The 57,671-nt window shown below is 51.4% G+C and carries 43 protein-coding genes and 1 riboswitch (1 of these 44 running past the window's edge); of the genes, 35 read left to right on the top strand and 8 right to left on the bottom strand.

What is annotated here, in order from left to right:
* From VB741_RS07335 to VB741_RS07325, 3 genes are all read left to right on the top strand, one after another.
* On the top strand, positions 1-342 hold the 3' end of the coding sequence (locus tag VB741_RS07335; RefSeq protein ID WP_323364508.1) for a filamentous hemagglutinin N-terminal domain-containing protein. 2,079 nt of this gene lie to the left of the window's left edge; the window shows 342 of its 2,421 coding nt (coding positions 2,080-2,421); its start codon lies off the left edge, out of view; it ends in the stop codon at positions 340-342.
* Positions 332-2,077, top strand: a complete 1,746-nt coding sequence (locus tag VB741_RS07330; protein ID WP_323364507.1) for a ShlB/FhaC/HecB family hemolysin secretion/activation protein — start codon at positions 332-334, stop codon at positions 2,075-2,077. The genes VB741_RS07335 and VB741_RS07330 overlap by 11 nt, the downstream gene beginning before the upstream one ends.
* Before the next feature lie 63 nt (positions 2,078-2,140).
* Entirely contained in the window at positions 2,141-5,044 is a 2,904-nt protein-coding gene (locus VB741_RS07325; RefSeq protein WP_323364506.1) for a CHAT domain-containing protein, read from the top strand.
* Between the two features lie 14 nt (positions 5,045-5,058).
* Here the strand turns inward: VB741_RS07325 and VB741_RS07320 are convergent, their stop codons facing one another.
* On the bottom strand, positions 5,059-6,459 hold the full coding sequence (locus VB741_RS07320) for a hypothetical protein (RefSeq protein WP_323364505.1): 1,401 nt from the start codon (positions 6,457-6,459) through the stop codon (positions 5,059-5,061).
* A 480-nt stretch (positions 6,460-6,939) separates the two neighbouring features.
* Between VB741_RS07320 and VB741_RS07315 the strand changes: the two genes are divergently transcribed.
* The 8 genes from VB741_RS07315 to VB741_RS07280 all read left to right on the top strand — a co-directional run bounded on the left by VB741_RS07315 (position 6,940) and on the right by VB741_RS07280 (position 15,986).
* Entirely contained in the window at positions 6,940-7,605 is a 666-nt protein-coding gene (locus tag VB741_RS07315; protein WP_323364504.1) for a response regulator transcription factor, read from the top strand.
* A gap of 42 nt (positions 7,606-7,647) precedes the next feature.
* Positions 7,648-9,651 (top strand): sensor histidine kinase, encoded by a 2,004-nt coding sequence (locus VB741_RS07310; protein ID WP_323364503.1) that lies wholly within the window; start codon positions 7,648-7,650, stop codon positions 9,649-9,651.
* 17 nt (positions 9,652-9,668) lie between these two features.
* On the top strand, positions 9,669-10,478 hold the full coding sequence (locus VB741_RS07305) for a DUF928 domain-containing protein (protein ID WP_323364502.1): 810 nt from the start codon (positions 9,669-9,671) through the stop codon (positions 10,476-10,478).
* A 226-nt stretch (positions 10,479-10,704) separates the two neighbouring features.
* Positions 10,705-11,292, top strand: coding sequence for a zinc ribbon domain-containing protein (locus VB741_RS07300; protein ID WP_323364501.1), 588 nt, complete (start codon positions 10,705-10,707; stop codon positions 11,290-11,292).
* 194 nt (positions 11,293-11,486) lie between these two features.
* A complete protein-coding gene (locus tag VB741_RS07295; RefSeq protein ID WP_323364500.1) occupies positions 11,487-12,923 on the top strand; it encodes a circularly permuted type 2 ATP-grasp protein in 1,437 nt (478 codons plus the stop codon).
* Between the two features lie 86 nt (positions 12,924-13,009).
* A complete protein-coding gene (locus tag VB741_RS07290; protein ID WP_323364499.1) occupies positions 13,010-13,960 on the top strand; it encodes an alpha-E domain-containing protein in 951 nt (316 codons plus the stop codon).
* 344 nt (positions 13,961-14,304) lie between these two features.
* Positions 14,305-15,165 carry a transglutaminase family protein gene (locus VB741_RS07285; RefSeq protein WP_323364498.1) on the top strand — a complete coding sequence of 287 codons (861 nt, stop codon included), beginning with the start codon at positions 14,305-14,307 and terminating at the stop codon, positions 15,163-15,165.
* Positions 15,166-15,569: 404 nt separating this feature from the next.
* Complete coding sequence (locus tag VB741_RS07280; RefSeq protein ID WP_323364497.1) at positions 15,570-15,986, top strand: NUDIX hydrolase; 417 nt, start codon at positions 15,570-15,572, stop codon at positions 15,984-15,986.
* Here VB741_RS07280 and gcvT read toward each other — a convergent pair.
* The gene (gene gcvT, locus VB741_RS07275; RefSeq protein ID WP_323364496.1) at positions 15,983-17,059 is read right to left on the bottom strand and encodes a glycine cleavage system aminomethyltransferase GcvT; all 1,077 of its coding nucleotides are present in this window, start codon (positions 17,057-17,059) and stop codon (positions 15,983-15,985) included. The genes VB741_RS07280 and gcvT overlap by 4 nt on opposite strands.
* A 130-nt stretch (positions 17,060-17,189) precedes the next feature.
* Here gcvT and VB741_RS07270 point away from each other — a divergent pair, with 130 nt between their 5' ends.
* A complete protein-coding gene (locus tag VB741_RS07270) occupies positions 17,190-17,966 on the top strand; it encodes a hypothetical protein (RefSeq protein WP_323364495.1) in 777 nt (258 codons plus the stop codon).
* A gap of 89 nt (positions 17,967-18,055) precedes the next feature.
* Here VB741_RS07270 and queG read toward each other — a convergent pair whose 3' ends face one another.
* Positions 18,056-19,054, bottom strand: coding sequence for a tRNA epoxyqueuosine(34) reductase QueG (queG, locus tag VB741_RS07265; RefSeq protein WP_323364494.1), 999 nt, complete (start codon positions 19,052-19,054; stop codon positions 18,056-18,058).
* 28 nt (positions 19,055-19,082) lie between these two features.
* Complete coding sequence (locus VB741_RS07260) at positions 19,083-19,484, bottom strand: hypothetical protein (protein WP_323364493.1); 402 nt, start codon at positions 19,482-19,484, stop codon at positions 19,083-19,085.
* Here VB741_RS07260 and VB741_RS07255 point away from each other — a divergent pair.
* From VB741_RS07255 to VB741_RS07170, 18 genes are all read left to right on the top strand, one after another.
* Complete coding sequence (locus VB741_RS07255; protein ID WP_323364492.1) at positions 19,483-19,791, top strand: hypothetical protein; 309 nt, start codon at positions 19,483-19,485, stop codon at positions 19,789-19,791. The two genes, VB741_RS07260 and VB741_RS07255, sit on opposite strands and share 2 nt — an antisense overlap.
* A gap of 31 nt (positions 19,792-19,822) precedes the next feature.
* A riboswitch (guanidine-I (ykkC/yxkD leader) is annotated at positions 19,823-19,946 on the top strand.
* A 116-nt stretch (positions 19,947-20,062) separates the two neighbouring features.
* Positions 20,063-21,238: an agmatinase family protein gene (locus VB741_RS07250; RefSeq protein ID WP_323364491.1), complete on the top strand. Its 1,176-nt coding sequence runs from the start codon at positions 20,063-20,065 to the stop codon at positions 21,236-21,238.
* A 71-nt stretch (positions 21,239-21,309) separates the two neighbouring features.
* Entirely contained in the window at positions 21,310-21,663 is a 354-nt protein-coding gene (gene hypA, locus VB741_RS07245; protein ID WP_323364490.1) for a hydrogenase maturation nickel metallochaperone HypA, read from the top strand.
* Positions 21,664-21,753: 90 nt separating this feature from the next.
* Complete coding sequence (gene hypB, locus VB741_RS07240; RefSeq protein ID WP_323364489.1) at positions 21,754-22,470, top strand: hydrogenase nickel incorporation protein HypB; 717 nt, start codon at positions 21,754-21,756, stop codon at positions 22,468-22,470.
* A gap of 95 nt (positions 22,471-22,565) precedes the next feature.
* Positions 22,566-23,612 (top strand): ABC transporter substrate-binding protein, encoded by a 1,047-nt coding sequence (locus VB741_RS07235; RefSeq protein WP_323364488.1) that lies wholly within the window; start codon positions 22,566-22,568, stop codon positions 23,610-23,612.
* A gap of 146 nt (positions 23,613-23,758) precedes the next feature.
* Positions 23,759-24,604 carry an ABC transporter permease gene (locus tag VB741_RS07230; protein ID WP_323364487.1) on the top strand — a complete coding sequence of 282 codons (846 nt, stop codon included), beginning with the start codon at positions 23,759-23,761 and terminating at the stop codon, positions 24,602-24,604.
* A gap of 2 nt (positions 24,605-24,606) precedes the next feature.
* Positions 24,607-25,377, top strand: coding sequence for an ABC transporter ATP-binding protein (locus VB741_RS07225; protein ID WP_323364486.1), 771 nt, complete (start codon positions 24,607-24,609; stop codon positions 25,375-25,377).
* 41 nt (positions 25,378-25,418) lie between these two features.
* Positions 25,419-26,525 carry an aromatic ring-hydroxylating oxygenase subunit alpha gene (locus VB741_RS07220; RefSeq protein ID WP_323364485.1) on the top strand — a complete coding sequence of 369 codons (1,107 nt, stop codon included), beginning with the start codon at positions 25,419-25,421 and terminating at the stop codon, positions 26,523-26,525.
* A gap of 246 nt (positions 26,526-26,771) precedes the next feature.
* Positions 26,772-28,199 carry a dihydrolipoyl dehydrogenase family protein gene (locus VB741_RS07215; protein WP_323364484.1) on the top strand — a complete coding sequence of 476 codons (1,428 nt, stop codon included), beginning with the start codon at positions 26,772-26,774 and terminating at the stop codon, positions 28,197-28,199.
* A gap of 170 nt (positions 28,200-28,369) precedes the next feature.
* The gene (locus VB741_RS07210; protein WP_323364483.1) at positions 28,370-28,591 is read left to right on the top strand and encodes a hypothetical protein; all 222 of its coding nucleotides are present in this window, start codon (positions 28,370-28,372) and stop codon (positions 28,589-28,591) included.
* 908 nt (positions 28,592-29,499) lie between these two features.
* Positions 29,500-30,159 (top strand): DUF928 domain-containing protein, encoded by a 660-nt coding sequence (locus VB741_RS07205; RefSeq protein WP_323364482.1) that lies wholly within the window; start codon positions 29,500-29,502, stop codon positions 30,157-30,159.
* Between the two features lie 165 nt (positions 30,160-30,324).
* Positions 30,325-34,326 (top strand): CHAT domain-containing protein, encoded by a 4,002-nt coding sequence (locus VB741_RS07200; protein ID WP_323364481.1) that lies wholly within the window; start codon positions 30,325-30,327, stop codon positions 34,324-34,326.
* A 75-nt stretch (positions 34,327-34,401) separates the two neighbouring features.
* On the top strand, positions 34,402-36,942 hold the full coding sequence (locus VB741_RS07195; RefSeq protein ID WP_323364480.1) for an EAL domain-containing protein: 2,541 nt from the start codon (positions 34,402-34,404) through the stop codon (positions 36,940-36,942).
* 310 nt (positions 36,943-37,252) lie between these two features.
* A complete protein-coding gene (speE, locus tag VB741_RS07190) occupies positions 37,253-38,536 on the top strand; it encodes a polyamine aminopropyltransferase (RefSeq protein WP_323364479.1) in 1,284 nt (427 codons plus the stop codon).
* A gap of 46 nt (positions 38,537-38,582) precedes the next feature.
* Complete coding sequence (locus VB741_RS07185; protein WP_442786316.1) at positions 38,583-39,644, top strand: agmatinase family protein; 1,062 nt, start codon at positions 38,583-38,585, stop codon at positions 39,642-39,644.
* Between the two features lie 173 nt (positions 39,645-39,817).
* A complete protein-coding gene (locus VB741_RS07180) occupies positions 39,818-42,004 on the top strand; it encodes an NHLP family bacteriocin export ABC transporter peptidase/permease/ATPase subunit (protein WP_323364477.1) in 2,187 nt (728 codons plus the stop codon).
* A 262-nt stretch (positions 42,005-42,266) separates the two neighbouring features.
* Positions 42,267-45,170, top strand: a complete 2,904-nt coding sequence (locus VB741_RS07175) for an NHLP bacteriocin export ABC transporter permease/ATPase subunit (protein ID WP_323364476.1) — start codon at positions 42,267-42,269, stop codon at positions 45,168-45,170.
* 105 nt (positions 45,171-45,275) lie between these two features.
* A complete protein-coding gene (locus VB741_RS07170) occupies positions 45,276-46,409 on the top strand; it encodes a DNA alkylation repair protein (protein WP_323364475.1) in 1,134 nt (377 codons plus the stop codon).
* A 112-nt stretch (positions 46,410-46,521) separates the two neighbouring features.
* On the opposite strand, the gene menD is transcribed toward VB741_RS07170, so the two are convergent.
* The 4 genes from menD to VB741_RS07150 form a co-directional block, all read right to left on the bottom strand.
* The gene (gene menD, locus VB741_RS07165) at positions 46,522-48,264 is read right to left on the bottom strand and encodes a 2-succinyl-5-enolpyruvyl-6-hydroxy-3-cyclohexene-1-carboxylic-acid synthase (protein WP_323364474.1); all 1,743 of its coding nucleotides are present in this window, start codon (positions 48,262-48,264) and stop codon (positions 46,522-46,524) included.
* On the bottom strand, positions 48,261-49,682 hold the full coding sequence (locus tag VB741_RS07160; protein ID WP_323364473.1) for an isochorismate synthase: 1,422 nt from the start codon (positions 49,680-49,682) through the stop codon (positions 48,261-48,263). Before VB741_RS07160 ends, menD begins: the two co-directional genes overlap by 4 nt.
* 261 nt (positions 49,683-49,943) lie before the next feature.
* Positions 49,944-51,575 carry a hypothetical protein gene (locus VB741_RS07155; RefSeq protein WP_323364472.1) on the bottom strand — a complete coding sequence of 544 codons (1,632 nt, stop codon included), beginning with the start codon at positions 51,573-51,575 and terminating at the stop codon, positions 49,944-49,946.
* A 27-nt stretch (positions 51,576-51,602) separates the two neighbouring features.
* A complete protein-coding gene (locus VB741_RS07150) occupies positions 51,603-52,292 on the bottom strand; it encodes a hypothetical protein (protein WP_323364471.1) in 690 nt (229 codons plus the stop codon).
* Positions 52,293-52,541: 249 nt separating this feature from the next.
* On the opposite strand from VB741_RS07150, the gene VB741_RS07145 reads away from it, so the two are divergent.
* The 5 genes from VB741_RS07145 to VB741_RS07125 all read left to right on the top strand — a co-directional run bounded on the left by VB741_RS07145 (position 52,542) and on the right by VB741_RS07125 (position 57,578).
* Entirely contained in the window at positions 52,542-53,249 is a 708-nt protein-coding gene (locus VB741_RS07145) for a GntR family transcriptional regulator (RefSeq protein WP_323364470.1), read from the top strand.
* A gap of 235 nt (positions 53,250-53,484) precedes the next feature.
* Positions 53,485-54,909 carry an NCS2 family permease gene (locus tag VB741_RS07140; RefSeq protein WP_323364469.1) on the top strand — a complete coding sequence of 475 codons (1,425 nt, stop codon included), beginning with the start codon at positions 53,485-53,487 and terminating at the stop codon, positions 54,907-54,909.
* A gap of 11 nt (positions 54,910-54,920) precedes the next feature.
* Positions 54,921-55,292 carry a hypothetical protein gene (locus VB741_RS07135; RefSeq protein ID WP_323364468.1) on the top strand — a complete coding sequence of 124 codons (372 nt, stop codon included), beginning with the start codon at positions 54,921-54,923 and terminating at the stop codon, positions 55,290-55,292.
* Positions 55,293-55,409: 117 nt separating this feature from the next.
* A complete protein-coding gene (locus VB741_RS07130; protein ID WP_323364467.1) occupies positions 55,410-56,504 on the top strand; it encodes an aromatic ring-hydroxylating dioxygenase subunit alpha in 1,095 nt (364 codons plus the stop codon).
* 168 nt (positions 56,505-56,672) lie between these two features.
* The gene (locus VB741_RS07125) at positions 56,673-57,578 is read left to right on the top strand and encodes a DMT family transporter (RefSeq protein WP_323364466.1); all 906 of its coding nucleotides are present in this window, start codon (positions 56,673-56,675) and stop codon (positions 57,576-57,578) included.
* The last annotated feature ends 93 nt before the right edge of the window (positions 57,579-57,671 follow it).

Below are 57,671 nucleotides of genomic sequence, written 5' to 3'. Positions count from 1 at the left end.
TCTAGACTGATTGCCCAAGGCTGTGGGTCTGGCGACCTGACAGCGGCGCAAAATATTGGTGACTTGACCCTGACGGGGCGTGAGGGGTTATCGGCGACACCGGAAGAACAGTTAGCCGGAACCGGGGCTCCAGCAGAATTGGCTAGTCTCGATGACGGGGACTTGGTCCAGGCCGATGCCTGGGTGGCCGCCCAGCCTCAGCCTGCCACCGCCATGGATGATGGTAGCCCTTCTGAGGCCCAAACCTGGCGCTATGGGGGTGATGGCCAGGTGGTTCTAGCCGCCCATGCCGAGCGGACCGATACGGCTGTGTTTCCTGGATTAACCTGCCATGTTTTCTAAATATTTGAGACTGTGGCTGTATGCTCTACCGCTGAGTACCCTGTGTTTTACCCTGCCAGCCAGCGCCCAATCAACCGGGGTAGACCCGCTGACCCCCACCCTTGAGCCTCCGTCAGAAGAGGGGTTTGAGCGGCCAGAGATTTTTGAGCCCATTGCTCCACCGGAAACGTTGTTGGAGAATCAGCCGATTCCAGCGCCGCCGGTACCGGGGCCAGAGATTCCGGAAACGGTTGTAATTAGTGGATTTGAATTTGATGGCAGCACTGTATTTACACCGACGGAGCTGACGGAGGCGGTGAAAGCAGCCCTAGGGACAGAGCTACCGGTGGAACTGTCATTTACGGAGCTTTTTCGGGTGCGGTCGGCCATTACCCAGCTCTACAGCGATGCCGGATATGTGACGTCGGTGGCGATTATTCCACCCCAAGAGTTTTCCCCTGAGGGCGGTACCCTCAAGGTCACTGTAATTGAAGGCGGCTTAGAGGCGATTGAAGTGGTCAGCCCTGGCAGGTTAAATCCTGACTATGTGCGGCGGCGGCTAGAGCGCTTTACCGATACCCCCCTGCGCCTTGAAGATCTGTTGGAGGGGTTACAGTTGCTACAGTTAGACCCGTTGATTCAGCGGGTATCGGCGGAGCTATCGGCAGGCCCGCAGCAGGGTACAAGTTTACTCACGGTCACAGTGGAAGAGACCGATAGTAACTGGTTTGATTTGCGAGCGGACAACTCCCGTTCTCCTAGTGTAGGGACGTTTCAGCAAGAGATCACCTACACTGAAGCCAATCTTTTGGGTAACGGTGAATGGCTCAGTGTGGGCCTAGGGCGGACGGAGGGACTATGGTCCGCCGATGTGGACTATCGTTTTTTTCTGAACCCTCGGGATGGCACCTTAGAGTTTAGCGCTGGGTTTACGGGCAGCGAAGTGCTGGAGGACCCCTTCGAGATTTTAGAGATTGAGTCGGATGCGGCATTTTATGAGGTGACTTGGCGACAGCCGCTGAAGAAAACCCCAACGGAAACATTTGCCTTGGGGTTGACCGCGTCTCGTCAGGGCAGTCGCAGTATCTTTTTAGAAGATTTTTTTGGTGAGGCGGTGAGTTTTCCGACGCGGGGGGCGGATGATGATGGTCGCAGTCGAGTGACGGCCCTACGTTTTTTTCAGGAGTGGGTGAAGCAGGAGCCCCAGCAGGTGCTAGCGGCCAGATCGCAGTTTAGTGTGGGTTTAGATGTCCTCGGGGCCACATCCAGCGCCAGTCCCAACAGTGAGTTTTTTACCTGGCGGGGTCAGGGGCAGTGGCTCTCGTTGTTGGCTCCGGATACGTTGTTGATCCTACAGGGGGATGTGCAACTGGCGGATGGGGCGCTCCTGCCGCTGGAGCAATTTGGCTTGGGGGGAGCGAATACGGTCCGGGGTTATCGTCAGGATTTGTTGCTGGTGGATAATGGAGTGTCGGCCTCGGCGGAGTTGCGCCTACCCCTTTATCGGTCACCAACGCGACGTTCGCTGTTGCAGCTTACCCCCTTTATTGAAGGCGGATTTGGTTGGAATGGGGGTGGGCAGCAAGACCCTGACCCCGACGCCCTGCTGTCGGCGGGGGTAGGTTTGCTGTGGCGATTGGATCACAATCTGACGGCCCGGCTTGATTGGGGTATTCCCTTGCTAGATGGGAATGCCGATGGCGATTCTCTACAGGAAAATGGGATTCACTTTTCGTTCAACTATCGCGCCTTTTAGGTGGTTTGAGTCCAGTGCTGTCCAATGCTTGCCCATGCTGTTAACTGTTGTCAATGAGGAACAATGATGCGATCGCAACACCCCCACTGGCCATGGCTGAGTCGTCCTCGTCGGTTGATCTGTTTAGCCCTGGCTACTACCCTCCTCTGTCTGCTGCTGCCCCCCGTAGTGACAACAGCGACCGCTAGCATGAGCATCCTCCAAGCCCAAAGCAGCACGAGCTTAGACCAGCAAGGGCGGGCCGCCTATGCCGCTGGAGACTATGGTGGCGCAGCAACGGCCTTTAACCAAGCCGCTACCCAGTACCAAACCGAAAATCAGCCCGTGCGGGCCGCCCTCGCCCTCGCCAATCTCTCCTTGAGCCAGCAGCAATTAGGCCAGTGGCCCGAGGCTGAGGCTACGATTGCAGCAGCCCTTGCCCTAGTGCCAGAGGATGCGTCAGCGCCAGCGACCGTTTGGGCCAGTCGAGGGCAGTTGCTGACAATTCAGGCCCGGCTGCGGGTGGCCCAGGGTAATCACAGCGCCGCCGCTGACCTTTGGGGGCAGGCCGCCACCACCTACCAACGGGCCAACCAGCCCCGCGAAACGGCCCAGGCCTACGTCAGTCAGGCCCGGGCCCTGCAGTCCGCTGGCTTCTATGACCGGGCCATAACCCAGGTACAGGCCGCACTGACAGTACAGCCTAGGGATGAAATTACCGATGAAATTATGGTGGATGCCCGCCGCACCTACGGTGATCTGTTGCGGCTCACGGGGCAAAAAGAGGCCGCCAAAGCCCAACTGGACCAAGCGTTAACCCTTGCCCAGGCGCTGGCGTTGCCCTCGGCCATCAGCTCAGTCCATAGCAGCCTGGGCCTCCTGGCTGAAGCTGTGGGCAACCCAGAAGAAGCCCTGACCCAATACCAAGCCGCGGCGGCAGTTTCGGCTGGCACCGCCCCAGAGCCCCTGGGGTTAGCGGCCCAGGTAAGCCAGCTCAAGGTACTCGTCAAGGGCGAAGACTGGGCTCCAGTGGCCGACCTATTGCCGGTCTTGACTGCCCAGTTACAGACCCAGCCCCCTAACCACGAGACCCTTTATCTCCATCTGACCTTTGCCCAAACCTTGTTGGATCTGCGACAGGCCCTGGATAGGGCCCTAGATCAACGACAGGCAACAACCAATGCTCCAGGGAACAAAGTAACCCTAGAAAGCAGTGCAGAGAGGACCAATATCAGTGTGGGCAATGCAGAGATTGGTGGAGCAAACAGTGGCAACATAGAACAACCAGCCGACAGTCTAGTCACCGACGGTCTGTCTGGACCTGGATCGCTAGGGGCAGCAGCTTTAGATGATCCTTTGCTCAGGGTGGTGGACACACTGCCCTCGGGGGAAACCATTGCTAGCCTGCTGCTCACCACCTATCACTCAGCCCAGACAGTACCAGATATCAAAGCCCAAATCTATGCCCTAGGCGGCCTCGGCCAGCTATACAGTCAAACCCAGCAGTGGGATATTGCTCAGCAGCAAACCCTAGCTGCCTTGAGTCTGGCCCAAGGGGCCAACCTACCCGATGTGGAATATCAGCTGCAAGAACAGCTCTGTCAGATTCTCCAAAATACCGATGAACAGAACAGCCACGAGGCGATCAAAGCCTGTCGCGCCGCCGTTAACTCCACTAATTTACTCCGCAATGATTTGGCGGCCAAGGGGGCTGACGCCGCATTTGATTTTCAACAACGGGTGGAACCGATATACCGTAATTTTATCGATTTGTTGCTCCGCACCGATGTTCAGGATGAAGCTTACCAGGACAACCTCAGGGAAGCTCGTCAGGTATTGGAATCCCTACAACTGGCAGAATTAGACAACTTTTTTCGAGAGGCCTGTCTAGAGATTCAAACCGTTAATTTGGATGATGTGATCGATCAAAAAACAGCGGTGATTTACCCAATTATGTTGGAGAATCGCCTAGAAATCCTGCTCAGCCTCCCCGACCAGATTATCCACCACAGTAGTTTAGTCAGTCAGGCAGAGCTAGACACCGTCATCAAAAATTGGGCAGCGGGTATCCAGTTCAAAAAGGCTCTGACTGAGAGCCGCTTGGGCAGTCCAGACTCGGGTCAGAAGACTGAGGAATTAGTTCCCCAGTTCCCCAGTCAAGATATTAGACCCCTATCCCAGCAGCTCTACCAATGGCTAATTCAGCCCCTAGAGGCCGATTTGGCCCTCACCGATGTGGATACGCTGGTGTTTGTTTTGGACGGTAACCTACGCAATGTTTCGATGGCGGCCCTGTACGATGGACAACGCTATCTGATTGAAAAGTATGCTGTGGCCCTCACCCCCGGTTTACAGCTAATCGATCCCAAACCCATTGCTCGCGATTCAATCCAGGCTTTTTTAGCCGGTGTATCCGCAGCCCAGCAAGAGTTTAGCGAGCTGCCGGGGGTGGAGACGGAGCTGACGAGCATTGGTGAAATTGTGGGTAGTAAAGTTCTCCTGAATGAACAGGCGACCAGTACAGCCTTAGAGACGGGGATTGCCACGTCCTCTGCGCCGATTGTGCATTTAGCCACCCATGGTAAATTTGACGAGAACCTCGAAGACACCTTCATTTTGACTTGGCAGGGCAAACTCAATGTCAACCAGCTGAGTCAGCTGCTCAAAACCAGCGAACTGAGCCGAGAGCGGCAGGTGGAACTGCTGATTTTAAGTGCTTGTGAAACCGCAGCGGGCAGCGAGCGCTCGGTGTTGGGACTGGCTGGGGTAGCAACGCGCTCCGGGGCTCGCAGTACCTTAGCGACACTGTGGGCGGTTTATGATACCAGTACATCTGAGCTGATGAGTGAATTTTATCGGCAGCTGACGGCTACGGAACTGACTAAGGCCAAGGCCCTACAGCAGGCTCAATTAAAAATTCTGCATACGCCTGGGTTTCAGCATCCCTTTTACTGGGCGCCCTTTATCTTGCTGGGTAATTGGCTCTAGCCCGGACTGAATGACTAGGCAGCGGCTAGGCTATCCACCACCTCACATAGGGTGATGGCGAGTCTGCTGGCGGGCTGATGTCGCTGGGGGCTTTGGGCTTCGGCGGCGGCTTCGCCGATGATTTGGTCGATGGTCTGGGTGAGAATAGTTTCGATGGCGGGTTTGAGTTCGGTTAAGCGCTGGGCCGATGTGAGCTGGCCAGCGGCTTCGTACACAAAGGTTTTGATGTTGTCGAGGGTGATTTGGTGGATCTGGGTGCGGAGTTCTTTGAGTCTTAGCAGGCGGGTAATTTGCACCTGGTTATTAAAGCTGAGGGCGGGGGAGAACTGTTGGGTCAGGCGAGTTGAGATCGCACCCATGGATAGTCCCTCCTGGTGAAAGAGCCGCACCGCTTCGAGATAGGCCTGGGCCTTGATCCCACTGCGCCGTTGGAGACGGTCCACCTGCTGTTGTAGGGCTTGGTAAATGGCCTGCTGCAGGCAAGATTCCAAATGACTTTGGTACTGTTGAAAAAAGGTTTGCTGCTCATCCGCTTCATCGCTTTCCGGCCCATTGACTGTGCTCACGTAATAGTCAATGGCAAAATTGTCCAGCTCATCTAAGGACACCATATTGCCCAAGGTTTGCATATAACCACTGCGCTTGTAGATCCGATACTGGCGCAGCTGGGTTGCCATCTCCTCCAGCTGCACCAGCACCTGGGCGGGAGACTGGTGGCCCGTTGCTATTTGTCGCAGCTGGTCCGAGGTGGGACATTGGCAACGAATGCCCTGGCTCCGGCGAGTTTTCAACGCTAGCCGGCGGTCGTGGCGATACACCTGGTGATAGCGCTCCAGTAAGGCCTGAGCGGCTTGTCGTTCCGCCAGGGGAAACTGATAAAAACTTTGGAAAATGTGGTCTAGTTGGGCGCTGGTGGTGTCATTCAAAATGGCCCAGTTACTAATGCGATAAAGACCCTGTTCCAAGAGAAAATCATTCAAACTTCGATGGTTCTTGGTGAGGTGAACGGTCCAAGTACTGAGTTTCGCTTTAGTCGGGCAATATGTCTCTAAAATCTCCAAGGTAAAAGGTCGATAGGCATTGAGTAGGCGACCGTTATCATCGAGCACATGGGGCAGCAAATCTGTTGTGTGAAACCCATAATGTTGGCCAAACTGCTGGGCCAGTTGACGGCAGGTGCTATAGATATGGTGGCTCACCCAACAGCGTAAACTGAGTTGGGCCATGGCGGCATCTGGTCCACCAGCTTGCCACCGCTCCACCAAGGTGTCTTGAATATAGCGTTCTGAAGTATCGTTTAACGCGTTCAAAAAACAGTAGCGAAACCAGGTTTCCACCTTGGGCAATGGCTTGCAATAATAGTGACCCGAGCTAGTGATTTTGGCTAACTGCCAGTAGTGAGAGAAGCTATCCATGGTTTTAATGAAGATGCGTGATCAGTTGTCAACGATGAAATCGGCTGCTCTTTATCAGCTAATCTCCCGATGTTGACTAACTTAAAATCTTCAAGCTTTCTAATCACCTACCCTATCGGCAGACTCATACAGCGAAAAGGGCAAGGTTAATTGCAGAAAAGTGCAATTAACCTTGCCCGATTGCGGCTCAGCTGACCCCAGCAGCGGTCCCTGGCCGCTAGCAGCCAGACCCGGCACAGGACCCGACTATGGCGTAGTAGCACCGTGAATAACCTGCAAGTGACCAGTAATATACTCCAGTAGCCGACCATCGATCATCACATCACTTCAGAGGAATTGCCGCACCTCAAGAAAATTTTCCAAATATTACTATCCGATACATTAGAGACTAAGCAAAACAGGAGATACTAAGCAAAACAGGCTGAGCTCAAATGACCTAGTTCAGTTTTGTCCAGTCAGCCCCCCAGCGGAGTCGTTGCCATGACCCACCCAGACGTTCAAGCCCCCACCTTCCTGGTCCTAGACGACCACGCGGCGGTTCTAGCTGGCACCTTCACGGTGCTCCAAACGCGTTACCCCAGCAGTCAAATTACCACCACCAGCACAGTGGCTGAGGCACAAGCGCTGATATCATCTGCCGTGCCAGACCTATTAGTCATGGACTTGTCCATTCCGGCCAAGGCTGGCGATAGCTCCCAGATCCAGAACGGATTAGGGTTTTTAAAGACCTTACTAGCAGACTATCCAAACCTGAATATTGTTGTTCAAAGTGCCCATGTTCAGACCTTGGTCCGCCTCAAGCCCAGCATCAATGCCCACAAGGGCGGTTTAACCATTGCCGATAAGAGTTTGACCAGTGATGAAATGCTCACCAAAGTGGATTGGGCCCTCCAAGGGTTGCTTTACACCCCTCCCGAAATGCGCACGGGACTAGAAGTCAAACCAGAGTGGTTGCAAGTAATTGAGCTAGCCTTTAACCACAGTCTGACAGATAAAGCCATTGCCCAAGAGATGCACGTGGCGGAACGGACCGTCCGCTATTACTGGACCCGAGTGCAAGATGCCCTGCAGGTTTATCCAAACAACAGCATTAATATTCGAGTCCAAACCTATGTTCGGGCTCGGGAAGTTGGACTGTTGGATTAACCCCCTTTCCCCTTGTATTCAGCTGCTATCTATGGGCGTAGTATGGACATTTTCAAATATGGGCGGATTCATCTCCAAGGGTTTGAGTTTTCTGGCCTATCCATCATTGCCACCATCGTACTTTTACGCATTTTGGGTCTTTTACAGACGCTCGAGTGGGATGCCCTAGATTTTGCCCTCCGTCAGCGACCGGCTGAACCCCTTGACCCCAAGGTGACCATCGTAACCATTACGGAAAACGATATTCAGAACTCCCTGAGCTATCCCATTGCCGATCAGTCCTTAGCCACCTTGCTCAGCCAGATTCAAACCTACCAGCCTCGGGTGATTGGGTTAGATATCTTTCGAGATTTTCCCGTTGGGGAAGGATACCCAGCCCTAGAGGACGTCCTGACCACCTCAGACAATATCGTCGGCATTCAAAAGATTACTGAGCCCCTTGTTCCCGGTCCCCCCGCCCTACCCCCGGAGCAAGTGGGGTTTGTGGATGCACCGCTCGATCACGATGGCTTTATTCGTCGCAGTTTGTTGGGCCTCCCCGATGCCGCTGGTAATTATCAGTTTTCATTTACTATCCGCGTCGCCGAACAATACCTCGCCCCAGAAAATCTGATCCTTGAAAACGGAAAACGGGACATGCACACCATGCGTTTTGGCCCCGCTGAGGTGCCCCGGTTTCGGGCCTATACGGGGGGGTACGTGGGCGCAGATGACGCTGGGACTCAAACCTTGCTCCACTTTCGCGCAGGTGCTACCCCATTTACCAAGGTGACCTACAGTGACGTGGTGTCGGCCCAGGTCGACCCTAAATTACTGAAAGATCGGGTGGTGTTAGTCGGGTATGAGGCGATTAGTGCCAAAGACTTTGTCAATGTCGCCTCCCTTTCTGGGGTGAATCCTGGGGTGGTCCCTGGCATAGAGGTTCAGGCCCATGCCATTAGTCAACTGATCAATGCAGCCCTCGAAAATCGAGCATTTCTGCGAGCCCTACCTATTGCCATAGAGTATGTTCTCATTATTTCTGCCGGGCTGTTAGGGCTGGGGCTAGTTCGCATCAGGCTATTTTTACCGCTACATTTCCTCACCATGGCGGGGGTGAGTGGTGCTTGCCTACTCCTATTTTATGGTGCATTACTCAAAGGTCTATGGTTACCCGTCATCCCCATGATGATGGCTTTTACCATTAATGCGTTGGCGTTGTATCCCCTATACCAACAACAGGTTCAGCTGCGCTCTCAGCTCAAACAGCGGGAACAGCTAATCGAACAGCGGGAGTATTTAATTGAATGGACCTTTAGTACCATTCACAACGGTCCCCTCCAAACTCTGGCTCGACTGCTAAAAGCATGGCCAAACAACAATCAATCCCCTAATTTTAACAAGATTGACCTAAAACAGCTCAACCAAGAGTTGCGCGACCTCTATGATGCCATGCGTCAAGAGATGCTCACCCCCGATCCCCATTTGGTGCTCAGCCAGCAGCAGGTGATCAACCTGGATATTTCCCTGGCAGAATTACTGTACGAAGTCTACAACATCACCACCAAGCGTCGGCAAGATTTTTTTCAGCACCTGTTACACATTACAGACTTTCAGACGATAGACGATAGCAGCTTAACCCCAGAGCAAAAACGTGAGCTGGGGCGTTTTCTGGAAGAAGCCCTACTCAACATGTGCAAATATGCTTCAGACATGACACGGCTCACTGTGATCTGTCGCCCCGAAGGAAACCACAACATGATTCGGGTCATGGACAATGGGTCCAGCATTTTGTCCGCCTCCCATTCAACCGGCTACGGTACCCAACAGGCCAAACAGCTAGCCCGGAGCCTCCAAGGTACGTTTGAGCGTCGGTCAGTCAGTCCCAAGGGGCTACAGTGTGAACTGCGCTGGCCCATTGCACCACCGCAGCGTCAGGGTTGGCATTGGTTCCATCAACTCAAACGTCAAATACCGATTAAAGCCCTATTTCTGTTGTCTGAAAATCCTGTTACTCTAGCGATGAATGGGTTCAGGACTATAGCCCTATCTCCCTTGCCCAGCTAACTTCACAGTGATTAACCATGTCCCCACGTCTGGTATCCAATCTGCTTGCCCTCTGTTTTGGTGGCGCGCTTTCTCTCCTGGTGGTTGCCCCCCAGGGTGAGGCATCCCCACTCGACACCACAGGGGGGCAATACTTCCAGCCACCCACGGACACTAGAAGCCTCAGGGGCCCCGTGACCACGACGGGAACCCGTGGCGACCGTTGTTCCAATGGGGAGGATGGGGGACCGGCATTTTCCAGTCTCGGGCCCCGCTCAGTGCCAGGACTCACCACCAGTGTCCGGCCTGAGTTTGTCTGGTATAATGACCATGTGGAAACAGCTTCTCCTGTTCTCTTTCGTTTGTTAGCCATCGATGCAGTGGGTCAATCTAGCATTGTAGAGAGTGCTAATCTCTCTGCTCAACCAGGCTTTATGCGATACCAGCTGCCTGATAGTGCGCCGCCTCTGGAGGTGGGCCAAGACTATCTCTGGCAGGTGATTGTTACCTGTGCCCCTGAGCAGCCATCTAAATTTTTAGCCAATACGCTGTTGTTTCAAGTCGTGAGTCCTACTCCAGAGCTGACAGAGGCCTTGGCCATGGCGACAACGGATGTCGACCGTGCTCAAGCTTACGGCAATGCCGGTATTTGGTATAACGCCCTGGCATTGGTATCACTAGGGACAAACCCAACAGCAGCAGACATCCGAACGGGGTTATTACAAGACCTAGCGAGGCTCGAAAGCAGTGACGAAATTTTTAGCGCCGCTCTCACTGCCATAGCTGAAGAGACGGCTCCCAATGTCTCTTCAGACCTTGTGCCGGACTCTGTTACTCCGGACTTATAAACCTTGTTCACGTCCAGAACTGTAGTTTTTCTGGTGAGGAAACTCAAGGTTTTAACTTGGATGTGGTTTAGTCCATTAAGGGATTAAGAAATGCTGATGTTTTGTCATCTGCTTGCATTAGGGGTGATGATTGCAAGGTAAGCAACTTCCCCCAGCTTTTTAGGCAGCTTGATAGGCCGCTTGGTAGGCAATTTTGCAGGGGCACTGCTGATTTACCAAAATCGCCATGGCATACCTATGTGAACTCAACCCTGGACACCAGGTCTATTTGGACAACCAGGGACATCAGACCATTATTACCACGACCATGGGGCAGCCGGGGCAGCAGCAACAGGCTAGCAGTAGCATGACCACCGGTGGCTGGACCGCCCCACCCCAGGCCTATCAAAGTCCAGGGGGAGCTGTATTTAAGCTATTGACGACCCAAGGGGAGGTCTACATTTCCGTGCATGGTAGCAGCGTCAGTATGACCGGCGCTGTGACGCCTGTTGCCGGAGCACAGCCGCTATCGATGCAACCAACAACAGCTGTGCCAACACCGCCCATGCAGCCCATGCAGCCTATGACCATGGGCAATATGCAGATGACCATGAACCCCATGGAAATGCGCATGGGGACCATGGAGCTGAAAATGGAATCAGCCAGCCAGCCGCCGGCGGCACCACAGGTGAAAACATCAACTTCTGCCACATCAACTTCTGCCACATCGGCCTCTGCCACCTCAGGATCTACACGACAATTTTGCAGCCAGTGTGGCACCAAGGTAGCTCCTGAGGATCGCTTTTGTTCTAACTGTGGTCATGCTCTGGGCTAAGAAGCTTTTGGCATAACTAGGGCTCATTTGTTGAAACGAGGCAAAAACACTTAATTTTCAGTGCATACGGGTGATTGAATCGGTTTTCAGTTACTTAACATTCCATTAAATTTTGTTCAGTATGTATGCATATTTACAATTTAGGGTGCCAATAGCCGTTAATCAATAGATTACATACTTAGAGAACATGGCCAGTGTTTAACACCTACGATCCCGGCGACTTTTATGATGAATTGTTTGTCAGTCGTGGAGTGCCTCGACCAGAGGCAGAGCTGCTGGTAAAGCGCATCAGTGACATTTCCATTGAGGAACTGATGCTGCGGCAACAAATGGCCCAGAACATGTTGTTTAAGCTTGGGGTGACCTTTAACGTTTATAGCGACAACCAAGGAACAGAGCGGATTTTCCCTTTTGACGTGGTGCCTCGGGTGGTGCCCAGCGATGAATGGCAGTGGCTGGAGCGGGGATTAAAACAACGGATTAAAACCTTAAACTGTTTTTTGGATGATATCTATAACGATCAAAAGATTATTAAAGACGGGATTATTGACCGTGAGGTGATTGAGTCGGCAACGGGTTTTTTGTCACCCTGCATCGGTCTGAAACCCCCCAAGGGCATTTGGTGCCACATTACCGGGACCGATTTGGTGCGCGATCGCAACGGCAATTGGTACGTCCTTGAAGACAATCTCCGCTGTCCCTCCGGTGTTTCCTATGTCTTAGAAAACAGACGGGTGATGAAGGACGCTTTCCCAGCCCTGTTTGAATCCCTGAACATTAACCCGGTGGACGCTTATCCGAGTCAGCTATTGGCGTCGCTGTTATATCTTGCCCCGGACGGTGTGCCAGACCCCCAAGTGGTGCTGCTCTCCCCCGGTATTTACAATTCGGCCTATTTTGAGCATTCGTTCTTGGCTCAACAAATGGGGATTGAGCTGGTGGAGGGCCGAGACCTGGTGGTCTCAGACGGCTATTTGCAAATGAAAACCACCCAGGGGTTGCAGCGGGTGGATGTGATTTACCGGCGCATTGATGATGAATTTCTGGACCCGCTCACCTTTCGGGCTGATTCACTCCTAGGGGTGCCGGGGTTGATGGAGGTGTATCGCCAAGGGCGGGTTGCGATCGCAAATGCCCCCGGCACCGGCGTCGCCGACGACAAAATGATCTACAGCTATGTCCCCGCCATGGTGCGCTACTACCTGGACGAAGAACAGATCATCCCCAACGTACCCACCTATCTCTGTGAAAATCTGAAACAACAGGACTATGTGTTAGGCCACTTAGATCAGCTAGTGGTCAAGGCCACCGACGCCTCCGGCGGTTACGGCATGCTGGTGGGACCCCACGCCACCGAGCTAGAGCGAGACACCTTTGCCGATCAGATCAGGGCCAATCCCAGGGGATATATTGCCCAGCCCACCCTATGTCTGTCGCGGGTACCTGTCCTGATCGACAACGAGTTTCAAGGCTGCCATGTGGACCTGCGGCCTTTTATTTTAAACGGAAAAGATATTTACGTTAATCCTGGGGGACTGACGCGGGTGGCCTTAAAGAAAGGGTCCCTGGTGGTTAATTCTTCCCAAGGTGGGGGTAGTAAGGACACCTGGGTGGTGTCGACGAAAAACTAAGGCCGAAAGGCGAAGGGCCGAAAGGCTAAGACCTAGAGGATTATAGTTTGCCTGTTTGATAACAACAGTTTTAGAGAACCTGTCCCATGCTAAGCCGCGTTGCTGATTCTATTTACTGGATGAACCGCTATGTCGAACGGGCGGAAAATGTATCTCGCTTTGTCCAAGTAAACCTACACCTGTTGCTGGATACTCCCATGGCTAGCTTGCAACAGTGGGAGCCGCTGGTGGTGACCACGGGCGATCAGGCCCTGTTCAAAGAGCGCTATGGTGAGGCCACTGCAGAAAATGTTTTGCAGTTTCTCACCTTCGATTCCGAGTATCCCAGCTCCATTCGCTCCTGTGTAAAATCAGCCAGGGAGAATGCCCGTTCCGTCCGGGAGATTATCTCGTCGGAAATGTGGGAACAGCTGAATGAGTTTTATCTCCAGGTGGAAGAGGCGGCTAAGTCCGCCGATCTTTCCAAGCTCTATGAGTTTTACCCGGAGGTGAAAATGGCCAGCCACTTGTTTGCCGGGGTGATGGAGGCCACCATGTCCCATAATGAGGGGTGGCACTTTGGTCGGTTGGGACGTTTCCTCGAACGGGCGGATAAAACAGCCCGTATTTTAGATGTGAAGTATTTTATCTTGCTACCGTCGGTGGAGGCGGTGGGCAGTCCGTTGGACAATCTCCAATGGATTGCCTTACTGCGTTCTGCCAGTGCCTATGAGATGTATCGCAAGTATGAGCACACGCTAAGTCCCAGCGGCGTTGTAGACTTTTTAGTGCTACATCCGGAGTTTCCCCGCTCGATTCGCCGTTGCATCTTGCTAGCGGAACAGTCCCTGAATAAGATTTCCGGAGCACCGGTGGGCAGCTGGCGGTTAAGTAGTGAGCGACAGTTGGGTAAGTTGCGATCGCACCTCGACTACATCACCCTAGAAGAAATCTTTGAAATTGGCCTCCATCAGTTTTTAGATAACCTCCAAGATGACCTGAACCACGTGGGCACTGCCATTGCCGACAACTTCTTTGGGCTACCCACCTTGGTCTAGGGCAGCTTAACTATCCACCACCTCAAATACCCCCATACAACCCTGTTCCGAAATTCCATCCAGGGGATTTGTGATCACGGCCCAGACCCTCTACAAAACAATTGCTAACCGGTCAGCGAAACCACCCCTGAAGCCCATTCTGCCATTTCCACTAGCCTCACGAAACTGCAAAAGACTTGGCCCATGGTCCCGATCCCATTGTGATGACGCCGGACGAGGTTTCTGGGCTGATTGCTACGATTTAATCTAGCAGTGAAGCTGTTTATACCTCCGACTAATGTCACCGAAGACTGGGGGTAGCGCTATGATTTTAGCGCTACCTCCCTCACGCCCCGACTGTCACCATGGTGCTCTATCACATTGCCCATCACACCCAATATCAATATGCTGAACCGGTTCATCTAGGCACCCATATTTTACGGCTGCAGCCTCGGGTGGATGGCAGTCAGCGGCTGCGCCACTTTACCTGTGAGATTTCGCCTACACCTCGCAAATCGATTGACTGGTTAGATTTGGAGGGTAATGTTTGCCGTCAGGTGTGGTTTCCTGATACTGGCATTACCACCTTAACCATTGCCACCCAGGCCGATGTGGAAACCCTGCGGGTTAATCCGTTTGACTACCTATCGCCCGATTGGGCGATTACTGCCCCTTTGGACTATCCCCAGTCCGTGCAGCGGTTGGTTGCGCCCTATTTAGCTGCACCCCAGTTGGATAGTCCCACTGTGGTGGACTGGGCGCAGCAACAGCTCTATCGGGCGGACGGTAATGTGGGCATCTTTTTAACCGGTCTCACCCAGGCAATCTATCAAACCTGTACCTATGAGACCCGTCATGAGGGGCCACCATGGCCTGCGGGAGTGGTGTTGGCAGAGCGGCGGGGTACCTGTCGTGACTTTACGGTATTATTTATGGCGGCCTGTCGGGCGGTGGGACTGGCGGCGCGGTTTGTCAGTGGATATCAGCGGGGGGATGGAGACCAGACCTGCCATGACCTGCATGCTTGGCCTGAGGTGTATGTGCCAGGTGGGGGCTGGCGTGGGTTTGATCCGACGTTGGGGTTGGCGGTAGCGGATGGGCATATTGCGCTGGCGGCGGCGGTGGAACCGGCCTTGGCGGCGGCGGTGACGGGGAACCTAAAGGTAGGGCCTGTGAGTCAGGCGGTACTGGCGGCGGATATTCAGCTGAAGGTATTGGAAGGGTAGTTTTTGTGGGTTGGGGATGGTCAGAGTGGGAGTATATCCCCTCTCGGCAGTAAGGGAGCTTCTTGATCGAGAAGGGGTATCTCTAATAGCGAAGGGGGCTTCCCTTTGGGTGGGGTGGGTTTCGATCGCTAGCACTAACGATCGAAACCCACCCCGTTGCCCCTCCTGGGAGGGGATGAGGTATCGGCTTTTTATCAGAAGTTCTAAGTCTTAAAGAATATCAAACTTGAAAAGTACTTTTTCTTGAAAAGCAGCATATTACGAGCCCATCCCCTCCCGGAAGTAATAGAGCTGTTCGATCGAGAACGGGGATGCCAAATAGCAAAGGGGTTTTTCCTTTGAGCTGGGTGGGTCTCGATTGAGTGTTGTCGTATACTTCTCCTGAGATTTCCATAGGACAAGAGATGATATCTGAAAATCGAGCCGTCCAGCCTGTTCTCCATGTAGTAGCCTATGCTGTTGTTGAGCATCAACAGTTACTCACGGTGCGCAAGAAAAACACTCATAAATTTATGTTTCCGGGGGGCAAATTCCGACCTGGGGAAGATGCGGTCACGGCTATTCAGCGGGAGGTCCGAGAAGAATTAAATTGTGAGATTGATCCCAACACATTTAGACTGTTAGGAAAATTTGTGACGGTGGCCGCCAATGAGGCGAATACCCAGTTAGTGGCCACTGTCTTCCAGGGTGGTCTGATGGGTATCCCCGTAGCCTCCAGCGAAATTGTTGAGCTGCAATGGATACCGATTATGGCGGCGGATTATGGGATTGAGTTGGCCCCTCTTTTGACGGACTGGGTGTTGCCCCATCTCCGAACCTAGGCCGCTGCTTTATAAAACGGTCTCTTAACCACCGTTGCCAGTACCGTCTTTTGCCGAATTTTTACATTGACCACCGAACCAATTTTGGCCAGTTCAACCGGCACATAGGCCAAAGCGACGGGGTAACCCAAGGTGGGGGATAGGGTGCCGCTAGTGACAATGCCGATGGGCTGATCAGCCTGCACAATCGGGTAGTCATGACGGGCAATATTACGCCCTTCTAGTTGCAGGCCCACCAGTCGCCGGGTTACCCCGTCTGCCTGCTGCTGAGCCAGCACATCCCGCCCAATAAAGTCCGGTACCTGGTCCAAGTGAACCAACCAGCCCAGTCCTCCTTCCAACGGAGTTGTGTCATCGTTAATGTCCTGACCATAGAGGGCCATAGCGGCCTCTAGCCTCAGGGTATCCCTGGCTCCCAGGCCACAGGGTTCAGCGCCTTTTTCCTGGAGCGCTTGCCAAATGCCAGGAGCGGCGGCGGCATCTACCATTACTTCAAAGCCATCTTCGCCGGTATAGCCTGTGCGGGCCAAGAAGGCTTGGCTGCCGAGTACTTGGCCATAGGTGTGGTTATAGCGACGGATGGTGCTGAGATCGACATCCGTAATCAGCTGCAGGGTTTCCACTGCCTTAGGTCCTTGCACGGCAATTAAGGCTTGGGTTTGGGAGTTATCCTGAAGGTTCACATCGGATAGATGCTCCAGTAACCAGGATTTATCTTTGTCGGTGGTGCCCGCATTGACAATTAGGGTGACCTGCTCCCCTTCGTCATAGATGATCAGGTCGTCGATGATGCCCCCCTGGGGATTGAGTAATACGGTGTACTGGGCTTTACCAGGGGCCAGTTTCCCAAGGTCGGAGGGGACCAGTTGCTGCAGCGATCGCAACACGTTATCCCCCGTAAGAATAAATTTTCCCATATGGGATATGTCGAATAGGCCCACCGACGAGCGCACAGCCGTATGTTCTTGTTTAATGCTGCTAAATTGGACGGGCATTTCCCAACCGGAAAATGCCGTCATCCGGGCATTGGCTTGAACACATAAATCGTAAAGCGGAGTGTGGAGCAGGCTCATGGCAAACGGATGATGGAATGTAAATAGGGGTAATGAACTATCTTGTTTAGGTGAAATGGCTAAACCGAACTTGATTGCGACAGATCAAGGGGGAACACTGGGCCTTCAGGGTCTGGGATCATGTTAAGTTATGTCGTCTTACAATTCTTCTTGGTTTGTCCATCAGCTGCAGACGTTGCTCAATCGTAGTCAATCTAGTCTAACTGCTATGCCGCAACCGGCCCATCGTTTTGTTCTATTTGGTACAGCGCTGAGCGGCGGTCATTTAGTGGCCGATATCCTCCATCGCTCGGTCGATGGGCGGTATGGTCCGCTGCCCAACACCTGGTCAGTGGAGTCCCTGCTAGAGCGTCGTCACTTTTTTCCACTACAGCATATTCGCCGCCATGGGGCGGCCTGTGGTGACTATCTATTTGGCTTTCGGCTATCGGCGGTGGATCTGATGGTGACCCATGGCATGGGTGAGCCCCATCGGTTTATGACCCTGTTGCATGACCAGGGGTACAAGGTGATTCATCTGCAACGACGGGATTTGATGCGCCATGCGATCGCAACCCTCAAATCAAAGGATCCCACCAATCTCCTCATTGATCCCCAAATGCTGATTGCCACCCTCAAACAGCTAGATGAGCAACGCATTGCCGAATCCAGCATTGTGGCCCAGGTACCCCACCTAGCCATTATTTATGAAACGGACTTGCTTAATCCCAATGTCCACACCGCCACCGCCCAGAGGCTATGCAACTTTTTAGCCCTCCAGCAACGGCAACCCCTGAACTGTGCCATGAAGCTAGTACACCAAAGCATCTCGGACCTAGTATCCAACTACGATGAGCTCTGTGCTGCCCTGGAACAATCAGACTATGCCTATGTCCTGAGCGAAGCCTCAGCGAAGTTGGTGATATAGAAGGGAAAATCTGGGGGGCAGCATAGAGAAGGCCGCATACAGAGGGTTGACGGACCACTAGACCCTTTTTATCTGGACTCCCCACTCCCCTATCTCCCCTGTTCCTTTTCCTCTAATCTCTGCCCTGCCAATACTGCTTTTGCATTCCGCCGCCACATCGCCGGTTTAATCCGCCGCAGTGCCGATGCCGAAAACCGCTGATTCCAGACCTGTTCATCCAAAGTGGCCAGCTCCTCTAACGGGGGAGCCACATTCCCTGGATAGGGTTCAAACTCCACCACATCCGTGGGTTGGGCAAAGCGTTGATTCCAGGGACACACATCCTGACAGATATCGCAGCCCGCCACCCAGTTATGGAGATGGTTGGCCACCTCAGACGGCAAGGTGGTCCCACGATTTTCGATGGTGTGGTAAGCAATACAGCGATTGGCGTCCACCACACCAGGAGCCCGGATGGCCTCCGTGGGGCAGGCATCAATGCAACGGGTACAGGTACCGCAGTGGCTGGCATGGGGGCGGGATGGCGGCAACACCACATTGGTCAAAATTTCCCCCAAAAATACCCAGGAACCATAGTCCCGAGTGATCACATTGCCATTTTTTGCCACCCAACCCAGTCCCGCCTCCTGGGCCCAAAATTTATCCTGCACCGGCCCCGTATCGGCGTAGTAGCGGGCGGTGATGTCGTTACCCTGGGTCCGCAGCCAGAGGGAGAGCTGCTTGAGTTTTTTATGCACCACCCGATGATAGTCGCGGCCCCAGCCATAGCGGGCAATTTTGCCATATTTAGCCCCTTCGGCCCCCGCAGGCCGCTGGTGGGGAGTGTAGTAATTTATCGCCACGCAAATGATGGAGCGCACATCCGGCATGACTTGGCGAATATCCTGGCGTTTCGGATTGGCCATCCAGGCCATATCGGCCTGATATCCTTGGTCCAACCAGTCTTGCAACCGGGTTTGCATGGCCTGCTCTGGGGCACTGGCCTCAGGGGGGACTGCCACAATGCCAACTCGATGAAAGCCGATTGCTTTGGCCTTTTGCTCTAGCTGATGTCGGAGGGAAGGGATGAGGGGCAGGGAATCTGACACAGGATTAATTTTTCAACTCGCACCAACATTACCGGACTGCAAATAAGGATTTAACCGATGACAGCCATTGTTCTAGGGTGGCATCCACTCTGGAGTCCGTATCCGTGCCGTTACCTATGCCGACATCCACCCTGGTATCCATACCGTCCTTGAGACTGGCATTGACGCCATCCTCCTCCCTGGCATCGATATCATTCCCCCTAGCTGGAGGGGAAGTTGGGGGGGACTGCTCCCCAGCGATAGCTTCACTTAACCAGTCTAGGGGAGACCACACTTCAGGCTGCTCCTCAACCACCGGAATTTCCGGCGGGTTAGTGAGTTCAGGCACAATTTGAAATACTGCCCCATGATCCCCATCCATTGCCTGAACCTCAGGGGCCTCAACCGATTTCTCCCTGGGCTGTTCCCCAACGGACACAGCCAGAGCCATGGATGGGGCCAATCCCATCCACCCAAGCAGGATTACCAAGACAATCAAAATAGCCCTAAGCCACCAGGTCATTACGTTGCGTAGTCTTCCCATCGCTGTGATTTTATTCTGCCAGATTAAATTGAAAATGGGACGAGGTCTTGAACATTACCCAGGATCAGCCATGGCTCGAAAAATTAAACTTGATATAACGATTGCTAAGCTCCTTGCCTGGAGTAATCTTCTGAAATGTTTTTTATTTCTCTTCCCATTAAAAATAATACGTTACAGTTTAAGAGAAGATTTAGTAGCAATGGATACTCTTTAAAAAGTAACAAGCTTAAATACTGGAACAAACAAATACAGGTTTCTAGGGTTCCGGTTTTATCGTTTGAGACGTCATGGACTATCTCAAGATTAAATGTCTGGACCGAGAGAGGCCACCAGGTTTCTGGTACACGGCGGGATAAAAGCCCGGGAGAAAACATTTAGCAGATTCTTTCTGCTAGTGTTTCTCTCGGGTTTTTGATTTTTTGTCTATTTTTTTTAAGTTATTCTGCTTCGCCCCCTTCGCCCCTTCAGTATTACGTACCGACATCATGAGTGACACCCCCACCTTTCGTAATCCAGCCGATTCAGAAGCTAATCGAGCTCTAGAGCTTGAGGCTGCCTTGCCCCTCACGGGCTGGCAGCAAGAAGTCTCCAAAGGCCTAGAGTATGGTTTAGAGGCCGCTGAGAGTATTCGCGATCGCACCATTCCCACCTTCTCTCGCGGCGAGCTGCCCCACTACGCTGGCATTAACACCTTTCTCAAAGCCCCCTACATAGAAGATGTGCGCAAGGTGGGCGAATACGATGTCGCCGTCGTCGGCGTCCCCCACGACTCGGGTACCACCTACCGCCCCGGCACCCGGTTTGGCCCCCAGGGCATCCGCCGCATTTCCGCGCTCTACACCCCCTACAACTTTGAGATGGGCATCGATCTGCGGGAACAGATCACCCTGTGCGATGTGGGGGACATTTTCACGATTCCTGCCAACAACGAAAAATCCTTCGACCAAATTTCGAAAGGGATTGCCCACATTTTTAGCTCCGGGGCATTTCCCATCATTCTCGGTGGCGATCACTCCATCGGATTTCCCACTGTGCGAGGTGTCTGCCGCCACCTCGGCGATAAAAAAGTAGGCATCATCCACTTTGATCGCCATGTGGACACCCAAGAGACTGACTTGGACGAGCGCATGCATACCTGCCCCTGGTTCCATGCCACCAACATGAAAAATGCCCCCGCCAAGAATCTGGTGCAGCTGGGCATCGGGGGGTGGCAAGTGCCGCGCCAGGGGGTCAAGGTCTGCCGCGAGCGGGCCACCAACATTCTCACCGTGACCGACATCATGGAAATGGGACTGGATGCTGCCGCTGACTTTGCCCTGGAGCGCGCCCTGGACGGTACCGACTGCGTCTACATCAGTTTTGACATCGACTGCATCGATGCCGGATTTGTCCCCGGTACTGGCTGGCCCGAACCCGGTGGTCTTTTACCCCGCGAGGCCCTAGCCCTCCTAGGCAAGATCATCCGCAGAGCCCCCGTGTGCGGCCTAGAAATCGTCGAGGTCTCCCCCCCCTACGACGTCAGCGACATGACTTCGCTCATGGCCACCCGCGTCATCTGTGATGCCATGGCCCATCTGGTGCAGTCAGGTCAACTACCCCGCACCACCCCCGACTATATCCATGCCGAAGCCAATATGGATGTTGGCAGCGGTTGGCAATAATGCAAACCACCTGTAGGTGTGGACATGCCCACATCTACAGCTCCCAGATCCCGTCTTAACTTTCTCCGCCCATGCACGAAACCGACATGACCAAGGCCTTGATAGTCACTATTCAAGACTGGTGGGATGCCCAACCAGAGCGTCCCATTATCCAAAAGGTGCATCTGATCGTCGGGACCTTTACCTGCGTAGAGCCCGCTAGTTTAGAGTTTGCCTTTGAGGTGCAGACCCAAGGCACCTTTCTCGATGGGGCTGAGCTGGTGATCAAAGACATTCCCCTGGTGGCCCATTGCCATACCTGTCGCAGTGATTACAGCCCTGACCTGGGCAGTCAATATGCCTGCCCCACCTGTAATAGCCCTATGGAGGATATTCGCTCTGGTCGTGAACTCAAAATCGATCGTCTAGAATGTGTGACTGCCTAGTAGGACGTTCGGGCCGTACCACCCTCCGGGTTTTCCCATTTACCTTTCCTCGTTGCTCCCTTTCCCCTTGCCCCCCTGCCTTTTATCCCCATGCACCAAACCTTTGACGCCGCCATCGAAATGAACCTGCTCCATGCCAACCAGCGGGGGGCTGAGCATAACCGTACCCATTTTGATCGGTGGGGCATCACCTGCATCAATCTGATGAGCAGCCCTGGGGCGGGTAAAACCCAACTCCTAGAGCGCACGCTCGAGGGTCTGCGGGATCTCAAAATCGCCGTCATTGAAGGGGATATGACCACGGAACTGGACGCCGATCGACTGCGTCAGTATGGTGTTCCGGTCATTGCCATCAATACGGGCCGCTCCTGCCATCTGGACTCAAAGATGGTGGCTGGGGGGATTCATCAGCTAGAGCAGGGACACACCCCCACCGAGTTGGACCTGGTGGTGGTGGAAAACGTTGGCAATTTGGTCTGTCCCGCCGAATTTGAGGTGGGAGAACATGCCAAAGTTGCCCTGCTCAGTATTACCGAAGGAGAAGACAAACCCCTAAAATATCCGGTCATGTTCCGCGAAGCTGACTGTTTGTTAATTACCAAAACAGATCTCGCCCCCCATTTGGAGGTTGACCTAGACCGGATCGAAGCCAATGTGCGACAAATTAACCCTAATGTGGTGATCTTTCGCGTTTCTGCTAAGTCTGGAGACGGCTTGGCGGATTGGTTTGATTGGATTCACAAAACAGTGACTAACCAAGCAAACCGTCTTACAGCTCACAGTATGGCAACCCAGAGTCCTGTATAAAGCAAGGCAACACCTAGTTTCCTTCGGTTCAAATGGTCATCTGCCCAGCCATCTGCCAAGATTGCCTATAGTTTTCCAGTGTGATGAGGTACACAATGCAACGACAGCGATTTTTGTCCACATGTTTAGCTTTTGTCTTTAGTTTGGTGGTGGCCGTAGGATGTGGAGGCAATGCCCCAGACACTAGCTCTGAACCCACTGATACTCCAGTTGCTGCAGCCGATGCCGCTCCTTTGGTGATTGGCTATAGCAACTGGCCGGGGTGGTTACCCTGGACCGTGGCCGAAGAAAAGGGACTGTTTGCAGAGAACGGAGCCAATGTAGAACTGAAGTGGTTTGACGGTTACCTGGCCTCTATGGAAGCGTTAGCCGCTGGCCAACTGGATGGCAATGGCCAAACCCTGAACGATACCATTTCATTTGCAGCGGATGCCGCGAATGGAGAAGTCGTTGTTTTGGTCAACGACAACTCGGCAGGTAATGACAAGGTGATTGTGGCCGAAGGGATTAATAGTATCCAAGATTTGAAAGGGAAAACTGTTGCCTTAGAAGAGGGTGTGGTGGGTGACTTTATGCTTACCCAGGCCCTGGAAGAGGCGGGCATGTCTCGCTCAGATATCACCATCAAGAACTTAGAAACCGGTGCAGCCGCGGCGGCCTTCGCATCGGGACAGGTGGATGCGGTCGCTGCTTGGCCTCCTTTTTGGGGTATTGCCCTGGAACGGGAGGGTAGTAAGGAGTTATTGTCTTCTAAAGATTATCCAGGCGCAATTCCTGACCTGTTGGTGATGAGTCAAAAAGTGGTGGATGAACAGCCCGAACAAGTTCAAGCTATTGTCAACACTTGGTTTGCCACCCTCGACTACATTGCTAAGAACGAGGAAGAGGCGGAGAAAATCATGGCCGAGCGCTCTGGGGTTTCCGTGGAAGAGTATCGGGATTTCAAATCAGGCACTCGCATTTTCACCGTAGAAGAAAATTTGGAAGCGTTTAGCGATGGGGACACCATGAAGCACATGCCCTTTGCTGCTCAAAAAATGAATGACTTCATGGTGGATGTGGGCTTTATTGAAGCCGGTCCTGAAGACTTGAGTGCCATCTTCGATGACAGTTTTGTTAAAGCCTATGCGGCAGGCTCCTAGCACAACCGATGGTAGGTCGGCTGTGCCTACATATGTTGTGCCTACTATAGTGTCTTGCTAACAGGAATATGAAAACCGGGGAGCAAAACCTTGCTCCCCAGCCAATTACTTAATTACGCTCCGTTCTTCACCCTTTGTTTTGACCTATGACTCAAGTCTCTGATCCCTTGAGAGATGATTTTGAGCCAGCACCAAAAAGCCTAGAGCCAACGGTGTTTTGGCGCATTGCCGAGGATATTCCCAATGGGTTGAACTGGGCGCTGATTGTGGCTTCTGTGGTGGTTCCGTTTACCCTCTGGTGGATTCTGTCGAACTACACCGGGGTTAATCCTAAGTTCTTACCCAGCCCTCAGGATGTGGTTGGAGCCTTTCTGCGACTGTGGGAAAAAGGATTTGTTACCCAAGATATTTTGGCCAGTTTTAGCCGGGTTGCCATTGGGTTTACCTTGGGGGCCCTGATTGCCATTCCGTTAGGCATCAGTATGGGTGCCTATGCTAGCATTCGGGCCTTCATGGAGCCAATTATTGGAGTTTTGCGGTATATGCCCGCCCCGGCATTTATTCCATTGTTAATTATTTATCTGGGGCTGAATGAGGAACCAAAAATTACCCTGATTTTTATCGGGACGGTGTTCTATAACATCCTGATGATTATGGATGCGGTTAAGTTTGTGCCGAAGGACTTGATTGAGACCGCCTACACCTTGGGGGGGCGGCGCTGGCAGGTACTGATGTCGGTGATTACCCCCTATGTTATTCCCAATATTATTGATGCTTTTCGGATTAATGTGGCCGGTGCCTGGAACTTGGTGGTGATTGCGGAGCTAGTGGCAGCGGAAGAGGGTTTGGGGAAACGTATTTTGTTGGCCCAACGGTTTTTTAAGACCGATGAGATTTTTGCCTGTTTGATTATGCTTGGGGTGATTGGATTTGCCCTTGATTTGATCTTTCGTTGGGTGCTCAAGACAACCTGTAAGTGGGCCTTTGATTAATTATGCATCTTGAAATTTCTCAGCTTTATAAGCAATTTCCAACGCAGCAAGGCCCATTGGTGGCGCTCAAGGATATCAGTATGCATGTGGACACCGGGGAACTGGTGTGTGCCGTGGGAGCTTCTGGTTCAGGCAAATCAACGCTGCTGCGGTTAGTTGCTGGGTTAGATGCGCCTACGGGCGGCAAGATTACCGTCGATGATCAGCCGGTGACGGGACCTGGAGCTGATCGGGGCATGGTGTTTCAGAAATATACGCTCTATCCCTGGATGACGGTGCAGCGCAATGTGGAGTTTGGTCTGAAGCTCCAGGGCATGGCCAAGCAGCAGCGTCGGGAACGGGCTAGCTACTATCTGGAGGTGGTGGGGCTGACTAAGTTTGCCCAATCCTTGCCGAAGGAGCTGTCGGGGGGAATGAAGCAGCGGGTTGCGATCGCACGCGCCCTCGCCTGTCATCCCAAAATCCTGCTAATGGACGAACCCTTTGGCGCCCTGGATGTGCAAACCAAAGAAGCCATGCAGCTGTTTTTGTTAGATCTGTGGAAGCGGACGCAATGCACCATTTTGATGATCACCCACGATGTGGAAGAAGCGGTTTTCCTCTCCCAACGGGTGTACGTGATGACGGCCCGACCAGGTACCATCCAGCGGGAAATCATGGTTGATCTACCGGCGGAGCGCACCTATGCCATTAAACGGGACCCCAAGTTCCAGGCCTATAAGCATGAAATTACTGACCTGCTGCGGGGCAAGCAGGATTTGGTGACCGCTTAGCTCCAAGTGTATCTGCCATGGTATCTGAACCAAAATCGCCAATGACAGCTGAATTGACGACTGACTTAACAGTTGAACTGCCCGAGCGCTTTTTGCTCACCGCCGAGCATTACACCGATGCCGCTTTGTGGCCGGTGGAACGCACCCATATTTTTCAGCGTACTTGGCTCTACCTAGGCGATAGTGACCAGCTCACAGTGGGGCAGGTGTGGGTCAGGCAGGTGGTGGGTAAGCCGGTGGTGATTACCTGTACGGCCCCCGGCGAGTTCCACGCGTTTCATAATGTTTGCCTCCACCGGGCCTCGCTGCTGTGCAATGCCAATGGCATCTCATCCCAAAAGCATCTGATCTGTCCGTACCATGCCTGGGTCTATGATCTGGCGGGCAATTTGGTGGGAGTCCCCTCTCAACAAAAATTCTCAGAATCCTTTAAGGCTAAGGACTATACCCTCCAGCCCATTCGTCTGGAAACCTGGTGTGGTTTTCTATTTATCTGTTTTACCGACGATGCCCCACCGCTTCACACCTTTTTAGGTAGCATCCCCACCCATTTGGGTCAGCACCGCCGGGATGAAACCCGCTTGCTGTTCACCCAGCGGAAAACGGTGGCCTGTAACTGGAAGAATTTTCACGATAATACCCTGTGTGATTATCATGTTGCGATCGCACATCGCCATACCCTACACAAAGTCCAAGGCCCGATCAAATACTACGAGCACCAGCTAGAAACCTACACCAATTTACTCCGCACCCCCGTCCTCAATAGCTGGCAGGCCGACAACTCCACCCTGTCCGATCTACCTGAGCTAGGCCGCACATCCTTCCTAACCTACGGTATTTTTCCCAACCTCCACCTGCTCGGTCTCCCCAACGGCATCCTCGCCTGGCTCTACATCGAACCCCTCACCCCTGACACTTGCGAACTACGGTCAGAAGTCTACGGTATTCCCCAACTGAGTCCACCGCTAGAAACCCTACAGGCTGACTTTGATGCCTTTACCAACGAAGATATTGCCCTCACCGAAAGCGTTCAAAAAGGCTACGCCAGCGGCACCTATCGCCCTGGCCCCGTCAACCAGCTAGAAGCCCGAATTATCCATCAACAGCAGCTGATCCTGAAGTTTTTACAGCTAGATCCACATCCATAAGCCGTAGCGCCTATAGTCAAAGTTCCAAGTCAAGGCCCCATGCATTCACCAAGCAGGCCATAGGGAATGGCTGAAAGCCGGTTCCCAGCGATACCTCACTCCTTAACCCTGGGCGCCCCCTGAGCAACCTGGGTATTGCCGATCCGAACTTAGGGACGACCTTTAGCATTTTTTCCAGAGGTTCTCAGCCAGGGTTCAGAAACAACCTGTAGCTTCAAATAGGAAATCCATCAGGAGTAATAAACCATGACAGTTGAGTACGATCTTGTAGTGATTGGCGGTGGGTCTGCCGGGCTTGTGGCCGCCAGTGCTGGGGCTCAGCTCAACGCGCGCATTGCTCTGGTGGAAAAGCACCTCTTGGGTGGGGACTGTCTGCACTATGGCTGTGTCCCCAGTAAGTCCCTGATCCACGCCGGCCAGGTGGCCCACCATGTACGTACCGGATCTAAGTTTGGCATCTACACCGACCCGCCCACCATCAAATTCGAAGAAGCCATTAACCACGTTCAGAATGTCATTAGCATCATCCAAGAACATGACTCAACGGAGCGATTTGAAGCCCTAGGGGTGGACGTATTCTATGGTTCAGGTCAGTTTATCAACGCCCGCACCTTTGAAATCAATGGACAGCAGCTCAAGGGCCGCAACTTCCTAATCTCCACCGGATCTCGTCCGGCCATTCCCCCCATAGAAGGCCTCAAGGACGTCGGCTTCTTAACCAACGAACAGGTCTTTTCCCTCAAGCAGCGACCAGACTCCCTAGCCGTGATTGGCGCTGGTCCCATCGGCTGTGAATTGGGCCAGTCCTTTGCCCGATTGGGGGCTGAGGTTACCATCATTGCCAGCGGCGATCAAATCATGCCCAAGGAAGAACCGGAAGCGGCTGCCGTCGTCCAAAAACAGCTGGAATCTGAAGGCATTCGGGTACTCACCAAAAGTCGGGCCCAAAAAGTAGAGATCATCGACGGCAAAAAACATCTTTACATGGGCAACCAGGTGGTCATCGTGGATGAAATTTTACTCTCCACCGGGCGGGTCCCCAACGTCGAATCCCTGGGCTTAGAGGCCATCGGCGTAGAAGTGGGTAAAGCTGGCGTTAAGGTGAATGAAAAGCTACAGACTAGTGTTAAGCACATTTACGGTGCAGGTGACGTCATTGGTGGCTATCAGTTCACCCATGTGGCCGGTTATGAAGCCGCCGTGGTGATTCAGAATGCCCTATTTCTCCCCACCAAAAAAGCAGATTACCGGGTGATTCCCTGGGCTACCTTCACCGAACCTGAACTATCCCGCGTGGGCTTGACCGAAACCCAGGCCAGGGAACGATATGGGGATGATGTGGCCGTGCTCAAACATGACTTTAAAGAGGTAGATCGAGCCCTGGCCGAAGCAGCGGGGTACGGATTTGCTAAATTTATTACCCGTAAAAATGGTGACATCCTAGGAGCTCACATCGTCGGCCCCCATGCCGGTGAGCTGATCCATGAAGTGGTATTGGCCATGAGCTATAAGATGAAGATTGGAGCGATTAAGAGCATCATCCACGTCTACCCCACCCTGTCAGAGATCAATGCCAAGGCAGCCCTACAGCTAACTAAGCAAAGTTATGCCAAAAATGATCGACTAAAAAACATACTGCGTCGGTTTTTTAACTGGCGGCGTTCTCTGGTTTAGTCCTCTGATTTTTCTGTGTCCTGGGCTGTCCTCTCAGCCCTAACAGCTTTCCCATATCAAAATCTTTAACTACTGTGATCAAAATCATCTCCACGGTAATTTTACAGAGGTACAGTGGGGTGCATGTTCCCTTTCATCAATGCATCTACTGATTTTATGAGGGTACCTCCATGCCTTTTTTACCCCTATTCATTGTTATTGGCATTTTCTTAGCCATCAGTAAAACGTTTCAGTCCAATCAACAGCCTTTACAATCAGCATCAAAAGAGTATGACGAGCAGTTGGTAAATCAAGCACTGATCGACTATATAGCGCACATATCTAGGAGTGAACACAGCTCTGCTGATGGGAAAAAGATTTCCTACAATGCTAGGAAACAACATATCAATTGAAAACAGGGACGATAACAACCCATTGAGATCAACCATTTAATCCCACAGGCCGCCTTAGATATGAGTCTAGGGCGGTTTTTTTACAGAAATTTATAGCTGATAACTGTCTAAAACTGTATAAATTCTGGGGCAAGAGCAATGCCCGTTATCCACGCCGTTATCTACACCTACTATTTAAGGTCTATTTAAGGTCTAGAAACTCTAAGCCTATATATTTGAAATGTCGCTGGTGAAATTTCGCTGGCATACCCAAGTATTCCAATGTAATAAAATAGTTGTGTCATCTACGAAATTAAATCAATCACAACTAACGTGAAAAATAAGTAAATACAACGATCTTACTCGTTTTTCATGCCTTCTAACTACGCCAAATGGCGAACATTGTTCATAGCAATTTCTTAAGATATCATCAGCAAAAATCACTTTATTCTAGTAATTAGATTTTGTTTTATCCTCTGGAGGGATAAGGCTCCAGCATAGGGTGGGAGGGCTGTTCCCCATCATCACTCTTTCTACTTTTGTCTAAATAGATATGCGCATTTTTACATAAAATACATAATTAGGTAAGTACAACCACGGTTTTGTTCAAGGGCTTCCATGCCTTAGAAAAGGGAGAGAGAGGCTTGTATGGGATAACTAAATTTTCCCTGCCAAATAGAATGTAAATGTATTCTTTACTATTTGCATTCGATTCTAAAAGATGCATTTCTAAAGGATGTATTGGGCAGTATGTCTCCCATCAGAGACTCTCTAGGCCTAAAGTCTCATAGAAGGCATAGAGGTATATGCCATTAAACAGTACGACATCAGATTTACGACTCCATATGACACCCACTAACGTTGTAGCTCCATTAACTCCTCTATCTGTCTCCAAACAGTGGGCTCGACTCGCTACGCTAGGGCTAGCCATGGTGCTAGGAGTCTTGTGTTTTTCTCCATCCATTCAAGCGGCAGAAGAAGATCTAGTACGCCAAGGATTGCCGGGTAGACGGATTAGCGGTGCTTCCCGACTACCCACATCTGCCTGTGCTCAAAATTCAGCGCCGCTGGTGGCCATCATTCCCGAAAGTAATTTGGGGGCAACCGCCGTGGCTGAGCCCACACTTTGGTTGAGCGTGCCCGAGGTGGCGAGTGCAAAACAGCTAGAGTTTTATCTGTTTAATGTCCAAGATGAGATTATTTATCAAACCAGCTTGACCGTAGAACCAGCTGCTAACCTCGTCGGATTAGATCTAGGCACCATGGTCGGTGCACCTAAGTTAGAAGTGGATCAGCGCTATCGTTGGGCTGCATCCATTATTTGTAATCCCAACAACCGCTCAGAAAATATTTCAGTGGAAGGATGGGTTGATCGAGTAGAATCATCTGCCCTAGGGGATGGGGGGCTGTGGTACGACCATTTAGGCTTGTTGCTGAATCAGCTACAACAACAACCCCAAAATCAAGCTGTATTAACCCAGTGGCAAACTTTAATGGCATCGGCTAGACTCGATCAAATTGTTCCTCTATCGGTGGATGCAGACTCAGTGAACGTTACGTCATCCACAACATTGGGTGCAACGCCGTAAAGGTTCGCCGCTGATGAGTTGATAGTTAGACCTGTCCTAGCTTCGTATCTGTTGCCGATTTAGGAGATGAGCCGATCTCAGGGAAATGGCCTTAGGTTAAATTTTCCTCATGACATCATTTCGATAGTCAGCAACGTCGCTCGATCAATTATCGGAGCAGTAGCAATGGTTATGGACAGGTTTCAGGTGTTATGGCGTAGTCGCGTTCAAACAATTCAAACAATATTTGCTGTTGGGATAACCACCCTGGGCCTGGGGTTGGTATATAATCCACGGGCTTATGGTCAAGTTGTTTCAGCCCAAGATTCTATCCAAACTCAAGTTATTCAACTCGATAATCAGGTTAACAGTGATTACCGGGTGGTTGGAGGTACCCTTTCAGATGATGCCTCCCTCTTATTTCATAGTTTTGAGAAATTTGATCTAGGGCGTGGTCAAACGGCAGAGTTTCATGTCACACCTGGTGTGGATTCTGTTTTGGGGCGGATCATTAATGGTGTCCCATCCCATATCAATGGGATGATTGAGGTGAGCGGTGGTCCAGCTAGTTTATATTTAATCAATCCGGCAGGAGTGCTGTTTGGCCCTGAGTCATCAATAAATTTGGCCGGTGACTTTACCGTTTTAACGGCGAATCGACTGGACTTTATCCAGGGCAATTTTGCTTTGGTAGGCCACCCGGAGGGGATACAAGGGCCTATTCTACAACTGCATTTCGCCCCTGACGACCCAGCTACTATTGTTAACCTAGGCGATCTGAAGGTAGGGGCCGATCATTCTTTGTCATTGATTGGCCATACAGTGGTTAATGTTGGCACACTGAGGGGTGGAGCAATTAACATAGCCGCCGTCGGTAGCCATGGGGAGGTTTTGGTGGCGGACGGATTACAGTTTGGTCCAGTCCCGCTCAGGCAAACAGGGCCGGGGCAAACAGGACCGAGGCAAACCCTGCCTCCGTGGTTGACCTCTGAGGAGACAGAACATGCCTCTGCCATTGAGCTGGCTGAGGATGGCAGCCTTAGACTGACAGGGTCTCTTCTGTCTACCCTAGAGGAACTTCCCTGGGGTACAGCCCTCGTGGGGGGGGAGTTGACCACCATGGGCCAGCCGACCAGTCAGCTCAACCGGATTCAAATTTTAGGTGACCACGTTGCCACCATGGCCGCGACGATTCAGGCGGCGGACGGTGGACGTATTTTAATCGGTGGGGATTACCAGGGTAGCGGCTTTCTTCCCACCGCCCAGTCCACATTTGTTGATGTAGACACCGCTCTGGTCGCGGATGGAGAGCGGGGCGGACAGGTGGTGGTTTGGTCAGATGGGCATACCCAGTTTAGGGGGACTATTAGTGCCCAAGGGTTGCTGGCTGGAGGGAGTGTTGAAATCTCAGGCAAGGAGCAGCTTTACTTTGGGGGCCAGGTGGATTTGCGATCGCAAGGCACCCCAGGCACCCTGCTCCTAGACCCGGAAAATATCGAAATCCGAGCAGGTAGCGATCCGGGCAGTGCAGATACTAGCGAACCCCAAATTCTATACGAAGATACCCTAGAATCCTCCATTCTTGGCAATACCCATTTAATCCTACAGGCTGACAATGATATTACGATCAAGCCCCTTAGTGACGGGGCCTTAACCTTTGCCCAGGAGACCATCAGTATTAGTTTTTTAGCGGATGCGGATGGTGATGGTCAGGGTCGTTTTACCATGGCCCCAGGTGATCGCTTGGAGGCCCCAGAACAAGATATTTACATCACTGGTGCTGAGATTACCGTTGGGGATATCAGCACCAGTGCCTTCGCCACCATTGATAATTCTGAGAGTGCTGGAGAGATTCGGCTGACGGCCACCCAAGGCAGTATAAACGGGGGTGATTTGACCAGTACAGCGGGAGCCAGTCTGAACAACCATGGAAACGGCGGCAATATTGTTCTGTCAGCCATGGATACCATTACCATTGGCGCCGTTGATACGGCCACCAATGCCCTCAGTAATACAGGGGAGGCCGGGGCCATTACTCTCCTTACCCCATTAGGGAACATTACGACGGGGAGACTGAGTACCCTGACCTCCGGCGGCAGTAATAATACGGGATCTGGGGGAGACATTAATCTTAGCGCCATGGGCCATATCACCACAGGGGATATCACCACATCGGCCAGGGCAAGCACCAATAACTCCGGCACGGCAGGTAATGTATCCCTAAGCAGTCAGCTCGGAAATCTCACCATTGGCTCAATTGCTGTCGATACTACAGCTGATAGTAGCAATATGGGGCACGGTGGCACTCTCTCCCTACAGGCAACCCAGGGAACAATCTTAACCGATGCCATTACCGCCACCGCTATTAGCCCCGACATGGCAGGGACCCGAGGAGGAACTATTCAGCTTAGTGCCGCTGAAGATATTGTGATCGACTCCGCCAATGCAACGGGAACAGGACAAGGGGGGAATATTGAAATAGTGACGCAACAATCCATTCGGGTGGTCGACACCATTGCTAATAGGACTATTCCGGTCAGTTTATTAACCACAGACGGTGGCACCATTCGTTTAAACTACAGCAGTGATCCAACGGTTCCTTTTTCCCTAGGAAATAGTGAGGCACAGGGGACGGTGGGCAGCATTTCCACTGGAGTAGATACCTTGAACGCCCCTCAAACTATTACCCAAGCAATTAGTTTGGATACTATTGAACTCAAGAATTTATTTGAGCCACCCCCCGTCTCACCCCCTGTCTCGCTACCGCCCACACCCCAGCTTCCGGTGGCCCCCCCTGTCCCCCAGCCCGATCTTACAGGTCCTCCCGAGGTCATACCTACATCGCTAGAGCAGCCAAATTCATCTGACATCGAAATTCTCCAGAGGAACACCCCGGGCACAGATGACAAAAACAGTGGCCCTGAGGTGTTGCAGGACCGGGTCATCAGTCATGACGAGTTAATCTGGGTCCAGATCGAGACAGCATTCACCTCTGAGTTTGCCCAAGCCCTCAATCTACCGATACCCACAGCTCCCTCTTTACAGGAAATCCAGCAAAATCTAGCCCAGGTTAGCTATACCCAGAATATTACCCCTGCCCTGATGTATATCCGGCTCAAAGAGGACCACATTGAGCTGGTGCTTGTGGGGAGTGAGGGATCTCCGATATATCGCCCTGTTCCAGTCACAGCGGCAGAGGTGCAGACTGTGATGGACACATTTCAGCAGACTATTACCAACCCTGTCTTGCGCCCCGCCCAATATTTGCCCGCAGCGCAGCAGCTATTTGATTGGTTTGTGGGACCCATGGTGGACGATTTGACAGCGGCTAATATCGACCATATTGGCTTCATTCTAGACCGGGGGCTGCGTTCCATTCCCATGGCCGCGCTCCATGATGGGCAACGCTTTTTGATTGAAGACTACAGCATTGGACTGTTGCCTAGTGCTGGGTTGACGTCCCTAGAGCCTACCTCAGGCATCGTCATTGGGGCGGGCTATGCAGCTGAGGTTGGAGCCCATGCCCCTGGAGCTACCCTGGCCATGGGCATTACTGACTTTGAACACCAGGCCGATTTAGAAGCCGTACCCTTGGAGCTGGCATTGGCTAGTCAACGACAAAATGATGAATATTATCTAAATCATGAATTTACCCTCGAAGCCCTAACCCAGCGTTTAGAAGGGAGCGATTTTACTACGGTACATTTGGCCACCCATGCCCTATTTCAGCCGGGTAATTTAGAGGCTTCCTATGTGCAGTTCTGGGATCAAACCGTTAATCTTAGTCAACTTCAGGAGCTACCGCTGGATGCGATTGACTTTTTGATTTTGAGTGCCTGTGCCACGGCCCTGGGCGATCATGAGGCCGAATTTGGGTTCGCCGGATTAGCTCTTAATGTTGGGGTGAAAACAGCCCTGGCCAGTCTTTGGTCCATTAGTGATGAGGGTACCCTGGGGTTAATGTCAGAGTTTTATCGAGCGATGGAGCAGACTTTAGGGCGCAGCGCTGCCCTGCGTCAGGCCCAATTGGCGATGCTCCAAGGTCATGTGGGTATTAGGAACGGCACGGTCTATGGTGACGGGGATCGCATCATTGGCCATCTTCCCGGATTGGATGCCAGTGGTAGTTGGGACTTTAGTCATCCGGCCTATTGGTCCGGTTTCACGATGATTGGGAATCCTTGGTAGACGTATCTATCATCCGGGCAATCGTTACAGTTGTCATCTTTTAATCATCCGACTACCTACTTTTAGGGGGCCACATTGCACTTTGGTAGCTTTTACCGTCGTGATCTACGTTCTGCTCAGCTGTTGCTATGGCGGCAGTTGCAGCAATATGGTTACATATTGATTGCCCTCGGTGTAGCCCTCATGGTCATTGGCATTCGCCAGTTCGGGGGATTAGAAGGGATAGAACTTAAAACATTTGATAGTCAAGTGCGTTACTATGCCACCGACGCAGGGTTACCTGAGGTGGTGGTGGTGGGGATCACTGAGGCTGATATTCGTCACTATAACCATTGGCCCCTCAGTGATAATACGGTGGCTGAACTGCTAGAGCGTTTACAAACCTATCAACCTGCCGCCATTGGCCTGGACATTTATCGAGATATTGACCATCCCCCTGGTCGTGAGCGTTTAACCCAACAGCTGGCGATGGAGAACGTCTATGGTGTGTACGATGTGGGTCTGGATCCAGCTCGCAGCAGTGACCCTCCCCAGGGCATGGATCCAGACCGCACGGGGTTTGCCGACTTTGTGGCAGATACGGATGGGGTGATCCGCCGTAACTTTATGTTTGCCTCGATTGCCCCCGATGATTTCTATGCCCTGGGTTTGCGCTTAAGTCTCCATGTGCTGAAGGAGCGCTATGGCCCAGATATCTTTGAGAAAAATCTGGAAGGTCTGACCATTGCCGGTACTTTGTTTCCCCCATTGGATTCGGACACGGGGGGGTATCAAAATGGAGATATGGGTGGCTATCAGGTGATGTTGCAATATCAAACAAAACATGAAGCGATTCGACAAGTCTCCCTAACGGAGGTTTTAAACGACCAGGTTGACCCCGATTGGTTTAAGGACAAGGTGGTCTTGGTGGGCACCGTCGCTCCGAGTATTAAGGACACCTTTTTTACCCCCCTCAATGCCCAAAACGGGTCGGAAGCAACCACACCTGGAGTAATCTTGCATGCCCACACCGTGAGCCAAATTTTGGCGGTTGTGGCGGGGGATTATGCCCTGATTTGGAGCTGGTCCCAATGGCAGGAAATTCTCTGGATTGGGGCTTGGTGCTTCATCGGGGGGACTTTAGCTTGGCATATTCAGCGGTTTGTATTGCTAACGATCAGCAGTGCGATCGCATTATTGATCCTGATCAGCACGGGCTGGATCCTGTTTTCCTATGGGGGATGGATTCCCTTTGTCCCAGCGGCTTTAGGCTTTGCCATCGTCGTCAGCAGTACCATTGCCTATCAGGTTTTCTATCGCACTTTCTACGATCCGCTGACGAGTTTACCCAATCGGGTATCCAGCCTGAAGCGACTGCAGCACCATCTGCGACGACGGTATGATCCAGAGCCGATGGTGGCGCTACTCCTGATCGATCTAGACTTATTTAAATCGGTGAACGAAAGTTTGGGGGTGGCGGTAGCCGATCGACTCCTGCAGATCGTCGCCGAGCGTATTGTCCAGTATATGCCCAAGGCGGAAGCGGCCAGAATTGGCGGCGATCTGTTTGCGGTGATTTTGCCATCGGTGGCCCATACTCAAGAAGTGGTCGACATCACCGATCAGCTACAAAAAAATCTGATGAGTTCGATTCAGATCGATGGTCAGTCAGTCAGTACCACCATTAGCATCGGCATTGCCCTCCATCGCAAGGGGCAGGGGTATTTTGCCAACGAGCTCTTGCAGGATGCCCACCGTGCCCTTGGTAAAGCTAAACATCAAGGACGGGACCGCCATGAAGTTTTCAACCCAGAAATGCGTACCCGTTCGGTGTTCCAGTTCCAGCTGGAAATGGAGCTGCGCCATGCTGGTGAGGACAAGCAATTTCAGCTGTACTATCAGCCGATAGTGCATTTAAACTCGGGGCAGATTGCTGGGTTTGAAGCCCTGATTCGCTGGCAACACCCGGAGCGGGGTATTGTGCCCCCCAATGACTTTATTGGTATTGCCGAAGACACCGGCATGATTTTGACCATGGGCAATTGGATTCTAGATGAGGCCTGCCGTCAAATTCGTCAGTGGCAACAGCTTTTCCCCAGGGTTGATCCCCTATTTATCGGTGTGAATCTCTCCAGTCGGCAATTTGTTCAGCAGGATCTAGCAACGACCATTGCCACCATTGTTCAAAAGCACCAAATTGATCCCCGTGGCCTCAAACTGGAACTGACTGAAAGTGTGGCCATGGAGAATGTAGAAACGGCTATTCAACAGCTACTAAAGCTCAAGAACAAAGGGCTACACATTAGTCTTGACGACTTTGGTACGGGCTACTCATCCCTCAGCTACCTCCATCGGCTGCCCATCGACTCCCTTAAAATTGATAAGTCATTTGTTGATCGCATGGAAAGCAATAGTGAAAATGCAGATATTGTTGGCACCATCGTTTCCCTGGGCCATCGTCTCCAGCTGGATATGATTGCGGAAGGGGTGGAAACCCAAGCCCAAGCCCAACTCCTGAAACAGTTGCACTGTCAATATGCCCAGGGATATTTCTTTGCTAAACCGCTACCCATAAACCAGGCAGCCCAACTCTTGGCTCAAAATAAAAGCTGGTCCATTGATGGCGAGGACATTTGATGGCGTTGTAGCAGGGAGCCTTGTTTAACTTTATCCATTTAGTTATAAACTGATTGGGCATTGCTGATCCGAACTATGATTCCATCTTTGACATGCCGATATAGGGCGTTCCTGTTAAATCAAATCATTCTCCAAATCAGCAACGGCATTCATTCAGCTAAGTTACTGGAACAGTCTTAGAATTGGTATTTTTCTATCACCTGGTTTGTTATGGGCACTATGCCAGTTTATGAACTCCATGGAGACTGTTCATTTTTTCTGAGGGTAACTTTTAACTTTTCAGGATAGGTTGTATCGGGTCTATACACTCATGAAATCTCTTGGCCGCCATATCTTAGTCGAATTCCACGGTTGCTCCTCAGAAATCCTCAATGATGTTCCCTGTATTGAGTCCAGTATGGTCGGAGCGGCCAAGGAGGCCGGGGCGACGATCATTAGTTCTGTATTTCACCATTTTTCACCCTTTGGGGTGTCTGGGGTAGTGGTGATTCAGGAAAGTCACCTGGCCATTCATACCTGGCCAGAATATCGCTATGCCGCCGTAGATTTATTTACCTGCGGTGATTCGGTCAATCCGTGGACTTCTTACAAAATTCTGAAGCAAGCTTTTGAGGCAGAACATGGGTCGGCGGTGGAGATTAACCGAGGTCAGCTGGACCTATTAGAAAAAGCTAGCATAGAACTGGGGGAACTGCGAAACGAGGCCACGCAGCAGCTGGTGGTGCCTAAATATAGTCGCAGCGTTTGGTTTACAGACCGCAATGAAAACATGGCCCTGTCAATTCGCCACAAGGGGGATTGTCTCTTTCGCGAGAAATCTCCTTATCAGACCGTTGAGGTGTTTGACACGTTTCAGTATGGCAAGCTATTGGCCGTTGACAAGATGGTCATGTGCAGCGAAAAGGATGAGAAGGCCTACCATGAAATGATTGTCCATGTGCCCATGGTGATCGAGCCCGATGTGAAAAATGTTTTGGTCATCGGCGGGGGTGATGGGGGTAGTATTCGCGAGATTTTGCGCCATGACCAGGTGGAGAGTGTTACCATGGTGGAAATCGATGAGGCTGTGGTGAGGGCATCTAAGGAGTTTTTACCCAGTTTATCGTCGGCCTTTGATCATCCTAAACTGACGTTGATTATTGATGACGGGATTAAGTACGTCAAGGAATCGGCAGATGACAGTTTTGACATGATTGTGATTGACTCCTCTGATCCGGTAGGACCCGCTGAAGGTCTGTTCTCTAAGGATTTTTATCGAGATGTATATCGGTGTCTGCGACCCGGTGGAGTAATGACGGCCCAGAGCGAGTCACCCCATTTTAATCAAAAGGCCTTTGTGGAGTTAAATCATTGCTTAAAGGAGATTTTTAATCCTGATAGTGTCTTTTGCTACCTAGCCTTTATTCCCACCTATCCCACGGGCATGTGGAGTTTTACTTACTGTACTAAGGGGGGCAAACATCCGGTGGCAGATCTCGATCGGCAGCGATCTCAGCAAATCGCCCAGGCCTTTGACCTGGAATATTACAACACCGATATTCATGGGGCGGCGTTTTGTTTACCGACGTTTATCCAAACCATGCTTGGAGACTAGGATGTACCAGCAGTTTCAGTCTGAATATAATCCTTCTGATCAGGACATGCCTGATCAGGAGTTGAATGTTTTAACCGAAATTGCCAGCTTTGATCCGGGTGGGGTGGGGGCCGTCAATGGGAATCTATACGGGTTTCCCCATGACTATGCTCATGCCAGTACGGTAGTGATTGGGGTACCTTGGGATGTGACCACGTCTTACCAGGACGGTACGAGTCAAGGGCCAGCCGCTATTTTGCGGGCATCGCCCCAGTTGGATTTTTATGACTTTGATAATCCGGAGGCGTGGCGGCAGGGGATCTATATGCTGCCCATTCCAAAGTGGTTGTTGGCAAAGAATCGGCGGTTGAGACAGGATGCGATCGCAATTATCCGCGAAGCCGAGCAAGGCATCACCCCCGAGGATAACCCAGACCTAGCTGCTACCCTAGACCGGGTGAACCAGGGATGTCGGGCCATGAGTCGCTGGGTCAGTGGACAAACCCAGACCGCTTTAAAACAGAAAAAAAAGATCATCATCATCGGCGGTGATCACAGTGTGCCTTTGGGGGCTCTAGAGGCCTTGTCTAAGGAATATCTCAGTTTTGGTATTTTGCACCTGGATGCCCATGGCGATCTGCGCTGTGCCTATGAAGGGTTTCAGGAATCCCATGCGTCTATTATGTTTAATGCCATCCAGCTGCCCCAAGTATCAAAACTGGTGCAGGTGGGCATCCGGGATATTTCCCATAGAGAAATGGCATTGATCAAACAGTCTGGGGGGCGAATTGTGACCTATCTGGACACTCAGATGAGGCAGGCTACCTATGCGGGGCTAAGTTGGCAGCAGCAGTGCCAGGACATTGTGGATAACTTGCCTCAGCATGTATATATCAGCTGTGATGTGGATGGGTTAGATCCCAAGCTGTGTCCCCATACGGGCACTCCGGTGCCGGGGGGGTTAGATCTGGAGGAAGCCTACTGTCTATGGCGTGAGGTGGTGCGCAGCGGTCGCCACATTATTGGTTGCGACATTTGCGAAACAGGCAACCATGAATGGGACGGTAATGTGAGCGCGCGGATTCTGTATAAACTTTTCAGCTTTATGACTATGGATCAGGGTGAGTAGCTTCGACCGCGCTCAGCTACCGGTGGTTTTGGCTGAGCGCAGTCATCAAGTTAAGAAGTGTTGCCTTCTCAACGCTTTCTAATGAATTGTTTAGATGCTAGGACAAAGTGCCTTTTTTTGGGGTGAAGTCATTAAAACTAGCTTTAGGCGGTTCGTTGCAGAGGAATACTTGGATGGCAGGTCGGGTTAATTCGCCAACGGTCTTGCAAATGGAGGCGGTGGAATGTGGAGCCGCTGCTCTGAGTATGGTGTTGGGCTACTACGGCAGGTACGTGCCTTTGGCGGAGCTGCGTCATGCCTGTGGGGTGTCGCGGGATGGGGTGACGGCGGCAAATGTGCTCAAGGCGGCCCGCACCTATGGTTTAGAGGCCAAGGGTTTTAAGAAAAGTTTGGATAGCTTAGAACAGCTGAAGCCGCCGTTTATCGTATTCTGGCATTTCAATCACTTTTTGGTGGTGGATGGGTTTGAGGCGAAGCATGTACGCCTCAATGACCCAGCCACGGGGCCACGCCGGGTTACCCGTGAAGAATTTGATCAGGGCTACACGGGCATTGCCCTGACGTTTTCGCCGACGGATACGTTTGAACGGGGGGGTGTTAAACCGAATGTGGTCGGTTCCCTGGTGCGGCGACTGTCGGGGTCCTTGGGGGCGTTGCTGTATTGCACCCTGGCGGGCTTTTTGTTGGTGCTGCCCAGCCTGGCCCTGCCCGCATTTAGCCGCATTTATATTGATAATATTCTGTTGGCCAAGCGACTGGACTGGCTGCCCTATGTGCTGTTGGGCATCGCCCTGATCGTTCTGGTGCAGGGCATTTTGACCATGCTACAACTGCGCTTTTTGCGGGCGCTGAAGATTAAGTTGGCGGTGGGCATGGCCAGCCGGTTTGTGTGGCATGTGCTACAGCTGCCGGTGGGGTTTTATGCCCAGCGGTTTGCGGGGGAGATTAGTGGGCGCATTAGCTTAAATGACAGCGTGGCTAGTGTGCTGTCGGGTCGGCTGACAACGACGATTATTAGTGCGGTGATGATCGTGTTTTATGCGATCGCAATGCTTCAATACGACATCCCCCTCACCCTAATCGTCATTTCCTTTGCCATCATCAACGTCGGCGTCTTGCAATGGGTGTCCCGCCAGCGCAAGGATGCCAACCTACGACTGGTGCAGGAATACGGTAAAGCCTCAGGGATCGCCGTGGCCGGATTGCAAGGGATGGAAACCCTCAAGGCCGGTGGCCTAGAATCCGACTTTTTTGCTCGCTGGGCGGGGTACCAAACCAAAGCGGTCAATGCTCAGCAAAGCTTAGGACTGGCCAACCGGGTGATCGGCCTGCTACCGTCCCTCTTATCCACCCTGGCTGCCCTATCTCTCCTGATCATTGGCGGCCTACGCATTATCCGTGGAGAACTCACCATTGGGATGCTGGTGGCGTTTCAGTTATTGATGTACAGTTTTCAAGGCCCCGTGAATGCGTTGGTGCAATTTGCCGGTACGTTGCAAACGCTGCAGGGCAACCTCGACCGATTGGATGATGTCTTGGAAAATGAAACAGACTTAGCCTTCTGCCATCATTGCAAACACAACGTATCGGATGAAGAGGAAGCGGCCCGCAACCATCGTCTTTCCGGGGCGATGGAGATTCGTCATCTTTCCTTTGGCTACAGTCCCTTAGATGCGCCATTGATTGATGACTTTAACCTCACCATCAAACCGGGGCAGCGCATCGCCTTGGTCGGCGGTAGCGGCTCAGGTAAATCCACTCTGGCTCGGGTAATTGCGGGTCTGTATCAGCCCAGAAGTGGGGATGTATGTTTTGACGGTAAACCAAGACAGGAGATTTCCCAGGCCACATTGACTAACTCCATTGCCATGGTGGAGCAGGACATTCTGTTGTTTGCCGGTAGTGTGCGAGATAATCTCACCCTGTGGGACAATACCGTATCTGACCAGGATTTGAAACAGGCCTGTCGGGATGCGGCGATTGAAGATGCCATTTTGGCCATGCCCTATGGCTATGATGCCACCCTGTTAGAAGGGGGACAGAACCTCAGTGGTGGGCAGCGTCAGCGGTTGGAAATTGCCCGGGCGTTAGTGGGTAATCCATCGATTTTGATTATGGATGAAGCGACCAGCGCCCTGGATACGGAAACCGAGAAGATTATTGATCAAAATCTACGACGGCGGGGATGTACCTGCATTATTGTGGCTCACCGATTAAGCACCATTCGAGATGCGGATGAGATTATTGTGTTGGAGCGGGGAAAGGTGGTGCAACGGGGGAACCATGATCAGCTTTGGCAAGAAGAGGGCCACTATGGGGATTTGATTCGCAGTTCGGGAACGGCATTAGCCTTAGCTTAGCTTGAGTTTAATGCTTTAGAAGTGAGGTTTTTGTGGGTGTTCAATCACCTTTCTGGACAATGATTTACTCAAACTTCAGGATCTATTCAATGCAGTACTTAAGGCGTAAACGAATACTTTCTCCCCTCCTGGGAGGGGCTGCGGGGTGGGTCAGCCGCCAGCACTAACTATTCCAACCTTTCCCTTTATTCTAAATTAGTCCCCATTCTAATTAGTCCCCTCTCCTGGGAGGGAATTCAACATAGACACCTTATTAAAGTCCATGGTTCTTGCAAATTCCCAAAGCCCCTCTGTTACCTCTGGTATTCATTCCATCAACAGTAACGATGTCTTTCCCCTGGTAGCTTCTGCCCTGTGGCGGGTGAAGTCTGGTCGCCTCGGCATATTTGCCGTGGGCTGGAAAAATGGAGAACCCATCGGTGAACGCCGCTACCTGTGGACCGTAGATGTGGGCGATCTGATGGTGGGCACTGAGTCCAGGTCCTGCGACTTGGCATTGGTGGCGGTGGCGTTTGAGGCCACTGAGATCGAGCCGATTGCGAAGGATGCGGATGCCAATGGGGATGGGGGTATTTGTGGCCATGTGACCATACCCTTACTCAGACAGGTGGAGCGATGGGTGGGGGGACTAACCCAGGTGAAGGGCTTTCCTGGCCGATCCATTGCGGAAGCCTCGGATGTTGTTGGACCCATGAAGCTTGGACCAGCTGAGGGGTATAGCCCTAAGGCGACGATGATGTGGGTCAGACCCACATCAAACAAAGTCTATTGGCTAGATGGAGAGAAGTTTGTGCTAGAGCCATCTTCTCCCCTATTTCCCATTTCTCGGACAACTTGGCTGCAGACCCAGGATCAACCGGTAGAGTTAGATGTGGTATCGGCTGAAAAACTCTGTTCAAAGAGTTCCTACAGGGAATTTATGCAGGGGTTAAACCTGTTTCACCAGTATTCCCTGGAGATTATCAACGAGGGGTGGGAAACCGATCGCCAGCGGGGTGAACAACAGTTTACGGCTCGGCAACAGCTAAACCAGGAGGTGACCCAAACGACCCTACAGGGTTTGGTTTCCGTATTGCAACCCAGTTCAGGAGATTATTTGCTAGCTGAAACGCCGCTGTTGCGGATGGCGGGAGCCGTGGGCCATGCCTTGGGGGTGAAGATTGAACCACCGGCGGAGTCTGAGCAGGCCCAGCAGGTGAAGGAACCCTTGGAAGCGATTGCCAGGTCCTCCCAACTGCGATTGCGGCAGGTATTGTTGCGGGGGCGCTGGTGGCGACAGGATGCTGGACCACTAGTGGCCTATACCCAGGATGGACATCGTCCGGTGGCATTAATACCGGTACGGCAGACCCATTATGAGCTGTTGGAGGCCAATGGTCGGCGGGTAGCGGTGAATGAAGCAGTGGCGAGAACGGTGGAGCCGGTGGCGTTTATGTTCTACCGACCTTTACCCGAGGGGCACCTGACGGCATGGGACTTGTTGAAGTTTGCCTTTCAAGGGCGGCAACGGGATTTGACGGTGGTGGGGCTGGCCGGAGTGGTAGTCACCCTGTTAGGCATGGTGCTGCCCCAGATGACGGCGGTGTTGGTGGATGACGCCATTCCCTTTGGTAGTACGGGGCTGTTGTTGCAAATTGGTCTGGCCCTGGTGGCGGTGGCTATTGGTCGTGCCAGCTTTCAGTTGGTGCAGGCAATTACCACCATGCGCCTGGAGACGGGGTCTGATGTGGCACTGCAGGCGGCGGTGTGGGACCGGTTACTAAAGCTGCAAACATCGTTTTTTAGGGACTATGCCACGGGGGATTTGTTATCGCGGGTGTCGAGCATTACGTCGATTCGGCAATTGCTCAGTGGTTCGGCCCTGGATGCAATTTTGTCGGGGACGTTTGCTCTGTTGAATCTGGGGCTGTTGTTCTATTACAGTGCCAAGCTAGCGGCCCTGGCGATGGCGGTGGCGTTGTTAATTATGGTGGTCACCGTTAGCTCCGGGGCAATTTTGCTGAAAAAGCAGCGACCCATGCTGGAGATCCGCGGAGAACTCTATGGCCTGATGGTGCAGCTGATCAATGGGGTGTCCAAGCTGCGGATTGCTGGGGCGGAGTCGCGGGCCTTTGCCCAGTGGGGTAATAAATATCGTCGATTGTTGGAGATCGAGCTAAGCACCCAACAGCTAGAAGATTCGGTCAATGTGTTTAATTCGGTGATTCCCACCATTACCACCATTGCTTTGTTTTGGATTGCCAGTACCCTGGTGGGCCCGTTTGAACTATCCACCGGTAGATTTCTGGCGTTTAATGCGGCCTTCACCATCTTTATTAGCGGCATTACCAGCCTCAGTTTGACAATGATCGATGTGATGGATGTGATTCCATTGTGGATGAGGTCTCAACCCATTCTGGCAGCATCCCCTGAGGTAACTACAGCAAAAAATGATCCAGGCCAGCTATCAGGAGCTTTTTGTATGGATCATGTGACCTTCCGCTACCGGGATGACGGGCCGCTGATTCTCAACGATGTCAAAGTAGAGGCCAAACCTGGGGAGTTTATTGCTCTGGTGGGCCCCTCTGGGTCGGGGAAGTCGACAGTGTTAAGGCTGCTATTGGGTTTTGAAAAGCCCCAGTCAGGCACTGTGTACTTTGATGGGCGGGACATGTCTGGTTTGAACTTGACCGCATTGCGTCGGCAGCTGGGGGTGGTATTGCAGAATGGCCACATCAGCTCGGGGTCAATTTTTGAGAATATTTCGGGTGGAGCGTTGATCACCCAGGATGACGCTTGGCGAGCGGCTGAGATGGCTGGGTTTGCAGAGGATGTGCGTAATTTTCCGATGCAGTTGCATACGGTGGTGAGTGAAGGTGGGGGCAATCTGTCTGGGGGCCAGCGACAGCGGTTGATTATTGCGCGGGCATTAGCGCTGAATCCAAAGCTGTTATTGTTGGATGAGGCGACCAGTGCGTTGGATAATAAGACCCAGGCAATTGTGAGTGAAAGTCTGGATCGGCTGAATGTTACCCGGGTGGTGGTGGCTCATCGGTTAAGTACGATTCGGAATGCGGATCGGATTTATGTGATTAAGGCGGGTCGTGTAGTGCAGGTGGGTAGTTTTGATGAGCTGGCTAAGCAGCCAGGAGTTTTTGCTGAACTCATTCAACGACAGTTAGCGTAAGACCCTACTCAGGGTGAAGTGCTAATACTCCGAAGAATATAGTGCTCCTCGTCTTTCGAATGATCAGGGTGATAGGATACTCGGGTATTGGGAGACACTATAATTGTGAAAGCAAAATCTTCTTTTTCTCTTAAAGATCAGCTATTTAATTCAGATAAAGTCAGCTATTTGACAACGTTGATTGTTGCTGTCTATCCGCATTTTGCTCAGCAAACGTTTCATCAGGATGTGGTTTCAGCCTTTTCCAAACTGGAGTTAAAAGAGCGTATTGCCCATATTGCCGTCTGCTTGCATAAACATTTGCCAGATGACTATCAAGACGCTCTAGTTATACTTTTGCAGTCGCTGCCACCTGAATTAGATTCCAACAAAACAGATGATGATTTTGGGGATTTTATTTTTGCGCCCTATTCTCTCTATGTCGCCCTTTATGGGTGTCGAGCAGACTATGTGGACTTATCTCTGAAGGCGCTCAAAGAAATCACTAAACGATTCTCTGCGGAAGATGCTGTTCGTTATTTTATAAATACGTTTTCTGATGAAACATTAGGATTTTTATCAGATTGTGCCGTTGATGATAATTATCATGTGCGTCGTTGGGCCTGTGAAGGTACACGACCAAAACTGCCCTGGGCGCAAAAGCTAACGATTGACTACAAAAGATCTCTGCCTATTTTGGACATTCTTTACCGTGATAAGACTCGCTATGTGACTCGATCGGTGGCCAATCATCTAAATGATATTAGCAAAGTGGACCCATCTTTGGTTATTGCTACTTTAAAAAAATGGATCAACGATCAGAATCAAACAGAGCAAGAAATGGCGTTTATTACCCAACATGCGCTGCGAACCCTGACTAAGCAGGGGCATCAAGAAGCTCTGACGCTAATAGGATTTGGCACCAAACCAGATATTACGATCACAAACTTTTCTACCAGTACTCCTCAAGTCAAGGTAGGGGATGCGTTTGAATTTTCCTTTGATATGTGTTCAAACAGGTCGCAAAAGCTGTTGGTTGATTATTTAATGTATTTTGCCAGTGACGGCAAAAAGCAATCACAAAAAGTTTTTAAGTTGAAACAACTTGAGCTTAAAAAGGGTGAGGCCATTACCCTTTTTAAGAAACATCCTATGCGACTGATGACCACAAGGCGTCTGATCCTTGGGGAACATAAAATTGTTTTGCAAGTTAATGGCCAAGCTTTTGGGGCGCTTACTTTTAATTTGGTTGAGGCATAAACTTTCCTGAAGTAAGACTTTAGTCACGCACCCTTGCCTTTTGACTGGTAACACAGTATCTATCTGGCTAAGTCAGACCCCTGAAAACGTTCTTGTTGTAACTGGATGACTTTTACGTGGCTGCAACGCCTAAGGACCTAATTTGAGTTTGACGCCAGTGGGCATCTGCTTTGCGATCGGTACAAAATTCTAAGACTCTTAAGCATGGTTGAGTAGGTAGGGCCAGGTCTTTAATCTGTTTGGTCAGTTGCTCCCAGGTCTTGATGGGAATGTGCTGGACGCCATAGGCATGACAGAGGTCCGCGATATTGACTGTTTGGGAAGTGGCAAAGTACTGTTCAAAGGGAGGCTCAAAGTCTGAAATAGGAAGCATTTCAAAGATGCCGCCACCCTGGTTATTGATTAGGATAACCGTGAGTGCTCCCTTTAAGTAGCGGGCATTCAGTAAGCCATTGGTGTCGTGGAGAAAGGCCAAATCCCCTGTGAGTAAGAGACTATTTTTGTGATGGTGGGCGATGCCCATGGCAGTAGATAGGGTGCCGTCGATGCCGTTAGCCCCTCGGCTGAAGTAGGGTTGGATCTGCTGGTCGTTGGGCTGCCAGAAGGATTCCATGTCGCGGATGGGCATGCTGTTGGCGATCATCAAGGGGGTATTCTTGGGAAGATATTGGGAGAGGAGCCAGGAGATTTTTCCTTCGAAGGGGGTGTGGAGGGTGTGGAGGGTGTGGGAGATGTTTTGTTGGAGGGTGCGATCGCAATCCACCCAAGTCTGACAATACTGGCTAACGTGAGTATTAGCCTTTACTGAAGCAAATAGCTCACCCAAGGATTCCACAGAAATATGCACGCAACGAGTTCTACCATGGAGCGGATCTACATTTAGGGCATCGGGTGTCACCTGGTAAGTTAGAGGCTGATATTGGTAGAGCCACTGACGTAACACCTTACTGGTGGGTAGGGGACCTAATTGGATCACCTGGTCTGGAATGAGTTGATCGGCAGGATGACGCAACAAACTGTCGTAGGTACTGATCAAATAGGGATTAAGGGATTGGTAGTTGCGTAGGGGAGAGAGGCTTTCAGCCAGGACTGGCCAGCCTAAGGCACGAGATAACTGGGCCACGGCATTGCAGTAGCTGGCTGGATTTTGAGGCTGTGCGGGTCCGGCAACGATAATACCCCGTTCATTCCTAGACCAGCGTTCTAAAATGTCCTGGGGAAGTGACGGTTGACCCATCTTTCCCAGCAGCGGGGGTAAAACCGCTGCAAAAAAACTGGTTTCGTCCAGTTCTAGTTCTAGGGGCTCAGCTAAAGGAGCCAGGGGGTCCCTAAAAGGGCAGTTGAGATGAAACGGCCCTGGTGTTGGCGATAGGGTTTGCACCCAAGTTTGGACCATGGTTTGTCGCGCATAGCTCAGGAGTTTGACCTCAGGAATAGCCATCTCACCATAGCCGTTGACAAAATCACCCAATAACTTTTGCTGATCGATGGTTTGACCTGAGGCGCAAGCCCGCATTTCCGGTGGTCGATCAGCGGTGAATAAAATTAAAGGAATATGACTTTCCTTCGCTTCAATCACCGCAGGTAAGAAATTAGCCCCTGCACTCCCCGAGGTGCAGACAAGTACCACAGGTTGGTGGGAGCGTTTAGCGCATCCTAAGGCAAAAAAAGCGGCTGAGCGCTCGTCCAAAATAGGGATGGTTTCAATGGTGGGATGCCGCACCAGGGCTACGGTGAGGGGGGTAGATCTGGAACCAGGGCAGACGACAGCTGTGGTGAGCCCCAACCGACTGAGGGTCTCTACCATGACCGATGTCCAGAGGGTGTTGGTATTGCGATAGTCTAATGTATTCACACCAAAGCACCTAGCAATGCCTGTAGCTTGAGCTTCACCTCGGCTAGCTCGCTACGGGGGTCCGATTGAGCGACGATGCCCGCACCGGCAAATAGTCTAGCTTGGCGGCCATCAATTAGGGCCGATCGAATGCCCACCACAAATTCACTATTCCCGTTGGCATCAATCCAGCCAATGGGGGCTGCGTAGAGCTCTCGATCAAAGGATTCTGTTACCTTGAGCAGTTGACTGGCGATGGGCCTTGGTAAACCTGCCACTGCCGGGGTGGGATGTAGAATTTTGACTAATTGTAAGGGGGTGAGGCCATGGGGCAACGCTGCTTGAATAGGGGTGTGTAAATGTTGAATGTTGGCTAATTGTAGTAACTGGGGGGAGTCAGCAAATTTTGGGGTGAGTCCTAGCTGGATCAGTTGTTCTACGATAAATTCGACAACAACTTGATGTTCATAGCGTTCCTTTGAGTTGTTTAGGAGTTGTTCAGCTATGAGCTGATCGGCTTTGACTGTTTGGCCTCGGGGGGCAGAACCGGCCAGGGCATCGGTGGTGAGTTGAATGCCCTGGGCCGATGCGGTAATACTGAGTAACCGTTCTGGACTGGCCCCCATGAAAACAGGGCCTTGGCCATTGCTCAAGGAAAAGACGTAGCAGTCGCTATAGGCGGTACCCAGGGCTTTGAGGGATGCTGGGATATTAAAGGGGTTAGCGGATAGGACATCCAGGGCATCGGCAAGGACTACTTTGTGTAGGTCCGACCCCTGGAGTGTGGGTAGTACATGGCTGACCATTTGTTCAAAATTGCCGACATCCCTGACAACTTTGGGGGTGGGGATGGTGGTGGAGAAGGAGGGAACTGGATGGCGAGCAGCTTTTTGGGCTATGGTTTCTAGGGCTTGAATCTGTTGTCTGATGTCATCGACAATGCGGGTAATATTGACGGCATCATCAATCAGGTAGTTTAAGCTGACGGTCGTTTGGCCATCGCGCTGAAGAATTTGTAACTGGGGAACGAATACCTGGGCCGCGTCGAATGAGCCAGCGGCTTGATCAAAAAAGGTAAACCCACACAGAAAGTAAGGTTTGATGGTAATCCCGTTCTGATTTGATACCAGGATGCGACGCTTCCAGACATCTACAAACTGTTGCATGCGCTCAAAGCGATTGGGGCCTGCTGCCCGCTGGGCGATGGTTATGCCTAAACCTAAAAGGGTGTATTGGGCGGTTGAATAGTAGAAGTGGATGGGGTAGGTGTCTTCTAATGCATGCAACGCTAGCCACGGTTCGATAGAACTAATGGGTATGGTGAGATTGGCTAACTTTGCATGTTGATCGTAGGTTGCCTGGTGCTGGCAATCTGACAAAAAATCATAGATTTCTTTACACCTTTTGAATAGGTCAGACTGATAGGGGGCAACGGTCATAAAGCTAGCTTAAACAGTGGTTTTGAAAGATGAAATATTTCTACAGGTAACATACTTTCAGGTGTATGAGCTAGCTGCTCAATCCACATGTAAAGAGTCATGAATCCTTGTGTGAAATGCTAGCCAATGTGTAGGTTTAATGCTCAGTGTCCAGGGTCCCTAGCCCCATGCAAAATCCAGATCTAGTGCAGGATCACCCAGAAGAGTTTATTCAACAGCTGTCAAAGCACATATTAAAACCTGCAGAGCGTAGCCTCTGAGCTATTTAATCTTTCCGTATACATCGTTGTTATCAGTTGGTTTCCCGACTGCGTCAGCCGCTGTATTGTGGATAAACACTGGGGGCGCACCTAGGGATCGCACACTAGACAGCGCGAGGTTTGAGGACATAACTCCACTCTCTAAACTCGGATCTGATAATGCATCTGACAAAATAAAAATGGCGCCACCCTTCGCCTGCGCGACTGCCCTTTCCAAACCAACAGCCAGATCAGCAGTCTGTGTAGACGAAGGCACCGCTGTTAACGCCACATTGTTCTCGAACCGGACGTGGTGCAAAACTAAGTGACCCGAGCGTACGAATAGTCCGCCGCCAAATCCGCCACCGCCGCCGCCATAACCAAGCGTGCCATCGCCACCGCCGAAGCCGCCGTTGCCACCCGTACCAGCCTGGGTGATACTGCCATTGCCACCAAATCCGCCCGCACCACCGCCGCCGCCGAAGCCGCCATTGCCGCCATTGCCGCCATTGCCGCCATTGCCGCCATTGCCGCCATTGGCGACTGCTGCGATCGCATTCCCCCCATTCCCCCCATTTCCCGCGTTGCCATACCCGCCAAAGCCGCCGCCGCCGCCGAAGGCGATCACACCCACGCTCCCGTTTTGTTCCCAACGCCCAAAGCTACCAAAAATACCGGTGCCACCATCGCCGCCGTCGCCGCCGTCGCCGCCGTTGCCACCGCTGCCGCCATTGCTCCCTGCGTTGCCGCCATTGCCGCCATTGCCGCCATTGGCAAAGCCACCAAAGCCACCACCCCCGCCAAAAACAATGCTACCGATGCCGTTTGCGCCAATGCCATTGACACCGGCAACCGCCCCTCTATTCACTTTAAATTTCTCTTTCGCACTGCCCATTTCAAAGTCCGGTAAGCTGACGTCCGAGCTGACGTCCGATAGGTTTGCTAAACTCACGCCGTTGATGCCGCTGACCGCACCCCGGTTTACTTTAAACCGGGACTTTTGGTCTTGAATTTGAGTTTTGGTCTGTAGGCGTTGACTACCGCTGCCACCGATAGCCTGATTGTTTAAGAAGTTGACGCGGACTAAGCGAACGGTGCCTTGATTGACCAGCAGTCCACCACCCATGCCGGCACTACCGCCGCTGCCGTTGATACCTGACTTGCCCTGAGCTAGTCCATTCGCCAGCGTTAAGTCGTGCAAGGCAACCTCTCCGCCGTCAATTTGGAGAACACGGTGGCGGCCCTCACCGCTGAGGGTGATACCATTGCCCGCTACCATTACATTGCTGTTGAGTGAAGGGAGGGGGCTTTGTAGGGCGATCACGCCTTCCACTGGGCTCAAGTCAATCAAGTCATCATCAGGATTTGCGTTGGCGCAATCAATTGCCCAACGTAATGAGCCAATACCTCCATCGGCGGTGGTGGTCACATGAATGGGTTTCATTGGGTAGGGTGAGATCGCCTCTGGCTCTATTTGTTTTACTTCTATCTGTTCTAGCTCGCCGTTTGAATTAGTTGTAGATAACTCGGCGGCAGATGAATTGGCAACAAATTTCGTGTTTGGATAAAGCCATCCTAGCCAAATCCAACCGAGCAAAAAGCCAATAATGACAATAGATAGAACAACATTCCGCTGACTGTAAAAGTTGTTCATAGGAGCGTTTACTGAGCTAAGAATTTACTAAGCCAAAAATTGATTGAATAGAAGTACTAGTAGCCCCAACGCGAACAACACTACACCCAGTCCTAAGATTTCTGTTTTCAAAGTGGTGGGCTGGGGAGTCGGTTGTAGCCAAAACCCCAGTAGGCTCGTAGCGAATGGCATTACAGCCCAAGTTAACAAAGAAGAGGTAATGATGTTGTTCACAATCATTGTGTTCGGCAAAGGCCATGACTGCATGAAGCCCAGTGCGGCGAACAGTGCTGATTGGATCATGACAGTGGGATAAAGTGCCAAAATAACGGTTGCATTTTGCTTCCAGGCGGGCGGCCCAAATCCAACTTGTTCTGTTCCTGTTCGTTTAGAGAACCAGCCTTCGAGACCCGTAGCAAAAGAGATAAATTGGTAGGAGGAAAATATTTTTTGGCCAGATTGAATGATGGCTTTGCGATCGCGCGAGTTTACCCATTGATTCAGGTGCTCAGTCGAATTAAAGTGAACAATCGAATACCACTTCAGCGGTTGATCAGGCCCGGAGCCCTTTACCGGTGGGCATAGATCCGTGCGAATGTAGCCCTTAAAGCGCTTGGCTCTGCGCGTGAGCTTTGAGTGCCACCAGCGGAAAGCTAGTCCGTCCCCAGCGGCAACGGTATGCTCTATAACTAAGCTAGCCGCTGCCAGCGTACTTACCTCAATAGATTGCCGGTTCATAGAGTTATGAGTCTTCGACATAAGACACTACAATTGGGGCAAATAATCAGGGCAAATAGGGTATGTAGCCAAGTAAGGCTTTAAAGATCATCTCAGCTACAGCTTACTTGACACAGCTTATTGATTAAGTGTTTTTCTGTATACAGTATGCACAAGTAGAATAATAGTACCTCCGGGTGTATTCGATGCACCTTTTCCCAAGCTAAGCTGTTAACTGATGCTGACATTTTTCATTACTGAGTAATCTTTGTGACTTCATCGACCCTTCCTTCACGCTCGCCCATTCAACGTCGAGAGTTTCTTTCTGAGCAGGTTTATACGGCTCTACGCAACGGCATTCTGAAAGGTAAGTTCTTACCGGGCAGTCGTTTGATTGAAACGCAGCTCACCGATTGGTTTAAGGTAAGCCGAACGCCGTTGAGAGAGGCGCTACGTCAGTTACAGCGAGAAGGGCTGGTAACCGCGAACACTAAAGGGCTGCAAGTGGCGACCCTTTCAGCGACTGATGCTATAGAGCTGTACGACTGCCGCCTCGCGTTAGAAAAACTAGCCGTGGCTGGTGCCTGCAAACACGCTAGCCCTCAAGACATTCAAGCGATGGAAGAATGTGTCATTCAGTCAGAAGCCAAAGATTTACAAACTAACGAGAGGCAAGCGCAGCTACAGCTGCTGAACTTAGACTACCAGTTTCATCATTTGATTGCTGAAAGCTCAGGCAATCAGCGATTAGTGCTGCTGCTTGGTCAGCTGTTTGACTCGATGGCATTGCTGCGCATTCAGACGCTGCAACAAAATCCGTCGGTGCTAGATATAAAGCTAGAGCATCGTCAGGTTTACGAAGCGATTGCACAAAAGGATGCTGATCTTGCGATCGCCTCTATCCAGCTTCATCTATTGGCAAGCAAAACCAGAGTGGTCAGGGAGATTCAGAACTTGTCTCCAGACATAGATGACTAGGTAATTGACCATTTCAATGGCAGAAAATGGCCGAATTATCAGCAAGATATATTCGACCATTTAAGTGTTGCAGATCAAAAGAAAGTGTAGTTTTTGACACAACTGGTGGGTCTCTGTATGTATACAGTGTCCAGGAAAAGATGTGCACATCCACAGGTCACATATCAAGCCCTAAGCTTCCTTCTCTTAGTGACCCTGGATTGTAGGCAGTCAGTCTATTTCTTGGAGAATTTTCATGAACCAAGCCGATGTAGAGCTTCAGCCGCCGCCGTTGCCGCCGCCCTATTCTGGATGGCAGGCATCGTTGGCTAACTACTTTCATTTTGAGCGTTACCGAACCAATTTTCGAACAGAAATACTGGCCGGGTTAACCACTTTTATGACGATGGCCTACATCTTAGTGGTGCACCCATTAATTATGTCGGATGCGGTGTTTTTGCAGGAATCAGGCGATCTGTTTAGAGAATTAGTGGTGGTCACAGGCATTTCCACTGCCATCGGCACCTTGGTGATGGGTCTCTATGCCAAATATCCGTTTGTGCTTGCGCCTGGAATGGGGACAAACGCGTTCTTTGCCTATTCTGTTGTATTGGGCTTAGGGATCGATTGGCGAACTGCCTTAGCCTGCGTACTCATCGAAGGGTTGATTTTTATTGCGCTTACCATTACCGATATTCGCCGTCACCTCATCACTGCCATACCGTCTTGTATCAAAGCCTCTACAACCGTTGGGATTGGCATGTTCCTAGCCTATATTGGCCTCAGCGGAAATACAGCTATTGGCGGTGCAGGACTGATTGTTGCAAATGAAGTTACTAAAACGGCGTTCGGCAGCTTTCGAGAGCCCGCAACGCTATTAGCTACCTTTGGCATTATCCTTTCGACGTTTTTTATTGTTAAACGGATTAAAGGTGCGCTGCTCTGGGGCATTGCGGGGACTGCAATTTTGGGTTGGGTATTTGGGGTTGCCAAAGCGCCTACTGGCATTATGGCGATTCCGCCATTTCCTTCTAACCTATTTGGTCAAGCATTTGTCGGACTTGGCGGCATCAACGGCAGTAACCTAATTGATTTTCTAGCCGTACTGTTGGTCTTTTTGTTTGTTGATATGTTCGACACTATCGGTACGCTAATGGGTGTCGGTACGCAGGCGGGCTATATCGATGAAAATGGAGATTTACCCCGGGCTAATCAGGCGCTTTCGGCAGATGCGATCGCTACGGTCGCGGGCGCAATTATGGGCACTTCTACCGTCACCACGTTTGCAGAGTCTGCTGCGGGTGTCTCAGAAGGAGGGCGCACAGGGTTGACCGCCGTGGTCGCTGGTATTATGTTTATCGTTGCCTTGTTGTTTGTGCCTATTTTTGAAGCCGTTCCTGCTTTTGCTACCGCACCTGCGCTGTTGATTGTGGGCGTACTGATGATGTCTAGCGTTGTGAGCATTCGCTGGGGCGATTTCACCGAAGCGATTCCCGCTTTTGTGACGATGTTTTTCATTCCGTTGGGCTTTTCTATTGCCGCTGGATTATCTGCGGGTCTTATTCTCTATCCCTTTACTAAGATGGTTTCCGGACGCTCGAGCGAAATACCTGTGGTCACCTGGGTGTTAGCGGCTATTTTTATCTTCCGGTTCGCCTTTGAAACGTTACGATTTGGATGATGAATTCTTGATTGTCAGAAAACGTGTTCAAGTATTTTTCGCTGCGATCGCACGCCATAAACGAGGCTCACCGGGCTGCAACGCCACTAGAGCGGTTGTTTGATTTGGTGTCAGTTATTGCGATCGCCGAAGCTCACTTCACCATGCCATTGCCGAAGCTCACTTCACCATGCCATCGGCGAAGTGAGCTTCGGCTTTTTTTAGTATCTGGTGGGCATGGACATGCCTTTATTTTTGCCGCACCAGCGGCGGTCGGTTCAGGCTTTTCGGTACTCGTCGATGTTGCGACAGACCATTTTGTTGCCTTCCTCCTTGTTGTCTATAGAGGAATTAGCCATACTAACGGCAGCCTGTGTTTTTGCAAGAGCCTATACAGCCCGTAAATTTATTCTTTCTTAACCGTCTCTCTCTTAGTCGTATTGTTTTAGTAACTGAAGCTACAAAACAACGTTTGCTTTCATTGTATACAGTGTACAGTGTGCTTCCAAAACACTTATTTTATGTTAGTTACTCAGCAGCCCGTATTTCGCCGTTTTTGGTACCCAGTTATTCCTCTTCAGAAATTGAGTGAAGGGCCACAGCCCTTTGAACTATTAGGAGAACCGCTCGTACTTTGGCTAGATGGAGAGGGAAAGGCTGCTGCGGTGCGCGATCGCTGCTGCCACCGCACGGCCAAACTCTCCCTCGGGAAGGTCGATAATGGAAGAATATGCTGTCCTTACCACGGCTGGGAGTTTAGTGCCAAAGGAGAGTGCGTAAAGGTGCCTCAGCTTCAGCCAGACTGTACGATTCCGGCTAACTACCGTGTGAATGCCTATCGTTGTAAGGAACGCTACGGCTACGTTTGGGTATGTTTAGAAGATCCGCTGATTGATATTCCTGAAATTGAAGAGGCCGACGATTTAGACTATCGACTGATTCAAGAATTTTACGAACCGTGGCAATGTGCTGGGTTACGGGTGATGGAAAATGAGCTGGACTTAGCACACCCAACGCTTGTACATACCGAAACTTTTGGTAGCGAAGATCACCTTATTCCTGACGAATTGGAGATTAGTGAAACTGACTGGGGAATTCGTGTATTTGGCAAGCTAGGTGTAGTTAATCCAGAACTACAGCAGAAAAATTTGAAGATGAGCGAGGGCGTAACCTTTAGAACACTGTCTATGGATTGGCTAATGCCTTTCACCATTAAGCTCAAAATCACTTACCCTAATGGGTTGGAGCATATTGTGGTGAATACCATGACGCCTGTAAGCGATCGCACCTCCCAAATGGTGCAGTTTTGCGTTCGTAACGATACAGAGGCCGATACGCCTGCGGCGGATGTCATTGCTTTTGACCGCGCTGTCACCTTAGAAGACAAACGCATTCTAGAATCAACCGATTACGACGTTCCCCTGATGCCTAGCCAAGAAGAGCATATGTTTACCGATCGCCCTGGCATTATGATTCGTAAGAAGGTCGCAGCTTTGCTCAAACAGCATCACGAAGTAGAACAAAGCCGAACCCTACGAAAAGGCTCATTCAATACCCCTTCGGAACTGTCAATATCTCAATACACGTCTGCCTCTGTCGTGAAAGTAGCCACATAACTAACGCAATCTATATAAGGTATAAGGAAAACATAAGGTGAAAACATAAGGTAAAGCCTTTGTCTCTGGTAGCAAGCTTATCGGTCACAAAAATCGTTCTCTTGTAGAATTGGTGTCTACCGTTACTTGTCATCGCTGATTTATCCGCTCTCTTTACCTTGCAAGCTTATGCAGCTTCACAAAACTAATCTAGCAAAGTCTCCCATCTTCCTAGTTTCGCCTTTCTTCTTCCTCGGCACAGCAATGGTCGTGATGAAGTATATTCTTCCTCACATATCGCCGCTTTTTCTAGCAGCCTTTAGACTCTTGCCAGCGGGGCTGTTGATTTTGATAGTCTCTGCTGTGCTTAAGCTGCCACAGCCCAAAACCTGGAAAGCTTGGCTGTGGATTGCACTCTTTGCACTGGTAGATGGTGCGATGTTTCAGGGGCTCTTAACTGTCGGGCTGGTGAATACGGGCGCAGGACTCGGCGCGGTTCTCATCGATGCCCAGCCATTAGTGGTCGCACTGCTCGCTCGGATTCTTTTTGGCAGTTTGATCGGGCCATGGGGATGGCTCGGGCTGATGATTGGGATCGCAGGTATTAGCTTATGTGGGCTTCCCGCAGAGTGGATTTACAGCTTGTGGCAAGATGGTATTCCTCTGCCAAGCTGGCTGCAATTTATTCAGGGATATGGGGACAGTGAAAGTACTTGGGAGATGGCAAACTTACTCCAAAACGGTGAGTTTTTAATGCTTCTAGCAGCGCTGTCGATGTCGGTCGGCACCATTTTGATGGGCTATGTGAAGCGCCATGCCGACCCGCTTGTAGCGACAGGTTGGCATATGATTTTAGGTGGTATTCCGCTGGCTGTGATGTCTGGCTTGTGGGAGCCTTACTCAATTGACAAGCTACTTTTGGCAGATTGGGCTGGGCTACTCTATGCCACCGTGTTTGGCACAGCGCTAACCTATGGGATGTTTTTCTACTTGGCAGCTAATGGCAATATGACCAGTGTCAGTGCGCTGATTTTTCTGACGCCCGTATTTGCGCTGTTGTTTGTAACTACTCAGGCTGGGGTAGGAGAGTTATAGGGTTTCCAGAGAACAATCCCATGAGGGCATCCAGAACGTTATGCCCCTGTTTGCGTAGAGTGGATAGGTAACCGCGAATACGGCAGAACATCC

The organism is Leptothoe sp. PORK10 BA2, assembly GCF_034932105.1.
GTDB lineage: Bacteria > Cyanobacteriota > Cyanobacteriia > Phormidesmidales > Phormidesmidaceae > Leptothoe.
This window is presented reverse-complemented; position numbering and strand designations above follow the sequence as displayed.

Bases quoted from the DNA above. Each gene is read 5' to 3' on its own strand.
- VB741_RS07330 (WP_323364507.1), top strand. From the start codon at position 332: ATGTTTTCTAAATATTTGAGACTGTGGCTGTATGCTCTACCGCTGAGT.
- VB741_RS07325 (WP_323364506.1), top strand. From the start codon at position 2,141: ATGATGCGATCGCAACACCCCCACTGGCCATGGCTGAGTCGTCCTCGT.
- VB741_RS07320 (WP_323364505.1), bottom strand. From the start codon at position 6,459: ATGGATAGCTTCTCTCACTACTGGCAGTTAGCCAAAATCACTAGCTCG.
- VB741_RS07315 (WP_323364504.1), top strand. From the start codon at position 6,940: ATGACCCACCCAGACGTTCAAGCCCCCACCTTCCTGGTCCTAGACGAC.
- VB741_RS07310 (WP_323364503.1), top strand. From the start codon at position 7,648: ATGGACATTTTCAAATATGGGCGGATTCATCTCCAAGGGTTTGAGTTT.
- VB741_RS07305 (WP_323364502.1), top strand. From the start codon at position 9,669: ATGTCCCCACGTCTGGTATCCAATCTGCTTGCCCTCTGTTTTGGTGGC.
- VB741_RS07300 (WP_323364501.1), top strand. From the start codon at position 10,705: ATGGCATACCTATGTGAACTCAACCCTGGACACCAGGTCTATTTGGAC.
- VB741_RS07290 (WP_323364499.1), top strand. From the start codon at position 13,010: ATGCTAAGCCGCGTTGCTGATTCTATTTACTGGATGAACCGCTATGTC.
- VB741_RS07285 (WP_323364498.1), top strand. From the start codon at position 14,305: ATGGTGCTCTATCACATTGCCCATCACACCCAATATCAATATGCTGAA.
- VB741_RS07280 (WP_323364497.1), top strand. From the start codon at position 15,570: ATGATATCTGAAAATCGAGCCGTCCAGCCTGTTCTCCATGTAGTAGCC.
- gcvT (WP_323364496.1), bottom strand. From the start codon at position 17,059: ATGAGCCTGCTCCACACTCCGCTTTACGATTTATGTGTTCAAGCCAAT.
- VB741_RS07270 (WP_323364495.1), top strand. From the start codon at position 17,190: ATGTCGTCTTACAATTCTTCTTGGTTTGTCCATCAGCTGCAGACGTTG.
- VB741_RS07255 (WP_323364492.1), top strand. From the start codon at position 19,483: ATGGATGGGGCCAATCCCATCCACCCAAGCAGGATTACCAAGACAATC.
- VB741_RS07260 (WP_323364493.1), bottom strand. From the start codon at position 19,484: ATGGCTCTGGCTGTGTCCGTTGGGGAACAGCCCAGGGAGAAATCGGTT.
- VB741_RS07250 (WP_323364491.1), top strand. From the start codon at position 20,063: ATGAGTGACACCCCCACCTTTCGTAATCCAGCCGATTCAGAAGCTAAT.
- hypA (WP_323364490.1), top strand. From the start codon at position 21,310: ATGCACGAAACCGACATGACCAAGGCCTTGATAGTCACTATTCAAGAC.
- hypB (WP_323364489.1), top strand. From the start codon at position 21,754: ATGCACCAAACCTTTGACGCCGCCATCGAAATGAACCTGCTCCATGCC.
- VB741_RS07235 (WP_323364488.1), top strand. From the start codon at position 22,566: ATGCAACGACAGCGATTTTTGTCCACATGTTTAGCTTTTGTCTTTAGT.
- VB741_RS07230 (WP_323364487.1), top strand. From the start codon at position 23,759: ATGACTCAAGTCTCTGATCCCTTGAGAGATGATTTTGAGCCAGCACCA.
- VB741_RS07225 (WP_323364486.1), top strand. From the start codon at position 24,607: ATGCATCTTGAAATTTCTCAGCTTTATAAGCAATTTCCAACGCAGCAA.
- VB741_RS07220 (WP_323364485.1), top strand. From the start codon at position 25,419: ATGACAGCTGAATTGACGACTGACTTAACAGTTGAACTGCCCGAGCGC.
- VB741_RS07215 (WP_323364484.1), top strand. From the start codon at position 26,772: ATGACAGTTGAGTACGATCTTGTAGTGATTGGCGGTGGGTCTGCCGGG.
- VB741_RS07210 (WP_323364483.1), top strand. From the start codon at position 28,370: ATGCCTTTTTTACCCCTATTCATTGTTATTGGCATTTTCTTAGCCATC.
- VB741_RS07205 (WP_323364482.1), top strand. From the start codon at position 29,500: ATGGTGCTAGGAGTCTTGTGTTTTTCTCCATCCATTCAAGCGGCAGAA.
- VB741_RS07200 (WP_323364481.1), top strand. From the start codon at position 30,325: ATGGTTATGGACAGGTTTCAGGTGTTATGGCGTAGTCGCGTTCAAACA.
- speE (WP_323364479.1), top strand. From the start codon at position 37,253: ATGAAATCTCTTGGCCGCCATATCTTAGTCGAATTCCACGGTTGCTCC.
- VB741_RS07185 (WP_442786316.1), top strand. From the start codon at position 38,583: ATGCCTGATCAGGAGTTGAATGTTTTAACCGAAATTGCCAGCTTTGAT.
- VB741_RS07180 (WP_323364477.1), top strand. From the start codon at position 39,818: ATGGCAGGTCGGGTTAATTCGCCAACGGTCTTGCAAATGGAGGCGGTG.
- VB741_RS07175 (WP_323364476.1), top strand. From the start codon at position 42,267: ATGGTTCTTGCAAATTCCCAAAGCCCCTCTGTTACCTCTGGTATTCAT.
- VB741_RS07160 (WP_323364473.1), bottom strand. From the start codon at position 49,682: ATGACCGTTGCCCCCTATCAGTCTGACCTATTCAAAAGGTGTAAAGAA.
- VB741_RS07155 (WP_323364472.1), bottom strand. From the start codon at position 51,575: ATGAACAACTTTTACAGTCAGCGGAATGTTGTTCTATCTATTGTCATT.
- VB741_RS07150 (WP_323364471.1), bottom strand. From the start codon at position 52,292: ATGAACCGGCAATCTATTGAGGTAAGTACGCTGGCAGCGGCTAGCTTA.
- VB741_RS07140 (WP_323364469.1), top strand. From the start codon at position 53,485: ATGAACCAAGCCGATGTAGAGCTTCAGCCGCCGCCGTTGCCGCCGCCC.
- VB741_RS07130 (WP_323364467.1), top strand. From the start codon at position 55,410: ATGTTAGTTACTCAGCAGCCCGTATTTCGCCGTTTTTGGTACCCAGTT.
- VB741_RS07125 (WP_323364466.1), top strand. From the start codon at position 56,673: ATGCAGCTTCACAAAACTAATCTAGCAAAGTCTCCCATCTTCCTAGTT.